Source organism: Methylorubrum pseudosasae, assembly GCF_029504475.1.
GTDB classification, from domain to species: Bacteria; Pseudomonadota; Alphaproteobacteria; order Rhizobiales; family Beijerinckiaceae; genus Methylobacterium; species Methylobacterium extorquens.
Genome location: NZ_JAQGDU010000002.1, coordinates 967,501 through 1,024,546, shown reverse-complemented (window position 1 = coordinate 1,024,546; position 57,046 = coordinate 967,501). Strand labels below are relative to the sequence as shown.

General features: G+C 68.0%; 46 protein-coding genes, 1 tRNA gene and 4 pseudogenes (2 of these 51 running past the window's edge). 36 read left to right on the top strand and 15 right to left on the bottom strand.

The annotated features are described in order from the left end of the window. Positions 1-3,211, bottom strand: partial view of a PAS domain S-box protein gene (locus tag M2437_RS05660; protein WP_253386772.1) — the 5' portion only. 467 nt of this gene lie to the left of the window's left edge; 3,211 of the gene's 3,678 nt are visible here — the first part of the coding sequence; its start codon is at positions 3,209-3,211; its stop codon lies beyond the left edge, outside the window. A 677-nt stretch (positions 3,212-3,888) separates the two neighbouring features. Here M2437_RS05660 and M2437_RS05655 point away from each other — a divergent pair. From M2437_RS05655 to M2437_RS05645, 3 genes and pseudogenes are all read left to right on the top strand, one after another. Further along, positions 3,889-4,035 (top strand): annotated as a pseudogene (locus M2437_RS05655) (hypothetical protein); the annotation flags it as partial. Between the two features lie 28 nt (positions 4,036-4,063). After that, positions 4,064-4,399 carry a hypothetical protein gene (locus tag M2437_RS05650; protein ID WP_499007194.1) on the top strand — a complete coding sequence of 112 codons (336 nt, stop codon included), beginning with the start codon at positions 4,064-4,066 and terminating at the stop codon, positions 4,397-4,399. Positions 4,400-4,514: 115 nt separating this feature from the next. Next, positions 4,515-4,679, top strand: a complete 165-nt coding sequence (locus M2437_RS05645) for a hypothetical protein (RefSeq protein WP_253386771.1) — start codon at positions 4,515-4,517, stop codon at positions 4,677-4,679. Between the two features lie 46 nt (positions 4,680-4,725). Here the strand turns inward: M2437_RS05645 and M2437_RS05640 are convergent, their stop codons facing one another. Continuing rightward, on the bottom strand, positions 4,726-5,166 hold the full coding sequence (locus M2437_RS05640; protein ID WP_003605558.1) for a VOC family protein: 441 nt from the start codon (positions 5,164-5,166) through the stop codon (positions 4,726-4,728). Between the two features lie 422 nt (positions 5,167-5,588). Here M2437_RS05640 and M2437_RS05635 point away from each other — a divergent pair, with 422 nt between their 5' ends. The 4 genes from M2437_RS05635 to rocF all read left to right on the top strand — a co-directional run bounded on the left by M2437_RS05635 (position 5,589) and on the right by rocF (position 13,105). Then, the gene (locus M2437_RS05635; protein WP_056457054.1) at positions 5,589-6,497 is read left to right on the top strand and encodes a hypothetical protein; all 909 of its coding nucleotides are present in this window, start codon (positions 5,589-5,591) and stop codon (positions 6,495-6,497) included. A gap of 78 nt (positions 6,498-6,575) precedes the next feature. Beyond that, the gene (gene pepN / locus M2437_RS05630) at positions 6,576-9,224 is read left to right on the top strand and encodes an aminopeptidase N (protein ID WP_253386770.1); all 2,649 of its coding nucleotides are present in this window, start codon (positions 6,576-6,578) and stop codon (positions 9,222-9,224) included. Between the two features lie 185 nt (positions 9,225-9,409). Then, the gene (locus M2437_RS05625) at positions 9,410-11,770 is read left to right on the top strand and encodes a PAS domain-containing sensor histidine kinase (protein WP_253386769.1); all 2,361 of its coding nucleotides are present in this window, start codon (positions 9,410-9,412) and stop codon (positions 11,768-11,770) included. Between the two features lie 408 nt (positions 11,771-12,178). Next, positions 12,179-13,105 carry an arginase gene (gene rocF / locus M2437_RS05620; protein WP_253386768.1) on the top strand — a complete coding sequence of 309 codons (927 nt, stop codon included), beginning with the start codon at positions 12,179-12,181 and terminating at the stop codon, positions 13,103-13,105. Between the two features lie 34 nt (positions 13,106-13,139). Here rocF and zwf read toward each other — a convergent pair whose 3' ends face one another. Both zwf and M2437_RS05610 read right to left on the bottom strand, forming a co-directional pair. After that, entirely contained in the window at positions 13,140-14,618 is a 1,479-nt protein-coding gene (zwf, locus tag M2437_RS05615; protein WP_012605578.1) for a glucose-6-phosphate dehydrogenase, read from the bottom strand. A 275-nt stretch (positions 14,619-14,893) separates the two neighbouring features. Then, positions 14,894-15,331 (bottom strand): PilZ domain-containing protein, encoded by a 438-nt coding sequence (locus tag M2437_RS05610; RefSeq protein WP_244413478.1) that lies wholly within the window; start codon positions 15,329-15,331, stop codon positions 14,894-14,896. A gap of 157 nt (positions 15,332-15,488) precedes the next feature. On the opposite strand from M2437_RS05610, the gene M2437_RS05605 reads away from it, so the two are divergent. Both M2437_RS05605 and M2437_RS05600 read left to right on the top strand, forming a co-directional pair. Beyond that, positions 15,489-15,656 carry a hypothetical protein gene (locus tag M2437_RS05605; RefSeq protein ID WP_277570228.1) on the top strand — a complete coding sequence of 56 codons (168 nt, stop codon included), beginning with the start codon at positions 15,489-15,491 and terminating at the stop codon, positions 15,654-15,656. A 65-nt stretch (positions 15,657-15,721) separates the two neighbouring features. Further along, positions 15,722-15,883 carry a hypothetical protein gene (locus tag M2437_RS05600; protein ID WP_003604956.1) on the top strand — a complete coding sequence of 54 codons (162 nt, stop codon included), beginning with the start codon at positions 15,722-15,724 and terminating at the stop codon, positions 15,881-15,883. A 79-nt stretch (positions 15,884-15,962) separates the two neighbouring features. On the opposite strand, the gene cutA is transcribed toward M2437_RS05600, so the two are convergent. Continuing rightward, positions 15,963-16,286, bottom strand: coding sequence for a divalent-cation tolerance protein CutA (gene cutA / locus M2437_RS05595; protein WP_253386767.1), 324 nt, complete (start codon positions 16,284-16,286; stop codon positions 15,963-15,965). Positions 16,287-16,391: 105 nt separating this feature from the next. On the opposite strand from cutA, the gene M2437_RS05590 reads away from it, so the two are divergent. Further along, complete coding sequence (locus M2437_RS05590) at positions 16,392-17,162, top strand: NAD kinase (protein WP_003604954.1); 771 nt, start codon at positions 16,392-16,394, stop codon at positions 17,160-17,162. A gap of 68 nt (positions 17,163-17,230) precedes the next feature. On the opposite strand, the gene M2437_RS05585 is transcribed toward M2437_RS05590, so the two are convergent. Further along, positions 17,231-17,458, bottom strand: coding sequence for a DUF1674 domain-containing protein (locus tag M2437_RS05585; RefSeq protein ID WP_253386766.1), 228 nt, complete (start codon positions 17,456-17,458; stop codon positions 17,231-17,233). 89 nt (positions 17,459-17,547) lie between these two features. On the opposite strand from M2437_RS05585, the gene M2437_RS05580 reads away from it, so the two are divergent. Beyond that, positions 17,548-18,912 carry an RsmB/NOP family class I SAM-dependent RNA methyltransferase gene (locus M2437_RS05580; RefSeq protein ID WP_253386765.1) on the top strand — a complete coding sequence of 455 codons (1,365 nt, stop codon included), beginning with the start codon at positions 17,548-17,550 and terminating at the stop codon, positions 18,910-18,912. Positions 18,913-18,971: 59 nt separating this feature from the next. Here the strand turns inward: M2437_RS05580 and M2437_RS05575 are convergent, their stop codons facing one another. Next, positions 18,972-19,136, bottom strand: a complete 165-nt coding sequence (locus tag M2437_RS05575) for a hypothetical protein (RefSeq protein WP_003599969.1) — start codon at positions 19,134-19,136, stop codon at positions 18,972-18,974. 346 nt (positions 19,137-19,482) lie between these two features. Here M2437_RS05575 and M2437_RS05570 point away from each other — a divergent pair, with 346 nt between their 5' ends. Next, the gene (locus tag M2437_RS05570) at positions 19,483-20,517 is read left to right on the top strand and encodes a hypothetical protein (protein WP_253386764.1); all 1,035 of its coding nucleotides are present in this window, start codon (positions 19,483-19,485) and stop codon (positions 20,515-20,517) included. Between the two features lie 369 nt (positions 20,518-20,886). Continuing rightward, on the top strand, positions 20,887-22,080 hold the full coding sequence (locus tag M2437_RS05565) for an aminotransferase class I/II-fold pyridoxal phosphate-dependent enzyme (RefSeq protein WP_253386763.1): 1,194 nt from the start codon (positions 20,887-20,889) through the stop codon (positions 22,078-22,080). A gap of 60 nt (positions 22,081-22,140) precedes the next feature. On the opposite strand, the gene M2437_RS05560 is transcribed toward M2437_RS05565, so the two are convergent. Beyond that, on the bottom strand, positions 22,141-22,470 hold the full coding sequence (locus M2437_RS05560; protein ID WP_003599975.1) for a hypothetical protein: 330 nt from the start codon (positions 22,468-22,470) through the stop codon (positions 22,141-22,143). Between the two features lie 345 nt (positions 22,471-22,815). On the opposite strand from M2437_RS05560, the gene fabD reads away from it, so the two are divergent. The 5 genes from fabD (at position 22,816) to mltG (ending at position 28,165) form a co-directional block, all read left to right on the top strand. After that, on the top strand, positions 22,816-23,748 hold the full coding sequence (fabD, locus tag M2437_RS05555; RefSeq protein WP_253386762.1) for an ACP S-malonyltransferase: 933 nt from the start codon (positions 22,816-22,818) through the stop codon (positions 23,746-23,748). 109 nt (positions 23,749-23,857) lie between these two features. After that, on the top strand, positions 23,858-24,598 hold the full coding sequence (gene fabG / locus M2437_RS05550) for a 3-oxoacyl-[acyl-carrier-protein] reductase (protein WP_012252330.1): 741 nt from the start codon (positions 23,858-23,860) through the stop codon (positions 24,596-24,598). A 263-nt stretch (positions 24,599-24,861) separates the two neighbouring features. Further along, complete coding sequence (locus M2437_RS05545) at positions 24,862-25,098, top strand: acyl carrier protein (protein ID WP_003599981.1); 237 nt, start codon at positions 24,862-24,864, stop codon at positions 25,096-25,098. A 138-nt stretch (positions 25,099-25,236) separates the two neighbouring features. Further along, positions 25,237-26,499: a beta-ketoacyl-ACP synthase II gene (fabF, locus tag M2437_RS05540; protein WP_003599984.1), complete on the top strand. Its 1,263-nt coding sequence runs from the start codon at positions 25,237-25,239 to the stop codon at positions 26,497-26,499. A 262-nt stretch (positions 26,500-26,761) separates the two neighbouring features. After that, positions 26,762-28,165 carry an endolytic transglycosylase MltG gene (gene mltG / locus M2437_RS05535; protein ID WP_003599985.1) on the top strand — a complete coding sequence of 468 codons (1,404 nt, stop codon included), beginning with the start codon at positions 26,762-26,764 and terminating at the stop codon, positions 28,163-28,165. A gap of 29 nt (positions 28,166-28,194) precedes the next feature. Here the strand turns inward: mltG and M2437_RS05530 are convergent, their stop codons facing one another. Together M2437_RS05530 and M2437_RS05525 are read right to left on the bottom strand one after the other, a co-directional pair. Next, a complete protein-coding gene (locus M2437_RS05530; protein ID WP_253386761.1) occupies positions 28,195-28,935 on the bottom strand; it encodes an HAD family hydrolase in 741 nt (246 codons plus the stop codon). Continuing rightward, on the bottom strand, positions 28,919-31,306 hold the full coding sequence (locus M2437_RS05525) for a glycoside hydrolase family 65 protein (RefSeq protein WP_253386760.1): 2,388 nt from the start codon (positions 31,304-31,306) through the stop codon (positions 28,919-28,921). The genes M2437_RS05530 and M2437_RS05525 overlap by 17 nt, the downstream gene beginning before the upstream one ends. Before the next feature lie 864 nt (positions 31,307-32,170). Between M2437_RS05525 and M2437_RS05520 the strand changes: the two genes are divergently transcribed. The 6 genes and pseudogenes from M2437_RS05520 to M2437_RS05495 all read left to right on the top strand — a co-directional run bounded on the left by M2437_RS05520 (position 32,171) and on the right by M2437_RS05495 (position 42,100). Further along, positions 32,171-33,373 (top strand): acetate/propionate family kinase, encoded by a 1,203-nt coding sequence (locus tag M2437_RS05520; RefSeq protein ID WP_253386759.1) that lies wholly within the window; start codon positions 32,171-32,173, stop codon positions 33,371-33,373. After that, positions 33,370-34,401 carry an HlyD family secretion protein gene (locus M2437_RS05515; RefSeq protein WP_253386758.1) on the top strand — a complete coding sequence of 344 codons (1,032 nt, stop codon included), beginning with the start codon at positions 33,370-33,372 and terminating at the stop codon, positions 34,399-34,401. The genes M2437_RS05520 and M2437_RS05515 overlap by 4 nt, the downstream gene beginning before the upstream one ends. A 7-nt stretch (positions 34,402-34,408) precedes the next feature. Continuing rightward, positions 34,409-37,148: pseudogene (gene rbbA / locus M2437_RS05510) on the top strand (ribosome-associated ATPase/putative transporter RbbA). A gap of 1 nt (position 37,149) precedes the next feature. Continuing rightward, entirely contained in the window at positions 37,150-38,349 is a 1,200-nt protein-coding gene (locus M2437_RS05505) for an ABC transporter permease (protein WP_253386756.1), read from the top strand. A gap of 79 nt (positions 38,350-38,428) precedes the next feature. Then, positions 38,429-40,864 (top strand): phosphoketolase family protein, encoded by a 2,436-nt coding sequence (locus M2437_RS05500; protein ID WP_253386755.1) that lies wholly within the window; start codon positions 38,429-38,431, stop codon positions 40,862-40,864. A gap of 105 nt (positions 40,865-40,969) precedes the next feature. Beyond that, positions 40,970-42,100 (top strand): FAD-dependent monooxygenase, encoded by a 1,131-nt coding sequence (locus tag M2437_RS05495; protein WP_253386754.1) that lies wholly within the window; start codon positions 40,970-40,972, stop codon positions 42,098-42,100. Positions 42,101-42,178: 78 nt separating this feature from the next. Here M2437_RS05495 and M2437_RS05490 read toward each other — a convergent pair. Next, positions 42,179-42,252, bottom strand: a tRNA-Gly gene (locus M2437_RS05490). Positions 42,253-42,511: 259 nt separating this feature from the next. Between M2437_RS05490 and M2437_RS05485 the strand changes: the two genes are divergently transcribed. The 3 genes from M2437_RS05485 to M2437_RS05475 all read left to right on the top strand — a co-directional run bounded on the left by M2437_RS05485 (position 42,512) and on the right by M2437_RS05475 (position 46,427). Beyond that, complete coding sequence (locus M2437_RS05485) at positions 42,512-43,570, top strand: ABC transporter ATP-binding protein (RefSeq protein WP_253386753.1); 1,059 nt, start codon at positions 42,512-42,514, stop codon at positions 43,568-43,570. A gap of 102 nt (positions 43,571-43,672) precedes the next feature. After that, the gene (locus M2437_RS05480; protein ID WP_253386752.1) at positions 43,673-44,698 is read left to right on the top strand and encodes an extracellular solute-binding protein; all 1,026 of its coding nucleotides are present in this window, start codon (positions 43,673-43,675) and stop codon (positions 44,696-44,698) included. A gap of 76 nt (positions 44,699-44,774) precedes the next feature. After that, positions 44,775-46,427, top strand: a complete 1,653-nt coding sequence (locus M2437_RS05475; RefSeq protein WP_253386751.1) for an ABC transporter permease — start codon at positions 44,775-44,777, stop codon at positions 46,425-46,427. A gap of 422 nt (positions 46,428-46,849) precedes the next feature. Here M2437_RS05475 and M2437_RS05470 read toward each other — a convergent pair whose 3' ends face one another. Further along, a complete protein-coding gene (locus M2437_RS05470) occupies positions 46,850-47,104 on the bottom strand; it encodes a hypothetical protein (protein ID WP_056460048.1) in 255 nt (84 codons plus the stop codon). Positions 47,105-47,388: 284 nt separating this feature from the next. Then, complete coding sequence (locus M2437_RS05465; RefSeq protein WP_003602164.1) at positions 47,389-48,114, bottom strand: sulfate transporter family protein; 726 nt, start codon at positions 48,112-48,114, stop codon at positions 47,389-47,391. Positions 48,115-48,273: 159 nt separating this feature from the next. Here M2437_RS05465 and M2437_RS05460 point away from each other — a divergent pair, with 159 nt between their 5' ends. From M2437_RS05460 to M2437_RS05450, 3 genes and pseudogenes are all read left to right on the top strand, one after another. Continuing rightward, positions 48,274-49,239, top strand: coding sequence for a Kelch repeat-containing protein (locus tag M2437_RS05460; RefSeq protein WP_253386750.1), 966 nt, complete (start codon positions 48,274-48,276; stop codon positions 49,237-49,239). 87 nt (positions 49,240-49,326) lie between these two features. After that, positions 49,327-50,654 (top strand): annotated as a pseudogene (locus M2437_RS05455) (flavin monoamine oxidase family protein). A gap of 108 nt (positions 50,655-50,762) precedes the next feature. Beyond that, complete coding sequence (locus M2437_RS05450) at positions 50,763-51,398, top strand: cyclic nucleotide-binding domain-containing protein (RefSeq protein ID WP_003602168.1); 636 nt, start codon at positions 50,763-50,765, stop codon at positions 51,396-51,398. 3 nt (positions 51,399-51,401) lie between these two features. Here the strand turns inward: M2437_RS05450 and M2437_RS05445 are convergent, their stop codons facing one another. Then, positions 51,402-51,821, bottom strand: a complete 420-nt coding sequence (locus tag M2437_RS05445; protein WP_253386748.1) for a cupin domain-containing protein — start codon at positions 51,819-51,821, stop codon at positions 51,402-51,404. 204 nt (positions 51,822-52,025) lie between these two features. On the opposite strand from M2437_RS05445, the gene M2437_RS05440 reads away from it, so the two are divergent. Then, positions 52,026-52,232, top strand: coding sequence for a hypothetical protein (locus M2437_RS05440; protein ID WP_015821027.1), 207 nt, complete (start codon positions 52,026-52,028; stop codon positions 52,230-52,232). A gap of 426 nt (positions 52,233-52,658) precedes the next feature. Here M2437_RS05440 and M2437_RS05435 read toward each other — a convergent pair whose 3' ends face one another. Continuing rightward, complete coding sequence (locus M2437_RS05435; protein ID WP_253386747.1) at positions 52,659-52,952, bottom strand: hypothetical protein; 294 nt, start codon at positions 52,950-52,952, stop codon at positions 52,659-52,661. Between the two features lie 277 nt (positions 52,953-53,229). On the opposite strand from M2437_RS05435, the gene M2437_RS05430 reads away from it, so the two are divergent. The 5 genes and pseudogenes from M2437_RS05430 to M2437_RS05410 all read left to right on the top strand — a co-directional run. Further along, a complete protein-coding gene (locus tag M2437_RS05430; protein WP_003602177.1) occupies positions 53,230-53,376 on the top strand; it encodes a hypothetical protein in 147 nt (48 codons plus the stop codon). Positions 53,377-53,586: 210 nt separating this feature from the next. After that, positions 53,587-54,655, top strand: a pseudogene (locus tag M2437_RS05425) (sulfate ABC transporter substrate-binding protein). A gap of 4 nt (positions 54,656-54,659) precedes the next feature. Then, on the top strand, positions 54,660-55,514 hold the full coding sequence (gene cysT / locus M2437_RS05420) for a sulfate ABC transporter permease subunit CysT (RefSeq protein WP_253386745.1): 855 nt from the start codon (positions 54,660-54,662) through the stop codon (positions 55,512-55,514). 45 nt (positions 55,515-55,559) lie between these two features. Then, positions 55,560-56,411, top strand: coding sequence for a sulfate ABC transporter permease subunit CysW (gene cysW, locus M2437_RS05415; RefSeq protein ID WP_499007163.1), 852 nt, complete (start codon positions 55,560-55,562; stop codon positions 56,409-56,411). A 4-nt stretch (positions 56,412-56,415) separates the two neighbouring features. Then, positions 56,416-57,046, top strand: the 5' portion of a protein-coding gene (locus M2437_RS05410) for a sulfate/molybdate ABC transporter ATP-binding protein (protein WP_003602184.1). 413 nt of this gene lie beyond the right edge of the window; only the first 631 of its 1,044 coding nucleotides appear in the window; it begins with the start codon at positions 56,416-56,418; its stop codon lies off the right edge, out of view.

Below are 57,046 nucleotides of genomic sequence, written 5' to 3'. Positions count from 1 at the left end.
CGGGCTCGGACACGATCCGGGCATGTCCCTCCGACTGACGGGCGAAACCGTAGATCATCGACAGGCCGAGACCGGTCCCCATGCCGAGGGGCTTGGTCGTGAAGAACGGCTCGAAGGCCCGGGCCGCGACTTCCGGCGGCATACCGTGGCCCGTATCGGTGACGCGGATGCAGACATAGGCACCTTCGCGGGCGCCCGAATGCAGGCTGAGATCGGCGGGCCCGAGATGGGCATTGCTGGTCTCGACCACGAGCCGGCCGCCCTCCGGCATGGCGTCGCGCGCGTTGATGGCGAGGTTGAGCACCGCGTTCTCGAGCTGGTGCGGATCGCAGAGAGTGGGCCAGAGGCCCTCCGTCGCGATGATATCGAGATGGACCTGCTCGGGGAGCGCGCGCCGCAGCATTTCCTCCATGCCGGCCAGCAGCACATTCACATCGACGGGCTTCTGTTCGAGCGGCTGGCGCCGGGCGAAGGCGAGCAGGCGATGAGTCAGCGACGCGGCCCGGTGCGCCGAGGTGAGGGCCGCCCCGGCATAGCGCTCCAAGGTGTCGATCCGACCCTGGGCGATGCGGGTCTGCATCAGGTCGAGCGAACCGATGATGCCCGTCAGGAGGTTGTTGAAGTCGTGGGCGATGCCGCCGGTCAACTGACCGACCGCCTCCATCTTCTGCGCCTGCCACAATTGCTCCTCGGCAAGCCGCTGGTCGGTGATGTCGCGGCCGACGATATGGAAGCAGCCGCTCTCGGGCACCGCCGTCCACATCACCGTGCGGCGGCGTCCGTCCTTGCTGAGGATGCGATCGACGAAATCGGTGATCTGGTCGCTCCCGGCGAGCCGTGCCAGCACGGCACCGGTGCCGGCATGGTCCTCGGGGTCGATGAAATCGAGGAAGGGGCGTTCGAGCAGCTCCTGCTCGCTCCAGCCGAGCAGGCGCCCCCAAGCCGGATTGACGCTGCGGAGATGGCCGTCGAGGCCGGCCGTCCCCATCAGGTCATTGGTGGTCTGCCAGAGGCGGTCGCGCTCGCGCGTGCGCTCGCCGACCTCGCGCTCCAGCATCGCCTCGATGCGCTTGGCATCCGAGATGTCGGTGACGAACAGGTAGGCCCCGTCGGTCGAGCCGTCCGGCATCGGTCGCGGCAGGTAGCGGATGTCGGCGATACGCGGGCTGCCGTCCCGGCGCGGCCAAGCCCGCTCGGCGCGCACGTCGCGGCCGGCGCGGGCGCTTTCGAAGCGTGGCCGCGCCTCGGCGAAATCCGCCGGCCCGATCAGCGCGGCGAGCGTCTGCCCGACCGACTCCGCCGGGGCGACGCCGAACCAGTCGGCGCTGGCGGCATTGGCGAAGCGGCACACGCCGTCCGCATCGAACAGGGCGATCAGGACCGGCAGCGAATCGGCGATCAGACGCAGTTCGCGGGCATTGGCGCGCTCGGCCTGCTCGGCGCGGGCGCGCTCGGCGGCATGGCCGACGCGCTGGGCGACATCCTCGACCAGCCCGATCTCTTCGGCACGCCAGACCCGCGGCTTCGGCTCGTGCAGGTAGAGGATCGCCCGCAACCGCCCCTCGCGGATCAGCGGCACGACGACGAGCGACCGGCAGCCGATCGAATCCCACGTCGCCGCATAATCGTGCCCGGCCCGCGGGTCGGCGTAGCAATCCTCCACCACGAGGGTGAGCCCGGCCCGCAGTTCCGCGATCACCGCCGGGCCGAACCCGTCGAGGATGCGCGACGCGCCCGCGAGGCTGGGCACCGACGGGGCGCGGGTCCAGTCGCGCTCGACCCGCACGATCTCGCCGGTCTCGTCGATCTCGCCGTAGCCGGCCCGCGCCACGCCGATATGGGCGCCGAGCGTCGCGGCCGCGGCCAGCGTCACCGCCTGCGGCTCGTCCGCCTCCCGCAGCCGGTCGTTCAGGCCGAGCAGGAAGGCTTGGCGTTCTTCGGCGAGCTTGCGGTCGTGGATATCGGTGCAGGTGCCGAACCAGCGCACGATCCGCCCCTCCGGATCGCGCACCGGCTGTGCCCGGCCGAGCACCCAGCGGTAGAGGCCGGAGCGGTGCCGCAGGCGGTACTCGATCTGGTAGTTTTCACCCGTGGCGAGGGCGTGCTGCCATGCCGCCCAGGCCCGCTCACGGTCATCGGGATGGAACATGCCGTTCCAGGCCTCGCCGTCCGTCGTGCCGGCGGGGACGCCGGTGAACGCGTACCAGCGCTCGTTATAGAAGTCGTGGTAGCCGTCGGGCCGCGTCGACCAGATCATCTGATCGACCGAATTGATGATGCCGCGGAAACGGTCCTGGCTGTCGCGGAGCGCCTGCTCGATGCGCTTGCGCTCGGTGATGTCGAAGCTGACGCCGGGGAAGTGGCGCGGCGTCCCATCCTCGCCGAGGGTGCAGCGACCCTGCGCGGCAACCCAGCGGATACTGCCATCGCCCTGAACGAGGCGGTACTCCGCATCGAACTGCCCGCCCGTGCCGAAGACCGCCTCGATGCTCGCTTTCAGGCTTGGCAGGTCGTCGGGGTGCACGCCGGAAAAGAATGCGGCGATGGGCGCCCCGGCCGCTGCCATCTCCGGATCGACGCCATAGAGCGCAGCAAAGCGCGGATCAGCGGTGACGCGATCGGCTGCGACGTCCCAATCCCAGATGCCGATACTGCCTCCGGCCGAGAGCGCCATCTCAAGACGCTCGTCGCTGCGGCGGCGCGCCTGCTCAGCCAGCACCTCGGCGGTCGTCTCCGCCGTGACGCAGATCATGCCATTGATGCGGCCCGCATCGTCACGCACCGGCGAATAGGTGAAGCTCCACCAGCTCTGTTCGGGTACCCCGTAGCGGTCCATGAGGAGCGGCAGGTTGCGCTGGGCCACGCTTTCGCCGCGCAAAGTGGCATCGACCAGCGGGCCGATATCCTCCCACAGGTCGGCCCAGATCTCGCGAAAGCGCGCACCGAGGGCTCGGGGCAAGCGGTCGCCGAAGACCGGCCGGTAGGCATCGTTGAAGAAGGAAATCCCCTCGGGTCCCCAGGCGAGGAACATCGCGGCCGGGCAGGCCAGCATCGTCGCCAGCGTCGTGCGGAGGGAGACCGGCCAATCCTCCAGCGGACCGAGCGGTGTGTCCGACCAGGGATACGCGAGGATCTCCCGGCCCGTCTGCCCGCCCTCCTCAAGGAAGCGCAGGGACGCCGGCACGCCCTCGCCGTTGCGCATTCGGGTCATCGAACGACCTTCCGCCGGCCTTGGACGCGATCTGAACCGGGGGCGGGCACGGCGGCTGCGGACCGATGGGATAGAGAGGGCTCCCTCGCAGATATCTCCCTTGCGACAGGTTGTATCCGAGAAGGCTGGCGAGGGCTGTGCATCCGATCCTTGCGGCGGATCAATGCGGAACCCGCCGAAACAAGCTTTGTGAGTCTTCGATCGGACACGGGCGTCGGGCAGACGATTCCGACATGACGGACATGACACACAACAAATGTGGTATTCGCTGCGTCGCCGAAAACGGAACCTGCATCATCACCCACGAAACCTAGTCCTTTTTTGCATTGCAATAAGTTCGAACGATCATAATCAGCCGTTCGGATCATGAAATGTCGTCGAAGTGCTTGCCTCATGCGGCGAGACGTGCATTCTACCCCTCGTCCGTATCAGACCCGGCGAGAGAGCCCAGTTCGGCCCAACATGCCGTTCATGGCGTCGAGGAGCGACCGCCCCCGGAAGCTTCGAGGCACAATCCCGCAAGGGTTGGACGATCTGGAGGGTGGCGCTTCGGCACCGCTCCGAAGGACCTTCCAAACCGGCCGAGGCGCCGGGAGGTCCCCAGGAACCCATGACAGAGGGGGGCACGAAGTGCTGGCAGCGGGCATTTCGAATGCCCGGACGTCGTGGGGAGCCTGATGAACACGGACGATTTCGCCTACGATTTCGACGCGCCCGATTCGGACTGGAACTACGAGCCGTCGCGGGCCGATCTGTTCCGGCAGATCGACGCGCCACTCTATACCACCGATTCCAACGGCTGGCTGACCTACTACAACGAAGCCGCCGCACAGCATTTGGGGGTTCCGCCCCGTGATCGGCAAGGCGCGCTGGTGCGGGGCTTGGCGGTTGTTCGAGGCCGACGGCGCGCCGCTGCCGCACGACCTGTCGCCGATGGCGCTCACCCTCAAAGGCGCGCGGCCGGTGCGCGGCGTCCAGATCGGCCTCGAACGGCCGGACGGGAGCCGGATGGCGTTCCTGCCTTACCCGACGGCATTGCGCGACGGGACGGGCGCCGTGGTGGGGGGATGCAACATCCTCCTCGCCGTCGAGCGTTCGAGCCTGCGCGTTCCGCTCCGCGGGGCGCTCCAGGGCCGGCCGACGCTTCGGGCCGCCCAACTTGCGAGCATGCACAGATGTTCGGCGTGAGCTTGCCGCGTCTGCCTCGGCGATCCACCTCGTTCGAGCGAAGCGATCCGCAGGATGTCTCCCCGGATCGCCTTGCCGCCTGAGGAACTTGCCGCCTGAGAAACAGGAGGAAGCCATGTCGGTCGATACCAACTGGAGCCTCGACGCCGTCCAGAGCCTGCGCAGCATGGCCCGCGACGGCATACCCCTCTCCGTCATCAGCCTGCGGCTCAAGCGGCCGGTCGATGCGGTCTGCGCCAAGCTTGCTGAACTCGGCATCACGCCCAAGCTCGAGCTTTGACCGGACGGGCGCCGGGGCATCGCGCCCGGGCGCCCACCCTCCGGACCTACCAGGTTCCGGTGTTCTCCATGGAGGCCCACGGCTCCTGCGGCGGCTTCGCTCCGCCCTTCTGCAGGATCTCGATGGAAATGCCGTCGGGCGAGCGCACGAAGGCCATGTACCCGTCGCGCGGCGGCCGGTTGATGGTCACGCCCGCATCCTTCAGCCGCTGGCAGAAGGCGTAGATGTCATCGACCTGATAGGCGAGGTGCCCGAAGTTGCGCCCGCCGGAATAGGTCTCCGGATCCCAATTGTAGGTCAGCTCGATCAGCGGCGACTTCGTCGCCTCGGCCCGCTCGACATCCCCCGGAGCGGCGAGGAAGACGAGGGTGAAGCGGCCCTTCTCGTTCTCGACGCGCCGGACCTCCTTGAGCCCGAAGGCATCGACGTAGAAGGCGAGCGCGCGGTCGAGGTCCGCCACGCGAACCATCGTGTGCAAGTATTCCATGGCCACACCGGATGATGACAGGGATGGCCGGCTATCTGGCCCGGCACGCAAACCCGTCAACGGGGCGACCGATCAGGCTCCTGCGCGGCCTGTCGGCCAGCGGCGGCCAAATGGCCGTTCGACCGGCGCCGGCCGCCGGATTCGACCGGACTGCCGGTGAATAACACACATTCAGGAAAACGCTTCTCTTGTGGCAATTGCTTGATCCAATTACCTTCGCTATCGCGTCTTGCAAGCTTTTCATTAGATTATAGTGACATGGTATTGAAAAATATAAGACATTCCCTCGAAACTGACTTAGCGCCGATGCATATTATTGCATTCAAGAGCTTTTGTTTCCCGAAATGGCATCGGCCAAGATGCGCTTCGTCCTTGCCTGCGATGATGGTCGAGCCGAGCATGTCGCGACCGGGAGACGGCGCATGATTGCCGGCTCGGTCATCCGGGGGGTCGGAGAGGTCGAACACGCGACCCCCGAGCAGATCCTGGCCCATCCCGACTTTGCCGCGGCGCGCCGCGTCTTCGTCTCGGAACATGCGAAGGTCTACGAATCCGGCGTGTTTCCCGCCCAGTTCGGCGCCGATGCGGGGCGGGTGACCACCCTCGCCATCATCGTCTGTCAGCATGCCAATTACGATCCGGCGGACCGGGCGACCTGGCCGACGCTGAGCCTGCTCAAGGAGACGGTTGCCCGTTTCGGCTTCGCCAGTCCGAGGCTGATCGACAGCTTCGTCGCGCGCCTCGTGCAGACCAACTATCTCGAACTCCGGCAGCAGCCGGGGGACAGCCGCGTGCGCCTCCTGTTTCCGACCGAGCGCCTCCTGGCCTGGGATCGCGAGTGGAAGGCCGCCCACTACGCACCGCTCGATATTCTCTACCCCGATCCGGGTTTCGAACCGGCGCGGCGACGCGACTTGGACTTCCAGGCGGCCCACGCCCGATCCGCCGTCGCAGCCTTCGACGCGATCATCGCCATGATGTGGAGCAACCTCGAGATCATCGTCTTTCTCAGCAGCACGAGCGCGCTGATCATCCTGCTGACGCTCTCGGAGATGGGCGGCAGCGGCCCGGAGAGCCGCATCCGCGGATCGGACCTCGTCCATCTCGCGCCGCGCTTCGCCGTCTCCCTGAGCCATGTGCGCAACATTCTGGCCGTTGCGCAGGAGCGGAATTTCCTCGTCCGCTCGGGGCCGCGCAACGCCTACATCCACCTCACCCCGCACTGGGTCGCCGCGTTCGACCGCTTCATCGCGGGCAGCCTGGCGCAGAGCGACCTGACCTACCGGCTCGCCCTTCGGCATCAGGCGAAACAGGCTGTCTCCACGGCCTGATCGATCCGCAACGGATTCCGCTCGGCAGGGATCGCCTCTAGAAGACGGGACGCTTTTCCCGACGGCGAGTCCAAACCGATGCGCACCGAGACGCCCCCGACCGTTCGCCTCGAAGACTACCGCCCGAGCGACCACCTCATCGACCGGGTCGAGCTCGACGTGCGCCTCGATCCGCACGACACCCGCGTGACCGCAACCCTGGCGCTGCGCCCGAACCCGGCGGGCCGTGCGGGTGCGCCCCTCGTTCTCGACGGCGACGACCTCACGCTGCTGGCGCTCGAACTCGACGGGCAGGCGCCGGCGCCGGACGCCGTCCGGGCCGATGCCTCGGGCCTGACGCTGCACAGGCCGCCGCAGCGTCCGTTCACCCTGCGGATCGAGACCCGGCTCGACCCCACCGCCAACACCCGGCTGATGGGCCTCTACCGCTCCAACGGCGTCTACTGCACCCAGTGCGAGGCCGACGGCTTCCGGCGGATCACCTACTTCCTGGACCGGCCGGACGTGCTGTCGGTCTACACCACCCGCATCGAGGCGGAGCGGGAGGCCGCCCCGGTCCTGCTCGGCAACGGCAATCCGGTCGAGGCCGGTACGGTGCCGGGGACGGACCGGCATTACGCGGTCTGGCACGACCCGCTGCCGAAGCCCGCCTACCTGTTCGCCCTGGTAGGCGGGCGGCTCGACCGGGTGGCCAAGCCCTTCACCACCATGGAGGGCCGCGCGGTCGAGATCGCGGTCTATGTCGAGCCGGGAAAGGCGGACCGGGCCGCCTACGCGCTGGACGCGGTGGAACGCTCCATGGCCTGGGACGAGACGGCGTTCGGCCGTGCCTACGACCTCGACCTGTTCAACGTCGTGGCCGTCTCCGACTTCAACATGGGGGCGATGGAGAACAAGGGCCTCAACATCTTCAACGACAAATACGTCCTCGCCAGTCCTGAGACCGCGACCGACGGCGACTACGCCGCGATCGAGGCGATCATCGCCCACGAGTACTTCCACAACTGGTCGGGCAATCGCGTCACCTGCCGCGACTGGTTCCAGCTCTGCCTGAAGGAGGGCCTCACCGTCTTCCGCGACCAGGAATTCTCCTCCGACATGCGCTCGCGCGCCGTCCACCGGATCGCCGAGGTGCGTAACCTGCGCGCCCGCCAGTTTCCCGAGGATGCGGGGCCGCTGGCCCATCCGGTGCGGCCGAAGCAATATGCCGAGATCAACAACTTCTACACGGCGACCGTCTACGAGAAGGGCGCCGAGATCGTCCGGATGCTGCGCACGCTGATCGGCGAGACCGCGTTCCGCGCCGGCATGGACCGCTACTTCGCCGACAACGACGGCACGGCCGCCACCGTCGAGGACTTTTTGAAGGCGTTCGAGGCCGTGACCGGCCGCGACCTCTCGCGCTTCGCCGAATGGTACGAACGGCCGGGCACGCCGCGGGTCGCCGTCTCCAGCAGCTACGACCCCGCGGCTCGGACCTACCGCCTCGCCTTCCGCCAGACGCGCCCCGGCGCCGGGGCGGATGCGCCGCCCCTCGTCATCCCGATCGGCCTCGGCCTCGTCGGCCCGGATGGCCCGCTCGACGGCCCGCTCGGCACCCCCTTCGCCGAGCGAGTCGAGAATGGCGTGTTCGTGCTCGAGACAGCCGAGGATGCCATCACCTTCGAGAATGTCGCCGTGGAGCCCGTGCCGTCGCTGTTTCGCGCGTTCTCCGCGCCGGTCCGCGTCGAGAACTCCCTCGACGACGCCGCGCGCCTGACCCTGCTGCGCCACGACCCCGACAGCTTCAACCGCTGGGAGGCGGCCCAGCGCATCGCCCTCGGGCTCATGACGGCGCAGGTGCGCGGCGAGACGGCCGGGGACGCGGGCGCCGACGACTTCGTCGTCGCGCTCGGCGCGTTCCTCGATGCGGAGGCCCTGCGCGACCCGGCCTTCGCCGCGCAGGTTCTGGCCCTGCCAAGCGAGGGCGACCTCGCCGACGAGATCGGAACCGAGATCGATCCGGACGCCATCTTTGCCGCGCGCCGCGATCTGCGCCGCCGCCTCGGCACGGGCCTGCGGGAGCGGCTCCTGAGCCTCCGCGAGGCTCTGGCGGAGCCGGACGGTACCCCGTTCTCGCCCGACGCGGCCGCAGCCGGACGGCGGGCCCTGCGCAACGCTGCCCTCGACCTGATCGCCGCCGCCGACCCGGAGACCGGCACGGCTCTGGCGCAGGCGCAGATCGCGCAGGCGACCAACATGACCGACCGCCTCGCCGGGCTTGCCGTCCTCGCGCTCGTGCCGGGCGAGGCACGAGAGGCGGCTTTGTCCGCCTTCGCCGAGCGCTACGCAAACGAGCCGCTGGTGCTCGACAAGTGGTTCGCGATCCAGGCGATGATCCCCGAGGACGGGACGGTGGCGCGCATCCGCCGCCTTCAGGGCCACCCGGCCTTCGCCAATACGAACCCAAATCGGGTGCGCTCCCTCGTCGGCAGCTTCAGCCTCGCCAACCCGACTCAGTTCAACCGCGCGGACGGGGCCGGTTACGCCCTCGTGGCCGAGACCGTGCTGGCGCTCGACGGCACCAACCCGCAGGTCGCCGCACGCCTGATGACCGCCTTCGGCCCCTGGCGGCGCCTCGAACCGGGGCGCCGGGCCGCGGCCGAGACGGCCCTGCGTCGCATCGCGGCCACGCCCGGACTTTCTCGTGATGTGACCGATATCGGGACGCGAAGCTTGGCCGGCTAGTTAAGGGTCTGTTGAGGAACGCGTTTCGGCACCGTGCGACCGTCAGCGGCCGCGCGGTGTCAATTCTCCACCCCAAAAACGGCGTGGACAAACGCCGGCCCGCGATGTCCATTGTGAATACGATTCGAAGCAGCCGACGCGGCTCAGGCCAAGGCGCCGTTTCCAAACAGTGCAGAGGTGTCGATATGTCGGGGGCGGTGTCCGCGTCCCTGTCCGCGCGCGCACGCGCGGACACGATCCTCGGGATCCAACGTACGACCGGCACTGCCCAGGCCCGCCTCATCCGGGCGGAGACGTGGCTTCGCTACGCGCTTCCGGCTCTGCTCGTCGTCTTCATGCTCACGCTGCTGGGCGTGGCGGCCCTGCAGATGCGCGGGCGCCACGACGAGGCGATGCGCGTGGCCACCCGCGAGGTGGAGGCCTTCGCGCGCCTCGCCGCCCTCGCCCTCTCGAACGCGTCGTCGGCCGCCGAGACGCGGCTCGAGCGCGTGCTGCCGGTCCATCTCCTGCCGGCCGGCCGCGAGGTTCTGGTGATCGGCCCCGGCGGCCGGATTCGTGCCGCCTATCCCGCGCCCGCCCCGGCCGAAACCTTCGCCGGGTATCTCGCCGACGGTGAGCCCATCGCCATTCTCGGCGAGAGCGCCGGGGCGATGACGGTGAACCTCCAGGCCGGCGGTCAGGCGGTCGTTGCAGCACGCCGCCTGTCCGACGGGATGGGCGAAGTCGCGGTCGTCCAAAGGTTCGAGCCGCTGGCCGACAATTGGTGGCGGATGTTCGGCCACCACGCGGTCTCCCTCTCGGCCATCGCCCTGGTGCTGGCGGGCATGGCCACCGCCTACATCCTGCAGACGCAGCGGGCGCAGGCGGCGGACGAGGTCTGCGATCTCGTCAAGCAGCGCCTCGACACGGCGCTCGGCCGCGGCCGCTGCGGCCTCTGGGACTGGGACATCGCCCGCGGCACGATCTTCTGGTCGGACTCGATGTATGCCCTGCTCGGCTACACGCCGGAAAAGGATCTCCTTTCCTTCGGCGACGTGAACGCCCTGCTGCACGCCGAGGACGGCGACCTCTACAGCCTCGCCCGCCACCTCGCCGCGAGCCACGCGACCGTCGATCACGAGTTCCGCATCCGCGACGCGTCCGGCGAGTGGATCTGGCTGCGCACCCGCGCGGAAATCGTCGAGGATGCGGTCGACGGCAGCCGCCATCTCGTCGGCATCGCTATGGACGTGACCGAGCAACGCCGCCTCGCCGAGTTTACCGCCACCGCCGACATGCGCCTGCGCGACGCGGTGGAGGCGGTCTCCGAAGCCTTCGTGCTGTGGGACGCCAGCAACCGGCTGGTGCTGTGCAACTCGAAGTTCCGCGACCTGCACGCCCTGGCCAGCGAGGATGCGGTGCCCGGCCGCCGCTACGACGAGATCATGGGACGGGGCGCCCTCCCCCCCGTGCGCCGGGGCATTCCGGGTTCGGAACGCGGCCCGTCGCGCACCTTCGAGGTGGAGCTGACGGACGGACGCTGGCTCCAGGTCAGCGAGCGGCGGACCAAGGACGGCGGTTACGTTTCGGTCGGCACCGACATCACCAGCCTCAAGCGCCACCAGGAGCAGCTCGTCACGTCGGAACGCGAGCTGATCGAGACGGTCAAGGATCTCAAGCGATCCCGTCGCACCCTGGAAACCCAGACGCAGCAGCTCGCCGACCTCGCCGAGCGTCATCTCGACCAGAAGGCCCGCGCCGAGATCGCCAATCAGGCCAAATCCGAGTTCCTGGCCAATATGAGCCACGAGCTGCGCACGCCGCTCAACGCCATCATGGGCTTTGCCGAGCTGATGGAGAGCGAGGTCTACGGATCGCTCGGCTCGCCCCGCTACGCCGATTATTGCCGCGACATCCAGCAGAGCGGCACCTACCTGCTCTCGGTCATCGACGACATCCTGCACATGTCGCGCATCGAGGCGAAGCGGGTGAAGCTCGTGCGCCGCGACATCGACCTCGGCACGGCCCTGACCTCCGCGTTGACCTTGGTGGCCAAGGAGGCGGCGAGCAAATCCGTCTCCATCGATCTCGAATTGGCCGGCACCCTGCACGTGCTGGCCGACGAGCGGGCGCTCCAGCAGATCCTGCTCAACATCATCCAGAACGCGGTGAAGTTCACCCCGGAGCGGGGCCGCGTCGCCCTGCGCGGCCGCTCCTGCAACGGCTTCGTCCACCTGTTCATCGGCGATACCGGCATCGGTATCCCGAAGACGGCGATCTCCAAGCTCGGCCGGCCGTTCGAGCAGGTCGAGACCAACCTGACCCGCAGCTACAAGGGCTCCGGCCTCGGCCTCGCCATCGCCCGTTCCACCGCGGAGCTGCATGGCGGGTCGCTGCGCATCCGCTCCGAGGAAGGGATCGGCACCCTGGTGCTGGTGCGCCTGCCGATGCCGACGCCCGAGCGCCTCGCCGAGGTCGCACGGGAGGCCGAGCGGGACACGCTCCAGGCGATCGGCGAGATGACCGGCGTGGCCCGGACTGAGGGCGACAGAATCGCGGCCCTCTGAGGATCGGCCCGGCGGGTGCGTCGCGATCCCGTGACGGGCGATGTCGATGCGGCGCGTCACCCCGAACGCTGGCACTCCGCGCGGCGAAAAGGATCTGCCACAGTCGCCGGAAGCCGACGCGGGCGCTGTACGCGTAGACCGATTCGACGCTCCGATTTCGACGCCCCGGACAGGTCCGCGTGGGGACCACTTCGTCGGAATGCGCTCTCGCCTGTCCGCAGATCGGTCAGCTCTACGCCGGACAGTGATCGTCCGGTTGTCATCGTCGTGGTGGAGGATCGGCTTCGAGAGGATTGGCCCGTCCTTGGCATCCTTTCCCCGCTCGTAAGACAATAGGGCGTGGCGCAGCCGTGCCGTCACGCCCGGCCGGCGAAGAGTCCGACCCGCCCTGCTCAAACGGAAGCCTCGATGCCCGCACCCTCCACGATCGACCTCATCGGCGCACCGATCGAGATCGGAACGAGCGAGCCCGGAGCCGTGATGGGGCCGGCGGCCCTGCGCACCGCCGGATTGCTGCGGGTGCTTCGGGATCTGGGCTTCACGGTCCGCGACCAGGGTGACTTGGCCCCCGACTGCACGCCGGGCCAGCGCGACCTTCCGGCGATCCGCTCCTGGATGACCGAAATCTCGCGGGCGGTGGAAACGGCCCTGGACGGCGGAAGCCTGCCGCTCGTGGCGGGCGGCGACCACAGCCTGTCGCTCGGCTCGATCGACGGGGCGCTGCGCCATTGCGGCCGCTCCGGGCGGCCGGTCTTCGTGCTGTGGCTCGACGCCCATGCCGACTTCAACACCCTGGAGACATCGCCCTCCGGCAACGTCCACGGGATGCCGCTGGCCGCCCTGTGCGGCGAGCCCGGTTTCGTCGACCTGTTCGACGGTGGTGAACGCCCGCTGCTCGATCCGCGGCGCATCCACTTGTTCGGCCTGCGCTCGATCGATGCCGGCGAGCGGGCCATTGTCACGCAGCGGCAGGTGAACGTCATCGATATGCGGACCATCGACGAATTCGGCGTGGTCGCGCCGCTGCGCCGCATCCTCGACCGGGTCGCGGCCGCGAACGGCCACCTGCATGTCAGCTTCGACGTGGATTTCCTCGACCCCGCCATCGCGCCGGGCGTCGGCACGACGGTGCCGGGCGGGGCAACGTTCCGCGAAGCGCATCTCATCATGGAGATGCTGTGCGATTCAGGGCTGGTCGGCTCCCTCGACGTGGTGGAGCTGAACCCCTTCCTCGACGAGCGCGGGCGCAGCGCCCGGGCGCTCGTCGAGCTGGTGGCGAGCCTGTTCGGTCGCCGCATCATCGACCGGCCGACCGAGCCGCCGCTGGAGGCGTGACCGACCTCGGCCGATGTCCTCGTGCCCCGAGGCGTCAGCCGATTTCCTCGTGCCACGTGCGGCCGTCGCGCTCGATTAGCGCGATCGAGGCGGTCGGTCCCCAGCTTCCGGCGGCGTAGGGGCGCGGCGGGTCCGGGCGGTCGGCCCAGGCCTTGAGCAGGGTGTCGGCCCAGGCCCAGGCCACCTCCACCTCGTCACGGCGCATGAACAGGGTGGCGTTGCCGCGCACCACGTCCATCAGAAGCCGCTCGTAGGCGTCGGGATAGCGCTGCTTGAACGTCTCCTCGAACGAGATGTCGAGATTGGTCGGGCGCAGGCGCATGCCGCCGGGGCCCGGATCCTTGGTCATCACTTCGAGCTTCATCCCCTCCTCCGGCTGGAGCCGGATGACGAGGCGGTTCGGCTCGCGCCCGAAGGCGTCGTTCGGGAAGATCGAGAAGGGCGAGGCGCGGAACTGCACCACGATCTCGGACAGCTTCTTCGGCAAGCGCTTGCCGGTGCGCACGTAGAACGGCACCCCCGCCCAGCGCCCGCTGCGCACTTCGAGCTTGAGGGCGACGAAGGTCTCGGTGCGGCTCGCGGCATTGCTGCCGAGGTCGGTGTGGTAGCTCTCCACCGGACGGCCGCTGACCGCGCCGGCCACGTACTGCCCCCGCACGGTCACGCTCTGCACGTCGGCGGCGGTGATGGGCTTGAGGGCGCGCAGCACCTTCAGCTTCTCGTCGCGCACGGAGTTCGCGTCGAGCGAGATCGGGCTCTCCATCGCCGTGAGGCAGAGGAGCTGGAGGATATGGTTCTGCACCATATCGCGCAGGGCGCCGGAGGTGTCGTAGTAGCCGCCGCGCCCCTCGACGCCGACCGTTTCGCCCACCGTGATCTGCACGTGGTCGATCACGTCGGCGTTCCAGAGCCGCTCGAAGATCGTGTTAGCAAAGCGCAGGGCTAGCAGGTTCTGCACCGTCTCCTTGCCGAGATAGTGGTCGATGCGGAAGATCTGGCTCTCGGGAAACACCGCGCCGACGGCATCGTTGATGGCGCGGGCCGATTTCAGGTCCTTGCCGATCGGCTTTTCGAGCACGACGCGGCTGTTCTCACCGATCAGCCCGTAGCGGTCGAGGTTGCGGCAGATCGCGCCGTAGAGATCGGGCGAGGTGGCGAGATAGTAGGGCCGGATCCGGTCGGGGCGCTCGTCGAGCAGGCGCTTGAGGTCGTCCCAGCCCTCGTCGCCCAGGGCATCGATCGCGACGTAGAACAGGTGATCGAGGAAGCCGGCGAGGCGCGCGTCGTCGATCTCGGCCGGCGGCACGAAGCTCTTCAGGGCATCGCGGGCGTGCTCCCGGAACTCCTCCACGCTCATGTGGCTGCGCGACGCGCCGATGATGCGGCTCGTCTCCGGGATCTGGGCGTCGCGATAGCGCTGGTAGAGGGCCGGCAGGAGTTTGCGCTGCGTCAGGTCGCCGGTTGCGCCGAACACGACGTAATCGAAGGGCGAGACGGGGATGATGGTGGCCAAGCGCGGCTCCCATGTTTCGCGCAGGATGGTTTCGCGCGGGATTCGAGGTGCCGGTCGTCAGCAGAAACGGCTCCTGCGGCCCCGCGGCTCACACCCGAGAGGTTGCCGAAGCTCGAAAAGCCCCGGCACGCTGGGTTATCGGTTCACGGCGACGCCTTGCAAGTGCGCTGCCGAACAAACAAGCCGAGACGCTTGAAACGGACGGTCACCGCCACGGCGAGTCCTTCAAGGTCTGCGGAAGCGCGACCCCATCGCCCGCCCGCGGCTCCATCGTCTCAGTCGGGCGAGATGCGGCTGCGGCGCGTGCCAATGGAGCTGTAGTTCGGGGTCGGCTTCGAGGCCGGCCCATCGGCCGGTGCCTTCTTCTCTTCGACGACCGGCAGCTTGGCGATGCGTTCGATGCGGACGCCCGCATAATTGCCCCGCCGCCAAGCGAGATTGACCCGCAGCACGAAGTCCCGGCCGATGATTCTGATCATGAAGGCGGACGGCAATTCATAGGTCGCGGGCACGCCGAGTTTGGCACCGGATTTGGAGATATCCTTGACGTTGCAGGGGATCTCGGTGCCGTCGAAAAGCCGGATCAGCGCGATCCAGTTCGTGGATGTCCGTTCCTCTCGCCGCGCGACAAGCGCCGCTTCGACCTGTGCCGCGGTCTCGTCGGCTGTCAGGTCGAAGGGGAAATCGGCAAACGGGGGCTGGGAATCCGGCATGGGGGCCCGTGGCATAAGGCTTCTTGAAACGGACGATACAAGCAAAGTGTTGATGCAACATTTGCACCGCGACAAACGTCCACCCGCAGCGTGCCTTTTCGTTGCACCACAACCGGGCATCCATCGAAGACGCACCGCGTCTCACGCCACACGCACAATGGACGCTGCCGATGCCCGCATGTGCAGCCAAGTCTGCGAAGGTATTCGCAGAAAAGTGGATTTTATCTTCCGTGATTACAGCCGCACTGCGAAACAAGCCGGCTCGTCTTGCAATGCAGCAAAAATATTGCGTGATGCGAAGCTCAAAGCCGCTTGCAAGACATGAACAACCGATTAACCTGCCCTCATCGTAACGCGTTCAAAGTTTGACCCCTGGCAGGGAGAGGTCCCGTGTCCGAGCTCATTCGCGTGAAACCGACCCAGGACGGCACCTACACCGTCTATCGCGGGTCGATGGCCCTGGTCGCGGGCCTGACGAGGCTGCAAGCCGAGCGCTACGAGGCGAGCATCGCTCACCAGCAGCGCTCGTTCTCACCCCTCGTCGGCGCCTGAAGCGTTCAAGCGACGTTTCGAGGGCGCGGCTCCGGTGACGGGGTCCGCGCCCTTCGCATGTCGGGTCATGCCGGCTCAATCAGCCGAGGCCGGTTTCCGATGCGATCCAGGCCGCGGTGTCCGGGTCGGCCCCCGAGACCGGCAGATGCAGGATGATCGGGGTTTCGTAAGGGTGACGCCGCTTCAGCTCCGCCGCCAGCGCGTCGGCCAGACTCTCCCGGGTCTTGAGGATCGCGACGACCTCGGTGCCGCGCTCGACCGCGCCTTTCCAGGCATAGACCGACTGCATCCCCGGAATCACGTTCACACAGGCCGCGAGCCGGGCGCGCACGAGAGCTTCCCCGATTTCGAGCGCGGTCGGGGCATCGGGAAAGGTCGTGTAGACGAGGAGCGGCCGCTCCATGCTATGGCTCTCCCTCGGCAGGCCGGCGCCCGTTCGCGGGTGGTCGGCTCGAACCCCGAGTGAGACCGGCTCGGCCTCTTCCCGTCAACAGGGCTGACAGCACGGATGCCGCGTCGCTTTTCACGGATTGCCTTCGTGGCGAGCCCCACAGCCGATGCGCGGGAGGCGGCGGACCTGCTGATGCGCCGCTACGACCATGTCTCGCCCGAGGAGGCGGATGTCGTCGTCGCGCTCGGCGGCGACGGCCTGATGCTTCAGGTCCTGCACCGCTTCATGGATGCGCCCAAGCCGATCTACGGCATGAACCGCGGCACGGTCGGCTTCCTGATGAACGAGTTCCGGGAAGAAGGCCTGCTCGAACGGCTGGAGGCGACCAAGCGTTCGACGATCCATCCGATGACGATGATCGCCACCGACACCGAGGGGAACAGCCACACGGCGCGGGCGATCAACGAGGTCTACATGCTGCGCCAGACCCACCAGACCGCGAAGCTGCGGGTCTCGGTGGACGACCATGTCCGCCTGCCGGAACTCATCGCCGACGGCATCCTCGCTGCGACGCCCGCCGGCTCGACCGCCTACAACCTCTCAGTCGGCGGACCGATCCTGCCGCTCAACGCGCATCTCCTGGCGCTGACGCCGATCTCGGCCTTCCGGCCCCGGCGCTGGCGCGGCGCGTTGCTGCCGAACCACGCGCGCATCCGCATCGACGTGATCGACGCCGAACACCGCCCCGTCGCGGCGGTGGCCGACCACACCGAGTTCCGCCGCGTCTGCACGGTGGAGACATGGCTCGACCACGCCACCGATCTCGTGCTGCTGCACGACCCCGGCCATAGCTTGGAAGAGCGCATTCTGCGCGAGCAATTCGGCTGATTCGCTCCGGCGGCCGACGCCGGACGCCCTTCAAGGGGTCCGGGCATGGGGTCAGCGTCAGCGTCCGGTCAGAAGTCGCTGGCGAGGCCCTTCACCTCCCAGTCCTCGTAGCGGACAGGCTCCAGGCCGCCGCGCCCGAGCATTTCGGGCCGCTCGGCGATCTTGGCCGCGCGGGCGTCGATCGCCGCCCGCCGCTCGGCCGCTTCCGCCAGCGCGCGCTGGGCCGCCGGGGAAAGGGCGCGCGAGGCTGCGTCCTTCTCCTTGGCATCCGCCTGCGTCATGCCGATCTCCTTCATTGCTTGCATCCCTCGCCGACAGATGTGACTGCGTCGGCTCCGGGGCGAGACCCCTCCGATCCCTTTTAGCCCAGAACGGCCCTTTACGCGTGGCACCGACCCCCAACCGCCGCCCGCCGCCCCCCTTTGACCCGTCGGTCCCCGGCCTTGCGGCACGCCATGCTGCGCGGGAAGCGGTGGCGACCCTGCTCGGGCCCGCCCGCGGCCTGGCGCTCGAGGACGCGCTCGCCCAGGCCGCCCGCGGCGCGGGGTTGGATGCGGGGGAAGCCGCGCTGGCTCGAGCGATCGCCACGGCGAGCTTCCGCCGCCTCGGCTTCATCAAGGCGGCGCTCGCCGCTCGCCTGCGGGACGGCTTGCCGGAAGACCGGCCCCACCTCCTTGCGTTGCTGGTGACGGGCGCGGCGCAGATCCTCGATCTGGCGGTGGCCGACCACGCCGCCGTCGATCTCTCGGTGCGCCTCGCCAAAGCCGATCCGCAGCTCCAGCATCTCGTGCCCCTCGTCAACGCCGTTCTGCGCCGGATCGCGCGCGAGCGTGATGAGATCCGGGCGCAGGAGAGCGATCCGCTCGCCCACAACACCCCGGACTGGCTCGCCCGGCGCTGGCAGGCCGCCTACGGCGAAGAGACGGCGCGCCGCATCGCCGTCGCACATCTCGAAGGTGCGGCCGTCGATCTCACGATTCCCCACGATCCCGAGACCTGGGCCGAGCGACTCGGGGGCATCCGGCTCGATCTCGGATCGGTGCGGCTCGCAGAGGTGCGGCAGGCGGTGGCCGAGCTTCCCGGCTACGCGGAGGGCGCATGGTGGGTGCAGGATGCCGCCGCCGCCCTGCCGGTGCGGCTGCTCGCGCCCGTCTCGGGCGAGCGCGTCGTCGATCTCTGCGCGGCGCCCGGCGGCAAGACGGCCCAGATGGCCGCCGCCGGCGCCGCGGTCACCGCGGTGGACCGTTCGGCCGTGCGGCTGGAACGCCTCGGGCGGAACCTCGAACGCCTCGGCCTCTCCGCCGAAGTGGTTACCGCCGATGCCCTCGCTTTGCCGGAGGACGCGCCCTTCGACGCGGTGCTTCTCGATGCGCCCTGCTCGGCGACCGGCACGATCCGTCGCCATCCCGATGTCGTCTGGACGAAGAGCGAGGCGGACGTGATCCGCTTGGCCGGCTTGCAGCGCCGCCTGCTCGACAAGGCCGCACGGCTGACGCGGCCCGGTGGGCGCCTCGTCTATTGCACCTGCTCCCTGGAGCCCGAGGAAGGCAGCGCGCAAGTCGCGGCGTTCCTGGCCCGCAATCCGGATTTCGAGCGGATCGCGATCACGCCCGACCGGTTGTCCGGCCATGCCGAGCTGATCGACGCCTCGGGCGACCTGCGCACCCTGCCCTCTCACGTCGTCGGCGGCATCGGACGAGCGGGTGGCCTGGATGGATTCTTCGCGAGCCTTCTGCGGCGGCGCGACTGAGCTCGCACACGTGATCCTGTGAACCGGTCCGTTCGCGGGCCGGACTCACAACATGCGGCTCAGATGCAGTAGGCCTTCAGTCCGGCCCCGACCGTGGCGAGACCCGTCACGAGCGAGAGACCGCCGGCCATCTCCATCCGGGCCGTCCAGCCGGGAAAGCGCGGCGCCTGTCCGGCGAGAGCGAGGCCACAGGTCAGGCTGACGAGGCTGAGCAGTGCAATCATTCATTGTCCCGATCGAGCGACCCGCGCGGCGCTGGTCCAGCCGTCATCAACACGGCCTTCCGAAGCGTTAACGCGCCCGCGGCGCTGCTGGGCATCCCCGCTACCCCCGTTCTCCACAGGTTCACCGATCACCCTGGGAAGACGACGCATCGACCGGGCGTGTCGAGCGCCCCGAGGTTGCATAACCTTTGTTACACAATCCCCGTTAACCAATCGTTCAAGTGGGTAAACAAAGCCTTAGCGAGGCCCATCGGATTGCGCTAAGTTTCTCCTGCACAACGAACTTCCCTCCCGTTTCGGCGGCTCCATGTCTCACGTGTCCAGCTTCTGGGTGCGCTCTCCTCTCATGCTTGCAGGCGCAGCAGGCTTTCTAGTTTTCGGGACCGGGGCGGCCAGCGCCCACGTCAAATGGTTTTGTGCCTTCGACGTCGCCGGGCAGCCCCGCGGCCTCGAACAGGTCCTCTGCGCCGACTTCGAGCTTCTCACCGGATTGGCCCTTGTCTGCCTGATGTTCGGCTGTCTGATGGAGGGCACGCCGCTCGGCACCGCGCTCCTCAACGCGCTGGACCGCGTCACCGCGCTTGCTCGGATCCATAGCGGCCTCATCGTGCGGGCGGTGGTCGGGTTCTTCCTCGTCTCGCTCTGGAACCTCGGCGGCATCATCCTGACGCCGGAACTGAAGACCGATGCCACCTGGATCCCGTGGCTCCAGCTCGCCATGGCCGCCGGTCTGCTCTGGAAGCGCACCCTTCCCTTTACCGCCGCCGGCATCGTGTTCCTGTTCGGCTTCGCTGTCTGGAACTACGGCGTGTTCCATCTCGCCGATTATCCGGTGTTCCTCGGCGTGGCCGCCTTCCTCGCTCTGACCGCCCTCGATCGCGAGCTGTTCGGCCAGCGCCCGATCGACGTGGTGCGCATCTCCGCCGCGATCACCCTGATGTGGGCCTCGGTCGAGAAGTGGGCCTACCCGCACTGGACCGATCCGCTCATCGCCGCCAAGCCGGCCATGACGATGGGCGCCTCGCCGGAACTCTTCATGCAGGCCGCCGGCATCATCGAGTTCACGCTGGCCTTCGCTCTGATCTGGACGCCCCTGGTGCGCCGCGCCTCGGCGATCATCCTGACGGCGGTCTTCATCTCGGCCATCTTCGAATTCGGCAAGGTCGACGCCATCGGCCACTCGGGCATCATCGCGGTCCTGATCGCCATCGCCGCCGACGACGTCCGGGTCCCCGCCACCCGCCGGGACGTGGTTCTGGCGCCGGTCTATTATGCCAGCGCGCTGATGCTGTTCCTCGGCGTCTACTACTTCGCGCACGAAGCCCTCTTCGGCGACGGCTACAGGATCGGCGCGAGCATGGCGGGGCTTCCGGTGATCTGATCCGACGCGGAACCCCGTTGTGCACAACGCTCGGGGGCGCCGCCTGGACAAGGCGGCGCCCCGAACCGTTCAAAGGGCAGCTGCATTCATCATCGACGAGAGACAGCAGCCCATCCCGGCCGCGCCAAAATGGTTTGCGAAAGATTTCCGGCAGCCTCGATTCACGTTTCGATAAGTTTAGCCGGGCCGGCGCCCCCATCATCTCGACACTGAAGCGCGAAATTGGCGATCAGTTCGAAAGCGCGAAAGAAGCATTTCGTTAAATACGCGCCGATGCATTTTCTCTGGACCGTTGCCGTTTAACCCGATGGCAAGCCGCCACCGCCGAAAGTCGGATCTCGAGATTGGCGCGGCATCGGACGGGATGGCATGAGACATCGTGAACAGACCGACGCGACGGACCGGGATCGCACGGACGGCGTCCACCTTCTGCCGAAGGCCGCCTCGTTCGGCGACCGCCCCCTCCGTGGGCTCGACTTCGCCTCGCAGGATTGCCTCGGCCTCTCGACCCACCCGGAGATCGTGGCCACCGCCGCCGACACCCTCCGCCGCTTCGGCGTGCGCAGCGTCTGCGCCGCGGCCGAGGCCGGCGATCCCGGTCTCTCGGTGGCGTTGGAGCGCCGGATCGCCGACTTCCTTCAGATGGAGGAGGCTCTGCTCTGCGCGACCGGCCGTGCCGCGGCCCGCACCGTGATCCGCGGCCTCGTGCGCTCGACCGACCACGTGGTGATCGACGCCGCCATCCGGAGCGGCCTCCGGGAGAGTGCCGAGGCGGCCACCGCACACCTCCGCCCGTTCCGCCATCTGGATGCCGAGCATTGCCGCGCCCGGCTCCGGGCCATCCGGGCGCGCGACGCCGAGAACGGCATCCTCGTCGTGACCGAGAGCCTGTCGCCGCTCGATTCCGGAACGCCGGACCTCGCCGCCCTGCGCACGCTCTGTGACGAGTACGGTGCGACGCTCCTCGTGGACGTCACCCAGGATCTGGGCTGTCTCGGCGAGGACGGGCGCGGCCATCTCGGCCTCCAGGACATGCTGGGCAAGGCCGACTTGGTCACCGGCAGCTTCACGAAGAGCTTCGCCTCGAACGGCGGCTTCGTCGCCGCCCGCACCCGCGCGGTCACGGCCTGTCTGCGGGCCTCTGAGGCCGACGCGCAGGCGCTCTCGCCGATTCAGATCGCGGTGCTCCTCAAGGCCTTCACCCTCATCGACGAGGCCGACGGGTGTGAACGCCGCGCCCGGCTGATGCGCAACGTGCTGAACCTGCGCACGGCCCTGCGGGAGCGGGCGCTGACCGTCTGCGGCGAGCCCTGCACCAGCGTCTCCGTCGCGATCGGCTCCGGCGAACTCGCCCGCCTTGCCGCACCGCGCCTGATCGAACTCGGCCTGCTGGTCGATCTCACCGCGTCAGGCGAGGCCAGCCGCCTGCGGATGCACGTCACCGCCGAGCATTCCGACGCGGAGATCGCACGCGCCGCCCTCGGCGTCGCCGAGGCGCTGGACCGGGCGCGTGCCGATCTGGCCGAGCGATCGCGCCGGCCGAACCTGCTCGTCGCCGCCTAGTCACGGCGACGGGAACGCCGTTTGTACGAAGCCGGTGATCGTGGCTTCGGAACGGAATCGTCAGAGAATCATCCCACGGGCGTCGGCCTCGCTCTCGACGGCGTCGAGCAGCGCACGGGATGCGATCAGGCGGCGATCGATCATCGGGTCGGTGAGCCGGTCGATCCAGAGCGGCCACGTCGCACGCGCCGCCGAGGTGCGATCTTCAAGATCACTGCGGACGACCCGCAGATAGGGCGCCGCGCCGGGCCCGAGTCTGTCCAGGGCCAGGCACAAGTCGCGGCGGAACTCGTGCGAGATCCGGGCGAGCCCGGCATGGGCGGTCTCGTAGGCACCGATCAGGGCATGGGCGTGCCCGACCGCCTCCTGGGGATACATCGTGCGGAACATGGGGTGTGTCTCGCAGGGACCATCCACGCGAGGGCCTTTCGATCAATGCGCGGAAATGCACTCGGTTCTGATTGCGACATCGATAATGTTCGAGGGCGCAGGCCAAGCTCGACCGTGATCGGGCACCTGATTCCGTGGTCGAGCTTGGCTTTTCCGCTGCTCTGATCTTGTGCAGCGCATTGTTGACACTCGCCGCACGTGATGCGACTGCGCCGCACCTTAAACGGAGTTCCCGACGATCCGGGTACCGCCAGTCCCTCTCGTGACGGCGACGGTACCGCGTGACATCGGACGGGACACCGATCCGCCGGTGCATCCGTTCCGGCGCCGAGGCGACGGGACGACATGACGCGAGCGTTCATTTTTCCGGGTCAGGGCAGTCAGGCCGTCGGCATGGGCAAGGCGCTGAGCGAAGCGTTTCCGGCAGCCCGCCAGGTGTTCGAGGAGGTCGATGCGGCGCTCGGCCAGAACCTCTCGCGCCTGATGTTCGAGGGTCCGTCCGACGAGCTGACGCTGACGGCCAACGCCCAGCCGGCGCTGATGGCAGCGAGCCTCGCCGTTTTGCGCACGCTGGAGGCCGAGCGCGGCCTGGATCTCGCGCGCGATGCGGCCTTCGTCGCCGGCCATTCCCTCGGTGAATATTCGGCGCTCGCAGCCGCCGGCACCTTCTCGATTTCCGATACCGCCCGCCTGCTGCGGATTCGCGGCGAGGCGATGCAGCGGGCCGTCGCGCCGGGCATCGGCGCCATGGCTGCGCTGATCGGGCCCGATCTCGCCACCGCCCGCAACATCGCCGGCGAGGCGGCGGAGGGTCTGGTCTGCGATGTCGCCAACGACAACGGTGGGGGGCAGGTCGTGCTCTCCGGCCACCGGGAGGCGGTGGAGCGGGCGATGGCGCTGGCACAGAGCCGCGGCGTGCGCCGCGCGGTGCTCCTCAACGTCTCCGCCCCGTTCCATTGCGCGCTGATGGCGCCCGCCGCCGAAGCGATGCGCCGAGCACTGGCCGAGGTGCCGATGCACGCCCCCGCCGTGCCGGTCTATGCCAACGTCACCGCCGGCCCGCTCACGGAGCCGGACGCGATCCGCAACGCGCTGATCACCCAGGTCACCGGCACCGTGCGCTGGAGCGAGAGCGTCGCCGCCATGGCCGGGGCGGGCGTCGACCGCTTCTTCGAACTCGGCGCCGGCAAGGTGCTGACCGGCCTCGTCAAGCGGATTGCGCCGGGCGCGACCGCGAGCGCGGTCGGCACGCCCGACGACGTCGCCGCCTACGCCTGAGCGTCTCTTACGAAACGCCCCTTGCCGTCGTGCCCAAGGGCAGACGATCGGTGACCGGGCGTTTTATGAGGCACTCCGAATTTCCACGACGACCAGAAGAGCCGACACCATGTTCGACCTCACCGGCCGCAAGGCCCTCGTCACCGGCGCGACCGGCGGACTCGGCGGGGCGATCGCCCGGGCGCTGCACGCGCAGGGCGCCCATGTCGCGCTGTCCGGCACCCGCCGCGCGGTACTCGACGAGCTGGCGGCAGAACTCGGCGGCGAGCGCGTCGCGGTGGTCGAGGCCAACCTCGCCGACAAGGAGGCGGTGGAAGCGCTGCTTCCGGCCGCCGAATCAGCGCTCGGCGGCCTCGACATCCTGATCAACAACGCCGGCATCACCCGCGACAACCTCTTCATGCGGATGAAAGACGAGGAATGGGAGGCGGTGCTCAACGTCAACCTGACCGCCGCCTTCCGCCTGTCGCGCGCCGCGCTTAGAGGGATGATGAAGCGCCGCCACGGACGCATCATCGGCATCGGCTCGGTCGTCGGCGCCACCGGCAATCCGGGCCAGGGCAACTACGCCGCTGCCAAGGCCGGGCTGGTGGGCATGACCAAGGCTCTGGCGGCCGAGGTCGCGACGCGCGGGATCACGGTCAACTGCATCGCGCCCGGCTTCATCAGTTCGGCGATGACCGACGCGCTCAACGAGAAGCAGCGCGAGACGATTCTCACCCGCGTACCCGCCGGCCGACTCGGCACCGGCGCCGAAATCGGGGCCGCCGCAGTCTATCTCGCCTCGGAAGAAGCGGGTTACGTGACGGGCCAAACGCTGCACGTCAATGGCGGCATGGCGATGTACTGAGAATGTCCACAAAGAGGTGTTCCAACCGGAAAACCACGGCGATGAACGCTTTCTGAACCGCCACTCGCCAGAGCGGAAACCCTGTGTTAACACCCGGCTCAGCCGTGCAGGGGAGTTGACGGTTCAGCGGGTTGCGGCTTTTTCCAAACCACGCGCGATCGAACACCGGCCGTCCAAAACAAGCCCCGAAGTGGGTGAGGCGGCCACGGCGCTTTCGTCAGAAGCACACACCATCACGATCGAGAAGACGAGGACCAACAACGATGAGCGATATCGCCGAGCGCGTGAAGAAGATCGTCGTCGAGCACCTGGGCGTCGAGCCTGAGAAGGTCACCGAGGCCTCCAACTTCATCGACGATCTCGGCGCCGACAGCCTCGACACCGTCGAGCTGGTGATGGCGTTCGAGGAGGAGTTCAACGTCGAGATTCCGGACGACGCGGCCGAGACCATTCAGACGGTCGGTGACGCGATCAAGTTCCTGGAAAAGAACTCCGCCTGAGGCGGTGGGCTCGTGCGGGCGGGGTCGATGAGGCCCCGCGCGCCGTCACGTTTTGAACAAAGCGCCCTGCGGGACGGAACGGTCCTTCAGGGCAAAAGCGTCCTTTAGGGACTTAAGCGGATCGGTTGGGATCGTGCAATGCGGCGGGTGGTGATCACGGGACTAGGGATGGTTTCGCCGCTGGGTGGCAGCGTCGAGCATACCTGGAGCCGCCTCATCGCCGGTGACAGCGGAGCCTCCGCGGTCACCGCGTTCCAGACCGACGACCTCGCGTGCCGGATCGCCTGCACGCTGCCCTTCGGCGACGGCTCCAACGGCACCTTCAATCCCGATCTGTGGATGGAGGCCAAGGAGCAGCGCAAGGTCGATCCTTTCATCGTCTATGCCATGGCCGCTGCCGGCCAAGCGCTCGACGATGCCGACTGGCATCCGAAATCCGACGCGGATCAGGAGGCCAGCGGCGTCCTGATCGGTTCGGGCATCGGCGGCATCGGCACGATCTACGACGCCTCCGTGACCCTCCACGAGAAGGGTCCGCGGCGCATCTCGCCCTTCTTCATTCCCGGCCGAATCATTAACCTCGCCTCGGGGCAGGTTTCGATCCAGCATGGGCTGAAGGGCCCGAATCATGCGGTCGTCACCGCCTGCTCCACCGGCGCGCACGCCATCGGCGACGCCTCGCGGCTGATCGCGCTCGGCGACGCCGACGTGATGGTGGCCGGCGGCACCGAAGCGCCGGTCAACCGGCTGTCGCTGGCGGGCTTCGCCGCCTGCCGCGCGCTCTCGACCGGTTTCAACGACCAGCCGACCAAGGCCTCCCGGCCCTACGACCGCGACCGCGACGGCTTCGTCATGGGCGAAGGCGCGGGCATCGTCGTGCTCGAAGAGTACGAGCACGCCAAGGCGCGCGGCGCCAAGATCTATGCCGAGGTGATCGGCTACGGCCTGTCGGGCGACGCCTACCACATCACCTCGCCGGCCCCGGACGGCGACGGCGGCTACCGCTGCATGAAGGCGGCGGTGAAGCGGGCCGGGATCGATCCGTCCGAGATCGATTACATCAACGCCCATGGCACCTCGACGCCGCTCGGCGACGAACTGGAGCTGAAGGCCGTCGAGCGTCTGCTCGGTGATGCCGCCTCCAAGGCGTCGATGTCATCAACGAAGTCGGCCATCGGCCACCTGCTCGGCGCCGCCGGGGCGGTGGAAGCGATCTTCTCCGTGCTCGCCATCCGCGACGGCGTCATGCCGCCGACGCTGAACCTGGACAATCCGTCGGTCGAGACCGCGATTGACCTCATCCCGCACGAGGCCAAGCGCAAGCGCGTCGACACGGTTCTCTCGAACTCGTTCGGCTTCGGCGGCACCAATGCCTCGCTGCTGATGCGCCGGGTCGCCTGACGACAGCCTCGGCAAACTTGGCCTTGGCAATCTGGGCCTGAACGCGCGTCGGCTGCGGCGGCTCTGCCGCAGACAACGCCATTTCGCCACAAAACTGCTTACACTGCCTCACAAAACGCCCGGTCCACGAGCGAGCGTTTCGTGAGAGACACTCGAGGCTTCGTCCATCGTGCCGCGGCGTCGCACGCTCCGCCCTCGGGTCGAGCGACCGGCGCCGAAGGCTCTGGACGGACCTTCGCGTAGGGCTACAGCAGGATTCCGGATGTTTCGCAGACGACAAGAGCCGCCGTCTCCGCCGCCCGCTTCCGAGGAGCCGTCGCTTCCGAACCGGCCTTCGCCGCGCAGCCCGAGCGAGGCCATCAAGCCCACCGTCGCCCCGGCCCCGCCCGAGAAGCCCGAGCGCCGCCGCGGCGGCCTGCTCGCCACCATCAGCGGGTTCCTCACCCTCGGCGTCGTCCTCGCGCTCGGCGCCCTGATCGGCCTGACCCTGCTCAATCGCCAGACCTCCGAGCCGGGGCCGCTCTCCGCCGATAAGGTTGTGGTGATTCCCAGCCGCAGCGGGACCTCGGAGATTGCCAGCATCCTCGCCCGTGAGGGCGTGATCGATCATCCGAGCCTGTTCGAGATGTCCGCCCGCTTCGGCGGCAAGGGGCCGCTGAAGCATGGCGAGTACATGTTCAAGGCCCATTCGAGCGTGAAGGACACGATCGAGACCCTGACCAACGGACGTCAGGTCCAGCACGCCATCACCTTCCCCGAGGGCCTGACCTCGGAGCAGATCGTGGCCCGGCTCGGGGACAACGACATCCTCTCGGGCGAGATCTCCGAGACGCCGCCCGAGGGCTCGCTTCTCCCCGACACCTACAAGTTCGAGCGCGGCGCCACCCGCCAGCAGATCCTCAACCTGATGCGCTCCAAGCAGCGCGAGGTGCTGAACCAGATCTGGCAGCGCCGCAGCCCCGAGGTGCCGGTCAAGACGCCCGCCGAGATGGTGACGCTGGCCTCCATCGTCGAGAAAGAGACCGGTCGGGCCGACGAGCGTCCGCGGGTCGCGGGCGTGTTCGTCAACCGGCTGCAAAAGCGGATGAAGCTGCAATCCGATCCGACCATCGTCTACGGCCTGGTCGGCGGGCGCGGCACCCTCGGGCGCGGTATCATGCGCTCGGAGATCGAGCGGGCGACCCCCTACAACACCTACGTGATCGAGGGCCTGCCGCCCGGCCCGATCGCCAATCCCGGCCGTGCGGCTCTGGAGGCGGTCGCCAACCCGTCGCGGACCAAGGATCTGTTCTTCGTCGCCGACGGCACCGGGGGCCACGCCTTCGCCGATACGCTGGAGGGTCATCAGCGCAACGTCACCCGCTGGCGGCAAGTCGAGCGGTCCCGCCAGCAATCGCAGCCGGCCGATCCGGGCGCGGTCGACAAGGTCGATCCGAACACCGCCGAGCCCAATTCCGGCCAACCCGGCGCCGCTCCCGGCCGCGCCTCGGCCTATGCGCCGGGCTCGAACTCGGCCTTCGCGATCGACGGCGCCAGCGATGGCGGTGCGGGCGGCCCGCGTCCGAAGGCCTTCGATGCCTCCGAAGGCACCCGGCTCGATCCCCTGCGCAACAAGACCTACGACCTCGGGTCACCGAAGACGGTGCCGGCACTCCGCAACCCGTAGCGGTAGAGACAGCCCGTCGCCGGTGCGGCTCACGGGTCGTGCGCCGCTTCGACGGATCGGGTCCGAAGGCTCCCGCTGCCCAAGGCGGCGACATCGAGCTGGTCGAGGGAAGTCACGACGAGGTCGGCGCCGGCCGCCCGCAGCAGGGCCTCGTCGCCGAGGCGGGCGATACCGAGGCTGGCCATTCCGCCGGCCTGCGCCGCCCGGATGCCCGCTGGCGCGTCCTCCACGACGAGGCATTCGGCCGGCGGCACGTTCACGGCTTTGGCAGCGAGCTGAAACAGGGCGGGGTCGGGCTTGCCGCGCGGCACGTCGCGCCCGCTGACATCCGCATCGAACAGCGACCGCAGCGTGCACCCATCGGGTAGGATCACGCGGGCCAGCACCGCATCGGCGTTCTTCGAGGACGAGGCGAGCACGGTGCGCAACCCGGCATCCCGCAGCTCGACCGCGAGGCGAATCGCGTCCGGAAAGGCCACAAAGCGGTCCTCGGCAATCAGGCGGTCGATCACCGCCTGCTTCCTCTCAGCAAACGCTGCGGCATGGGCGTCGGCGTCGCCGAGACGCTCCAGCGCGGCCCGCGCGCCCTCCAGGCGCGGCTTGCCCGCGACATGGGCTTGGTAGAAGGCCGTGGTGAAGCCGGTCGGATCGGCGAACTCCGCCAGGGCTTCGCGCCATGCCTGCTCGTGGGGCGAATCCACCAGCACGCCATCGACGTCGAAGATCACCGCGCTCAGCTTTCGGGGCACAGCATCACGGTTGGGCGGCATGGTCGTCCCCGGCCGGCCGGCGGATCGCTTTCGTGACCGAAGGCTCCGCTCCCGACAGGCGGACGTCTTCCTCGACATGCCAGAGGGTCAAGCCTTCGCCCGCCAGCAACGTGTAGGTGGCAGAGGCGTGGCTCAACGCGACCCGGATCGTCTGGCCGCGCACCGTCAGGGTAAAGCTCAGCCGCGTCCAGGCATCGGGCAGGCATGGTTTGAAGGTGATGCGCCCGCCCGTATCGCGCATCCCGGCAAAGCCGTAGACCAGAGCGAGCCACGTGCCGCCCATGGCCGCGATGTGAGCGCCGTGCATCATGTTTCCGCCGATGTCGGAGATGTCCATCGCTACGGCGAAATTGAAGTAATGGAACGCCTTCTCGCGCAGGCCGATCTCGTTGGCGACAATGCTTTGAATGCAGACGGACAGAGACGAGTCGTGGGTGGTCAGCGGGTCGTAATACGCGAAGTTCCGTTGCTTGGCCTCGGGCGTAAATTGCTCGCTCAGCAGGAACATCGCCATGACCATATCGGCCTGCTTGATCACCTGCACGCGGTAGAGGTTCAGCGGGTGATAATGCAGTAAAAGCGGATAATGATCCTCCGGCGTCCCGGCGAAATCCCACTTCTCCAATTCGAGAAACGTGTCGTCCTGCGGGTGGACCTTCAGCGCCTCGTCGTAGGGGAGGTACATCCGCTCGGCCGCCTGATCCCAGGCATCGGGTTCGTCTGGATCGAGGCTGGTGCGACGCACGAGGGCATCGAAGCTAGCGGGGTGGTCGCGCTCCAGCATCCGCACGGTTTGGGCGGCGTAGCGCATGTTTTCCCGAGCCATCAGGTTCGTGAAGCAGTTGTTGTTGACGAGCGCCGTGTATTCGTCCGGCCCCGTCACCCCGTGGATGCAGAAGCGGCCGCCCATCCGCTCGGAGAAGAACCCGAGATCGCACCACAGGCGCGCGGTCTCGACGAGGATCTCGGCGCCGTAGCGGCACAGGAAATCGACATCCCCGCTCACCTCCACATATTTGCGAAGCGCGTAAGCGATGTCGGCGTTGATGTGATACTGCGCCGTCCCCGCAGCATAATAGGCGGAAGCCTCGCGCCCGTTGATGGTCCGCCACGGGAAGGTCGCGCCGCGTTGCCCGAGTTCCCGGGCCCGGTCGCGGGCGCAGTCGAGCATGTCGTAGCGGACCTTGAGCAGGCTCCGCGCCATCGGCGGATTCGTGTAGATCAGGAACGGCAGAACGTAGACCTCGGTGTCCCAGAAGTAATGTCCCTCATAGGTCCGCCCGGTCAGTCCGCGGGCGGCGATGCCATGGCCTTCCGCCCGCTCCGAGGCCTGCATCAACTGAAACAGGTTCCAGCGGATCGCCTGCTGTATGCGTGGGCTGGCCGACTCCACCGTCACGTCGGCCCGCTCCCAGAAGCGGTCCATGTCCCGCCTTTGGCGCGCGACGATCGAGGAGATGCCGCTCTCGACCGCGTGGTCCAGCGTCCATGCCACCTGCGACCGGATCTGCTCGGGCGCCACGCTGCCGGAGTAGTGGTAGCTCAGGCATTTCTGGATGCGGATCACCCCGCCGGGGGCGAGAACGCCGCGTAGGACGACGGTGGCGAGATCGTCGTCGCAGGTGGCCCGTACGGCGAGGGGGCAATCGGCCGTGACGACATGGTCCATGCCGCAGCCGAGCACCAGCCCCGAACTTCCGGTGCGATAGCTGAGGATCGAGCGCAACGCCTCCGACTGCGTTCCGGTCGGATGCAGGACACGCCCGACGAACCCCTCCGCCAAGCGGGGATCGCTGGTATCGGTGGCCAGGGGCTGATCGTTCCGCAACTCGGACGCGATCACCACCGCCACCTCGGCGTTCTCGGCCGTGAGTTCATAGGTGATGGCGGCGAGATGGCGATGCGCGAAGGAAACGAGGCGGAGCGTGCGCAGAGTCAGGCGCTTGCCCGCAGGCGTCACCCACGACACGTCCCGGCTCAAAGTGCCGGCCCTGAAGTCGAGGACCCGGCGATACGAGAGGATCTCGGCCTCCGGGAGGGTGAAGGGCTCGTCATCGACGGAAAGCTTCAGGACCGTCCCGTCGGGACAGTTCAGGATGCTCTGCCCGACGGTCGGAAAGCCGTAGGCGCGCTCGCCGTAGACGATGGGGCGATACTCGTAGAAGCCGTTGAGATAGGTGCCCGGCTCACGGACCGGCATCCCCTCGTCGGTGACCCCGCGCATCCCGAGATAACCGTTCGACAGGGCGAACATCGTCTCCGCCTGCCCAGTGAGTTCGCGCGCCATCCGGCCGTCGTAGCGGACGGCCTCGACCGCCCAGGGGTTCGGGGGAAACATGTCGGTGGGTGGAATGAGGCGCGGGCGCAGCATCGGTCGTCCGTTCTCTCCGTTTCGAGGGAAGTCGCCGCCGCGCCATCGTTTGCGCGCCGATGGCCGGCGTCATCGGCATCGATGGCGTCGCCCCGGGGCCGGATGCAGCGGGATGGCATCGGCCGTGGTCTCCAGGGGCACAGCGACGGCGTCAGGTGCTCTCGTGTCGTGACCGATCACCTCGGACCGGTCGATATGATCAAACCTCTGTTGTCGCGTTTTCTTGCCTGCTGAAGCGGTCGCCATTTCGGCTAAGCGCGGGAGTGCCTGTTGAAGCGGCGAGACCAGGGTTCTGTGAAACGATTGCTGATTTCGTTGACAAATAACCTGTCGGAATACGAACTGAACGCCTCTTTTCGACTCAGGGGAGGCCGTGACAAAGCTCGCGCAACAGCCGAGGTAGAAACCGTTGCGCTTTTGCAAATGCAGGCTGCGCGACGTCGGTTCCCGCACCCGACAGCAGTCGCGACAGGTTTCAGCCCACCATCTTAGCAAATCTGCGCAACCAGACCGAATTGTCCGTGTTGAACGACAGGTGCACGGGCCTTCCATGCATGAGATTTCATTTATTGATCAAATGTTATCGGGATAAGTTGGCAATCATTCTACCGCCATGCTCTCGATAGAAGTCCAAGATCATCATTTGCTGCTTTGGAAGAGTTTTTATTCCTTCGGCAAGGTCGGGCCGGCAGCGGCTCGCCCGATTGGATACGCGGTCGATAGAGGGAAGAGGTTGGATGCGATCCTGGATCTCGCGGCCCGTACAACTCGACCAAAACCGTTCGCGAGGCATTGCGACGAGGCCGTCGATCGCCACGGCCGTCGCTCCGCCTTCTCCTGACGCGGCTCCGGCGTGGAATTGAGATGCGCGACAGCATCCTCGTCGTGAATGCGGGCAGCTCGTCGATCAAGTTCAAGCTGTACCGCATCGAGGGCGCCGATCTCGCGCCGAGCTTGAGCGGGGGGATGAGCGGGATCGGCAGCACACCCTCGCTGAAGGTGACGGACGGGAGCGGCGCCCTCTTGGAGGAGCGCCGGCTTGAGGCCGACGAGGTGCCCGATTCCTCGGCGGCCCAGCACCATCTCGCGGATTGTCTCGTGCACCATCTTGGCGACACGACGATCGTCGCGGTCGGGCACCGGGTCGTCCATGGCGGAGCGGATTTCGCGGAGCCGGTGCTGATCGATGACGCCGTGTTGCGCCGGCTCGAAACCTTCATTCCGCTGGCGCCGCTCCACCAGCTCGGCAACCTCGATCCGATCCGTGTGCTGCGGCAGCGCCGGCCCGATCTGCCGCAGGTCGCCTGTTTCGATACCAGCTTCCATCGCGGCCATCCGGAATTGTCCGATCGGTTCGCCCTCCCCCGCTTCCTCCATGACGAGGGCGTTCGGCGCTACGGCTTCCACGGCCTTTCCTACGAATACGTCGCCGGGCGCTTGAAGGAGATCGCGCCGGAAACTGCGGACGGGCGCGTGGTGATCGCCCATCTCGGCTCCGGCGCCTCGCTCTGTGCGCTGAAGGAGGGCCGAAGCCAGGAAACCACCATGAGCTTCACCGCTCTCGACGGCGTGCCGATGGGAACCCGCTGCGGTGCGCTCGATCCCGGCGTCGTGCTGCATCTCATCGAGCATCGGGGCATGACGCCGGCCGAGGTCGGGCACATGCTCTATTACGAGAGCGGGCTGCTCGGCCTGTCCGGCCTCAGCAACGACGTGCGGACGCTGCTGGCGAGCGACCGGCCCGAGGCGGCCCTGGCGGTCGCCTTCTTCTGCCGGCGCGTGGCGCAGGCGGCTGCCGCCCTCGCCGTGACGCTCGGCGGCCTCGACGCCTTCGTCTTCACGGCCGGGATCGGCGAGAACGCGCCCGAGATCCGGCGGCGCATCATCGCCGATTTGAGTTGGGCGGGTTTGATCCTGAGCAATGACGCCAACGGTTCGGGCGTCGCAAGACTCGATGCATCGGGAAGCCGGGCGCAGATCTGGGTCATCCCGACCGACGAAGAGCTTATGATCGCGAAACACACGATGCGTCTGCTGGATCGAATCGCGTCAGGGGCGAGGGCATGAGGCGGACGAGGCCGGGCCCCAGGGCGCGCGGGGCCCTGCTTGCGATCCTGCTCGCCACCGGTTTCGCCGTCGCGACGCCACCACCATCCCTCGCGCAATCGCGCCTGAAGCAGTTGATCGACCGTCTGCGCGGCCAGAAGATGCCGGACGGCATCGCCAAGTCGAACGGGCGCATCGAGGCGACGCAGGTCGATGTCGCCGCGAAATATGCGGGCCGAATCTCGAAGCTCCTCGTCAAGGAGGGCGACGAGGTGAGCGCGGGGCAGGTCGTCGCCACGATCTCCTCGCCCGAGACCGAGGCGCAGTTGCGCGGCGCCCAGTCCCAGGTGCTGCGGGCCAAGAAGAGCCTCGCCGAGGCCGTCGCCCTGATCGCCCAGCGCAACAGCGACCTCACCTTCGCCGACGCCGACTACAGCCGCGGCAAGGAGCTGGTCGGCAAGGGCTACATGGCCAAGCAGATCTTCGACCAGCGCAAGGCCAAGGCCGAGGCGGCCAAGGCGGCGCTCGACGCCGCCAAGGCGCAGGAGGATCAGGCCAAGTTCGCCGTGCAGAGCGCCGAAGCCGACGTGCAGCGGCTGGAGGCCATGCTGGTCGATCTCGTGCTGCGGGCGCCCCGCGACGGGCGGGTGCAGTACCGGCTGGCGCGGGAGGGTGAGGTGGTGGGCGCCGGCACCCGCATCCTGACGCTGCTCGACCTCTCGGACGTCTACATGACGATCTACCTGCCGGCGTCGCAGGCCGGGCCGCTGGCGCTGAACGACGAGGCCCGCATCATCCTCGATCCGGTTCCGCAATACGTCGTGCCGGCGACGATCAGCTTCGTGGCTGCCGACGCGCAGTTCACGCCCAAAAGCGTCGAGACCGAGGAAGAGCGCGAGAAGCTGACCTTCCGCATCAAGCTCCAGATCGATCCGCAGGTGCTGAAGACCTACCGCAAGCGGGTGAAGACCGGCGTGCGCGGCATCGGGTTCGTGCGCATCAAGGGCAACGTCGCGTGGCCGCCCGACCTCGCCGTGAAGCTGCCGTGAGGCCGGCATGAACGACGCGGCCGAGATCGCCCGGCTCGACCATGTCTCGCACCGCTACGGCCGGACGGTCGCGCTCGACGACGTGTCGCTCGGCCTGCCGGCGGGGCGCATGGTGGGGGTGATCGGGCCGGACGGCATCGGCAAATTCGACCCTGCTCGCCCTGGTCGCGGGGGTGCGCCGGATCCAGACCGGCCAGGTTCTGGCGCTCGGCGGCGACATGGCGGAGCGACGCCACCGTGCGGCGCAGGGCGCGCGCATCGCCTACATGCCCCAGGGACTCGGCCGCAATCTCTACCCGACGCTCAGCGTCTTCGAGAACATCGACTTCCACGGCCGGCTGTTCGGACAGGGACAGCGCAAACGGCGGACCCGCATCACCGACCTGCTCACAGCGACCGGCCTCGAACCCTTCGAGGCGCGGCCCGCCGGAAAGCTCTCCGGCGGCATGAAGCAGAAGCTCAGCCTCTGCTGCGCCCTCATCCACGATCCCGACCTGTTGATCCTCGACGAGCCGACCACCGGCGTGGACCTGCTCTCGCGGGGACAGTTCTGGGACCTGATCGGCTCGATCCGGGCGCGCCGGCCCGGCATGAGCGTCGTCGTCGCCACCGCCTACATGGACGAGGCCTCGCGCTTCGAGTGGCTGGTGGCGATGGATGACGGAAAGGTCATCGCGAGCGGCAGCCCCGCCGAGCTGCTCGAGCGGACGGCCAAGCCCGACATGGAGGCGGCCTTCATCGCGCTGCTGCCGCCCGAGAAGCAGGCGCAGCACAAGGCGGTGGTGCTGCGGCCCCGCCCGCCGGGGCTCGACGCAGAGCCGGCGATCGAGGCCGAGCACCTGACGCGGCGCTTCGGCAGCTTCACCGCGGTCGACGATGTCAGCTTCCGTATCGGCCGCGGTGAGATCTTCGGCTTCCTCGGCTCGAACGGCTGCGGCAAGTCCACGACGATGAAGATGCTCACCGGCCTCCTGCCGGCCACGGAGGGCACCGCGCGGCTGTTCGGCCGGCCCGTCGGCAGCAACGACATGGAGACCCGGCGCAACGTCGGCTACATGTCGCAGGCCTTCTCGCTCTATAGCGAGCTGACCGTGCTGCAGAACCTCGAGCTGCACGCCCAGCTCTACCATCTGCCGCCGCACGACCGGCCGGTGCGGATCCGGGAGCTGCTCGACCGCTACGAGCTGGAACCCGTCAAGGACGCGCGGCCCGACAGCCTGCCGCTCGGCATCAAGCAGCGGCTGCAACTCGCGGTGGCCGTTTTGCACCGGCCGGCCATGCTGATCCTCGACGAGCCGACTTCGGGCGTCGATCCCATCGCCCGCGACGCCTTCTGGCGCACCCTGATCGACCTCTCGCGCGACGAGGGCGTCACCATCTTCCTGTCCACCCACTTCATGAACGAGGCGGAGCGCTGCGACCGCATCTCGCTCATGCATGCCGGCCGGGTGCTGGCCGTCGGCACGCCCGCCGACCTCGTGCGCGAGCGCGGCAGCACTTCGCTGGAGGATTGCTTCATCGGCTATCTCGCCGAGGCCGCCGGCATCGACCGGGAGGAACCGGCTGCTCCGCCAGCGGATCTCCCCGCCGCCTCTACTCGGCCCGCGCCGCATCGCCACCTGTTCGATCCGCGCCGGCTCTGGGCCTATGCGAGGCGCGAGACGATGGAGTTGCTGCGCGATCCCATCCGCATCGCCTTCGCCTTCATCGGCCCGATGCTGCTGTTGGTCGCCTTCGGCTACGGCATCTCGTTCGACGTCGAGAACCTGCGCTTTTCCGCCTTTGACCAGGACAACAGCCCGGAGAGCCGGCAGCTCACCGAGGCCTTCACCAGTTCGCGCTACTTCAGCGAACAGGCGCCGATCCGCTCCGCGACCGAACTCGACGAGCGCTTCCGCAGCGGCACCGTCCAGATCGCCCTGGAGATCCCGCCCCGGTTCGGCCTCGACCTTCAGTCCGGCCGGGTGCCGGAAGTCGCCGTCTGGCTCGATGGGGCGATGCCGTTCCGGGCCGAGACCAGCCGGGGCTACGTCACCTCGCTGGCGAGCCAGTACGCTCAGCAACTGGTCATCGAGCGCACGGGCGCCGCGGCAACGGGCAAGACCGTGAGCGTCGAGACGCGCTTCCGCTACAACCAGGCCTTTCGCAGCGTCAACGCCATGGTGCCGAGCGTGATGATGCTGCTGCTCATCCTGATCCCCGCCATCATGTCGGCCATCGCAGTGGTGCGCGAGAAGGAGACGGGGTCGATCGCCAATTTCCGCTCGACGCCGGTCACCAAGTTCGAGTTTCTGGTCGGCAAGCAGCTTCCCTATATCGGCATCGCAATGATCAGCTTCCTGCTGCTGGTCCTCGTCGCGCTGATCGTGTTCGACGTTCCGGTGAAGGGCTCGTTCATCGCCCTGGCGCTCGGCACGCTGTTCTACGTTTCGGCCACCACCGGGTTCGGCCAGTTCATCTCGACCTTCATGAAGACCCAGGTCGCGGCGGTCTTCGCCACCGCGCTCCTGTCGATCATCCCGGCGGTCAACTTCTCCGGGCTTCTGGTGCCGATCTCCTCGCTCTCGGGCAGCGCGCGGATCATCGGGCTTTCGCTGCCGCCGGCGTGGTACCAGCCGGTCACGGCCGGCGCCTTCACCAAGGGCCTGCCCTTCATCGAACTCGCGCCCAATATCGCGGTGCTGGCGGGCTTCGCGTTCCTGTTCCTCGTGCTGTCGCAACTGCTCTTGCGCAAGCAGGAGGCGTGACATGGCCGCTCCCGCCCAAGCTCCTGCCCAAGCCCCCGCTCGCACCCAAGTCCCCGCCCCCGCGCCGCTCGGCTTCGGCACGCACGTCGCCAACGTGTTCCGCCTCATCGTCAAGGAGTTGCGCAGCATCCGGGCCGATCCGGTGATGCTGTTCCTCGTCGTCTACGCCTTCTCCTTCGCCATCGTCTCCGTCGCCTCCGGCGCCTCGACCGAGGTGCGCAACGTGAGCATCGGCGTGGTCGACGAGGATCACTCCGACATCTCGCGGCGGATCGTGAGTGCCTTCAACCAGCCGCTGTTCAAGGACGTCGTTCTGATCGGCCCCGAAGAGGTCGATCCCGCCATGGATACCGGCCGGCTGGTCTTCGTGATCGATCTGCCGCCGCGCCTGCAGCGGGACGTGCTGTCCGGCCACCCGACCTCGATCGAACTCGATGTCGATGCCACGGCCATGACCCAGGCCGGCAACGGCTCGGTCTACATCCAGACCATCATCACTCAGGAGATCGCCGCCTTCGCCGCGCGCAGCGAACTCAACGACACGGCACCGGTGCGGGTGGTGACGCGGGCCAAGTTCAACCCGAACCTCCAGACGAGCTGGTTCACCTCCGTGATGCAGGTGATCAACAACATCACGCTGCTGACGGTGATCCTCACCGGGGCGGCGCTGATCCGCGAGCGCGAACAGGGCACGGTGGAGCACCTGCTGGTGATGCCGCTGGTGCCGGTCGAGATCATGCTCGCCAAGATCATCGCCAACGGGATGGTGATCCTCGTGGCGGCGGGGTTCTCGCTGCTCATCGTGGTCGAGTGGTGGCTCGGCGTGCCGATCGCCGGCTCCATCGCCCTGTTCCTGTTCGGGGCGGGCCTCTACGCCCTCGCCGTGGCGGCTTTGGGCATCCTACTCGGCACCATCGCCACCTCCATGGGACAGTTCGGCCTGCTGGTGATCCCGGTGCTGCTGCTGATGCAGCTTCTCTCGGGCAGCAGCACGCCGATGGAGAGCATGCCGGTCTGGCTTCAATATCTCGTGCAGACCGTGAGCCCGACGCCGCACTTCGTCGCCCTCGCCCAGGCCGTGCTCTACCGCGGCGCGGACCTTTCCATCGTCTGGCCGCAGCTCCTCGCCCTCGCGGCTCTGGGCAGCGTCTACTTCGCCTTCGCCCTCGCCCGCTTCCGCCGCGTGATCTTCGGAGACTGAGCGCCGACACGCCCTCCCCGCGTTCCGGCGGCCATCCGAGAGGCCGCCCGATCCTGCCCCGCCCGCCAGGAGACACTTCGTGAGTGAGCCAACCAACCCGCAAGGACGGACCGCGCCATCCTCTGCCCCCCTCGGCGGCGAGGAACTCGCCTTAATCGACCGCTACTGGCAGGCGGCCAACTATCTCTCGGTCGGCCAGATCTACCTGCTCGACAATCCGCTGCTGCGCGAGCCGCTTCAGCCGCAGCACATCAAGTCGCGGCTTCTCGGCCATTGGGGCACGACACCGGGTCTGAACTTCATCTACGTCCACCTCAACCGGCTGATCAACGCGCGTGATCTCGACGCGATCTACATCTGCGGACCGGGCCATGGCGGTCCCGGCATCGTCGCCAACACCTACCTCGAAGGCACCTACAGCGAGGTCTATCCCGACATCGCCCAGGATACGGAGGGCATGCGCCGGCTGTTCCGGCAGTTCTCGTTCCCCGGCGGCATCCCGAGCCACGTCGCGCCCGAGACCCCCGGCTCGATCCACGAGGGCGGTGAACTCGGCTACGCCATCGTCCATGCCTTCGGCGCGGTGTTCGACAATCCAGATCTGATCGCCGCCTGCGTGATCGGCGACGGCGAGGCCGAGACCGGGCCGCTCGCCGCCTCGTGGCAATCGAACAAGTTCCTGAGCCCGGTCACCGACGGCGCGGTGCTGCCGATCCTCCACCTCAACGGCTACAAGATCGCCAACCCGACCGTGCTCGGCCGGATGCGGGACGATGAGTTGGAGTCCCTGTTCACCGGCTTCGGCTACGAGCCCTTCTTCGTCGAGGGCGACCAGCCCGAACCGATGCACCGGGCGATGGCCGAGACGCTCGACCGCGCGGTCGCCCGCATCAAGGACATCCAGGCCGAGGCGCGGGGCGGCGGCATGGGCTTCCGGCGCCCGCGCTGGCCGATGATCGTGCTGCGCAGCCCCAAGGGCTGGACCGGGCCGAAGACCGTGGACGGCAAGCGGGTGGAGGGCTTCTGGCGCGCACACCAGGTGCCGGTTAGCAACGCCCGCACCGATGACGGCCACCGCGAGATCCTCGAAGACTGGATGCGGAGCTATCGCCCCGAAACCCTGTTCGACGAGACCGGCCGCCTGCTCCCCGAACTCGCCGCCCTGGCGCCCGAGGGCAACCGGCGCATGAGCGCCAACCCGCATGCCAATGGCGGTCTGCTACGCCGGGAGCTGCGCTGTCCCCGGTGGCAGGACTTCGCCCTCACGGTGTCGAAGCCCGGCGCCGAAATCGGCGAGGCCACCCGCACCCTCGGGCGGTATCTGCGCGACGTGATCCGGCTCAACGCCGAGGCGCGCAACTTCCGCATCATGGGGCCGGACGAGACCGCCTCGAACCGGCTCGACGCGGTGTTCGAGGCGACCGACCGCGTCTGGATCGAGAATATTGAGCCCTACGATGTCAGCCTCGCCCACGAGGGCCGGGTGATGGAGGTTCTGAGCGAGCATCTCTGCCAGGGATGGCTCGAAGGCTACCTGCTCACCGGGCGCCACGGCCTGTTCTCTTGCTACGAGGCGTTCATCCACATCGTCGATTCGATGTTCAACCAGCACGCCAAGTGGCTGAAGGTGTCGCGCGAACTCGGCTGGCGCCGGCCGATCTCCTCGCTCAACTACCTCCTCACCTCGCATGTCTGGCGCCAGGACCATAACGGCTTCAGCCACCAGGATCCCGGCTTCATCGATCTCGTCGCCAACAAGAAGTCGGACATCGTCCGGGTCTACCTGCCGCCGGACGCCAACACCCTGCTTTGGGTCGCCGACCACTGCCTGCAGACCTACGACCGCATCAACGTGATTGTGGCCGGCAAGCAGCCGCAGCCGCAATGGCTCAGCGCGCACGAGGCCGGTCTCCATTGCGAGGCGGGCATCGGCATCTGGTCCTGGGCCGGGACGGACGCGACCGGGCTCGAACCCGATGTCGTGATGGCCTGCGCCGGCGACGTGCCGACGCTCGAAACCCTGGCCGCCGTCGATCTCCTGAAGCAGGCCGTTCCCGGCCTTCGCATCCGGGTCGTCAACGTGGTCGATCTGATGACCCTGCAATCGAACAGGGACCACCCGCACGGGCTGACGGACGCCGCGTTCGACAGCCTGTTCACCCGCGATAAGCCGGTGATCTTCGCCTATCACGGCTATCCTTATCTCATTCACCGGCTGACCTATTCCCGGGCCAACCACGCCAACATGCATGTGCGCGGCTTCATCGAGGAGGGCACCACGACGACGCCGTTCGACATGGTGGTGCTGAACGAGCTCGACCGTTTCCACCTCGCCATCGAAGCGATCGACCGGGTGCCGGGGCTGGTGACGCGGGCGGCAGGAGCCAAGCAGGGGTTCCGAGACCGCCTGACCGCGCACAAGCTCTATATCCGCGAGCACGGTGAGGACATGCCCGAGATCCAGGGCTGGAAATGGCCCTACGAGACGCGCCAGGAAACCGGAACCCCGCACTGAGCGGCGCCGCTCGCTCGGGGTCGGCGGGCTTGCGTCGATGCGCCCTGCGGGGTCTATCCCGTTCCGGTCCACGGATGGCGGGCGCGGGGACAGACTCGAGGGCGCATGGACACGCAACAGGCCGGCCGCGTGCTGGTCGCCGGAGGCGGCATCGCCGGTCTCGCCGTCAGGCGCGCCCTGCACCAGCAGGGCATCCCCTCGCTCACGCTGGAACGGCGCGGCGTGCAGGCAGATGCGGGACTGGCGATTAATCTACCCGGCAACGCGGTGCATGCGCTGAGCCAGTTCGGCTTGCTGGATGCACTCCGCGCGGTCGGCGCGCCGGTGCGGCGTCGCGAATACCGCACCGAGCGCGGACGCCTCCTCTTCGCGGTGGACGAGACCGCGTTCTGGGGTACCGAGACGGGGCCGCATTGCCTGCGCCGCGCCGACCTGCTGCGCCTGTTGCAGGGCGATCTCCCCCCAGGCGACATCCGCCGGGGCGTCGAGATTGCCGCCGTTCGCCAGGGGCCGCAGGGCGTCACGGCTGAACTCGCCGATGGCTCGACGGAGAGCGGCGAGCTGCTCGTGGGGGCGGACGGCGTTCACTCGGCGGTCCGCCGCAGCCTGTTCGGGGAACAGGCCCTCGGGTCGGCGATGCTGGCGACCCAGAGCTGGCGCCTCATGACGCCCAATCCCGGCGTCGAGGCCTGGACTTTGTGGGCCGGGGCGGGTGCCTTGTTCCTGCTCATTCCGGTCGATCGCGGCGAGGCCTATGGCTGGGCCTCGGTGAGCGCAGGGCGGGAGCGTGGCTCCGATCCGGCCGCGATCCGCGGCGCGTTCGCGTCCTTTCCCAGGCTGGTGCGCGACACGCTCGATGCGGTCCTGTCGCAACCGGATGCGGTCTATCACTCGCCGCTGGAAGAGGTTCGCATCCCGGCCTGGACCCGCGACCGCGTCGTCCTGCTGGGCGATGCGGCCCACGCCACCGCGCCGGTCTGGGCGCAAGGTGCTGCGCTCGCCCTGGAGGATGCACAGGTTCTGGCCCGCCTGCTGGCGGAGCGGGCGGATTGGGATCACGTCGGGCCGGACTACGAACGGCTGCGGCGCCCCCGCGTCACGCATGTCCAGAGCATGACCGATCGTCTGTCGCGCACGGCGCGGATGCCGGATTGGGCAAGGAACGTTCTGCTCCCCGTCGTCGGCCCGCGCAGCTACCGCGCCACCTATGGCCCGCTCCGCACGCCGACGGGCTGAGGCCGGATCGCGGCAAAGCCGAAGCAGTCAGTTCCGACGGGGGCGGAACGGCTTCGGAAATGGATCGCGGAGGAAGGTTGGAGCGGGTACCGGGAATCGAACCCGGGTATTCAGCTTGGAAGGCTGCTGCTCTACCATTGAGCTACACCCGCCGAACGCAACTCACGCCGAGCACCGGTTTCCCGGAACCTTCCGCACAGGGCGGCGTGGCGAGCGGCATTGCAGCGGGGCGATAGCATGCCTCGGCCTCTTTGAGAAGCGCGAAGCGGGATCTCGCCCCGACGCGGAAGCTGTGCGAGGGAGGGGGGGACGACCGGGGAAGTCCTCCCGGTTCAGGCTCGTTCGCCGGATCCGCCGCCGTTGTTTCCTCGCCGTAAACCCACCCCTCCCACGGCCACCGGACAGGACGGCGTGTCGGCTGCATCGTCATCCGTGCGCCTCGACATCCGCGGTGTGAGCCGGCGCTACGGCCGGATGCTGGCGCTCGACGAGGTCTCGCTTTCGCTGTCGGCGGGCGAGATCCTGGCGGTTCTCGGTGATTCCGGGTGCGGGAAGAGCACGCTGCTGCGGCTGGTCGCCGGGCTCGATGAACCCGATGCTGGCGAAATTCACATCGATGGCCGGCGCATCGCCGGTCGCGGCGGCGGCGAACCGCCCGAGACCCGCGGCGTCGGCCTGATGTTTCAGGATTACGCCCTGTTTCCCCACCTCACCGTGCTGGCCAATGTCCGGTTCGGCCTGAGCCATTTGCCGGGCGCGCGGGCGCGGACCGTGGCGCGGGAGCGCCTCGCCGAGGTCGGTCTGGCGGGTCGTGAGACAAGCTACCCGGCGACGCTGTCCGGCGGCGAGGCTCAGCGGGTGGCGCTGGCGCGGGCGCTCGCACCGCGTCCCCGGGTGCTGCTCCTCGATGAGCCGTTCTCGAACCTCGATGCCGGCACTCGAGAGCGGGTTCGTGCCGACACTCTCGCCGTTCTGCGTCAGGACGGCATCAGTGCCATCCTCGTGACCCACGACGCCGCCGAGGCCGTCGAGTTCGCCGACCGCATCGCCCTGATGCGGAAGGGCCGGTTGATCCAGTGCGACACCGCCGAAGCCTTGTATCGCGCGCCCGTGAGCCCCTTCGCCGCGAGAGCGCTCGGTGACGTCGTGACGGTGGCGGGCCTCGCCTCCGGCGGCCGTCTGGCGACGCCGCTGGGAACGGTCGCCCTGCCCTCCTCCGGGCCCGACGGAGCCGTGCAGGTCTGCCTGCGGCCAGAGGCGATCCGCATCGTGCCGCGCGGCGAAGGCGTGCCGGGCCGGGTGCTGCGCCGCAACTTTGCCGGCGGGAGCACCCGTATCGACGTTGAGATTCCGGGGCTCGACGAGCCCCTGCGCCTCACCGCGGCGCAGGAGGATCATGTGGATGACAGGATCGAGCTGGGGCTCGTCGAAGGCAAGATCCTCGTCTTCACCGAATGCGAATCCGCTTGAGACGTCGATTTTATCTAGAATAAGTATAAATCATCAGACTTGTCCGGTTCCCTGCCCGTCTATAACACCCGGCGAGCATCATCGATGCTTGGGGGGAATAGAATGTTGCGGCTGCGGCGCTTCGGTTGTTTCGTAGGTTTCAGCCTTGCCTTTGCTCTGGCCGGCCAGGCCGAGAGTGCTGAGGTGAACCTCTATACGACCCGCGAGCCGGGCCTGATCCGGCCTCTCCTCGACGCCTACACCGCCAAGAGCGGCGTGACGGTGAACACCGTCTTTGTCGAGAAGGGCTTGGCCGAGCGCGTCGCGGCGGAAGGCGCCCGCGGCAACGCCGACGTGGTCATGACGGTCGATATCGGCAACTTGATCGAGCTGGTCGACCGCGACCTCGCTCAGCCGGTCCGCTCCGCGGTTCTGGAGGCAGCCGTACCGGCGCCGCTCCGCGACGGGGACGGGCGTTGGTACGCCCTCTCCATGCGCGCCCGCGTGCTCTACGCCGACAAGGCGCTCTCCGACCTGAACGCCGCGACCTACGAATCGCTGGCCGATCCAAAGTGGCGGGGCAAGATCTGCCTCCGGTCGGGCCAGCATCCCTACAACACGGCCCTCATCGCCGCCTTCCTCGTGCGCCACGGCGCGGAGAAGACCGAGGAGTGGCTTCGTGGCGTCAAGGCCAACCTTGCCCGCAAGGCGGCCGGGGGCGACCGGGACGTGGCGCGCGACATCGCCGCCGACCTTTGCGACATCGGGCTCGCCAACTCCTACTATGTCGGGCTGATGCGCTCGGGCCGCGGGGGTCCGGATCAGCAGAAATGGGGCGAGGCGATCAAGGTCGTGCTGCCGACCTTCGAGGGCGGCGGCACCCACGTGAACGTTTCGGGCGCCGTGGTCGCCAAGCACGCGCCGCATCGCGAGGAAGCGGTCAAGCTGCTCGAATACCTCGTTTCCGACGAGGCGCAGGCGCTCTACGCCAAGGCCGACTTCGAGTATCCGGTGAAAGCCGGCGTCGCGGCCGATCCGATGCTGCAGGCGCTCGGCCCGCTCAGCTTCGACACGACGCCGCTCGTCGCGATCGCCCGCAACCGCAAGGCGGCGAGCCTGCTCGCGGACAAGGTCGGCTTCGACAACTGACCGCTCTCAAGCATCACTGGTCCGTTCCCGGCGGTCGGCCGACAGAACGCCGAGGGGACGGATCGCAGGATCATCGATGACGCCCGCACGTGGCCTCCTCTACGCGGCGGCGGCGCTGCTGGCCGCCGTCCTCCTGGCGCCGGTCGCATCGCTCGCGGTCGCGGCGGCCGACGGGTCCGGCGAGTTGTGGCCGCATCTTGCGGCCTATGTGCTGCCGCAGGCGATCCGCGAGACGGGCTTGCTTCTCGCCGGTGTCGGAATCCTGGTGATCGGGCTCGGCACCGGAACGGCGTGGCTCGTCTCGGCCTTCGCCTTTTCCGGCCGTCGGCTGCTCGACGCGGCCCTGCTGCTGCCGCTCGCGGTGCCGACCTACGTGGTGGCCTACGCCTATCTCGATCTGATGCACCCGCTCGGTCCGGTGCAGAGCGGTCTGCGCGGCCTGCTCGGCCTGTCGAGCCCACGCGACCTGTCCTTTCCCGATCTGCGCTCACTGCCCGGCTGCATTCTGCTCCTCGGCTTCGTCCTCTACCCCTACGTCTACCTGCCGACGCGGGCGCTGTTCCTGATGCGGGCGGGAACGCTGCTTGAGGCCGCGCGGATGCTCGGCGCCGGACCGGCGCGGACCTTCTTCCGGGTGGCGCTGCCGCTAGCTCGGCCCGCCATCGCCCTCGGCACCGGTCTCGCACTGATGGAGGCGCTCAACGATGTCGGCGCGGCCGAGTTCCTGGGGGTCCGCACCCTCACGGTGCAGGTCTACGCGACCTGGGTGAACCGCTCGGATCTGCCTGGTGCCGCGCAGATCGCCCTGGTGATGCTGGCCGGCGTCGTCGGCCTCGTCGCGCTCGAGCGGCTCGCTCGTGGCGGAAGAGGCTATGCCGGTTCGGGCCATCGCGACCGGCCGACCGCGCGTCGGCCGCTGTCGGGATGGCGGGCGGGTCTCGCTCTCGGCCTCGGCCTCACTCCCGTACTGCTCGGCTTCGGCCTGCCCGCGGGCTATCTCGCATGGGCCGTCTGCCAGAGACTAAAGGGGATGGGGCTGCCGGACACCCTCGCCGCGCAGGCCCTCAACACCGTGCTCTACGCGGGCGCCGCGACCCTGGTCACGGTCGCGGTGGGGCTGCTGGTGGCTGCCTCCCCGCATCTCCTGGGGCGACGTAGCGGACTGGCACTGATCCGGGCCGCCGGTCTCGGCTACGCGATGCCGGGCACGGTGCTGGCCGTGGGGCTCCTCGCCCCGCTCGCGCTGCTTGATACCGGGCTGACCAACCTGGCTGGCGCCGGGCTCGGCTGGGCACCGGCCGTCGGCCTCGGCACGGGCGCGGCGCTGGTCATCGCCTATACGCTCCGCTTCCTGACCATTCCGGTCGGCGCGACGGAAGCAGGTCTCGCGCGCATCCCCTCGACCCTTCCCGACGCGTCGCGGATGCTGGGACGCGGGCGCTTCGGCACACTCCTCGCGGTGCAATTGCCGCTGGCATGGCCCGCCGTCCTGAGCGGGGCGCTGCTCGCCTTCGTGGATATGGCGAAGGAATTACCGGTGACGTTGCTTCTGCGTCCGCTCAACGTCGAGACGCTGAGCACGCACCTCTACGGCGAAGCCGCTCGCGGCACCTACGAGGACGGTGCCGCGAGCGCGCTGTTGATCGTGATGACGGGTCTGATCCCCGTTGCCTTGCTGCTGCGCCTCAACCGGGGTGCCGGGCTGCGGCCGAGCCGGTCGGACGCCTGACCGGGTCTTACATGCCGCCAAGCAGCACGTTCATCGAGCCGACGAAGGTCATCACGAGGCCGCAGGCGAAAACGGCAATCATGGCGTAGGAGACGGGCTTCAGTTGCATGCTCGGTCAACTCCTTACGGTCGGTGGCTCCCACCTGCGGCGTCGGCCCCGCATAGTCGCGGAATGGCCAACGTCCCGGCAGGCGGAGGGTGAGGCAGAAACCGGGCCATTCAGGCCCAGTCATTACCATCAACGACAGAAACGCTCAGTCATTCCGTCGAGAGAGCAAGAAAAATGCGACGAGACGATGAAGCGCATCTCGAATCGCGAAGATGTGAGGCCGTTATGGCCAATATTATCGATAAAGTTCCACTGGAAATAGCGACTTGCATGATATCACAGTCTCGTGGCGCCGGGATTCGGCGCCCCGAGCTCAGCAGCGCGTACCACCAGACGTCTGGCCATATTGCTTGACCGGGAAGTTCTGCTGGTTCGCATTGCCCTCGGCCGCCGAGCTCATCGGGCAAGCGGTGTGCGCGGGGCTGTCGTGGACACCGAGCGAACCCGTGACCTCCACGTCGGCGGCTGTGGCCGGGCGGGCGTTCCGGTCGAAGGCCATCACGGAAGAGGCCGGAGCGGTCACGCCGATGATGACGGCGGCAACGACGGCGGCAAGACGGGTCTTCATGTGATGTTCACTTTCTCTTGTTCGGCGCCTTCTCTTGAAAGCGCAGTCTCGTCCTCTGGTGTTACTGATATAGGCGACAGAACTTGAGCATGACGTGCCGGGGCACACGCACCGTCCGGGATTAAACTCGAACCGCGATTTGCCCCTCGGCGCGTCGCACGGAACCGGGTTGCCGGGCGCTACGAAGCGGACCGCGCCGCATTGTGGACGCGCTTCGGCGAGGCCGCGCCCGCCCCACTCAAGCAAGCGTTATCGTGCGTCCTGTCGTGCCTGAGCACGGCGTGTCATCGCCGGTTCGACAGGCGGGGATTGGTCTCGGCCGGGCCGGGAAGCGCCCTGCGTTCGAGCCCCTTATGGAGATGGACCATCAGCGCCACGCCGAAGAGCGGCGTCACGAGGTTGACGATCGGCACGATCATCAGACCGGCGAGCAGGCAACCGGCCGCGATCACCGTGAAGCCGTAATGCTCGCGCATCGCCCGCGCCTCCGGAAGGGAGCGGAAACGGCCGGCGGCCAGCTCGAAATATTCGCGGCCGAGGAGGTAAGCGTTGGCGCCGAAGAAGGCGACGAGGTTCACCCCCGGCACGAAGACGAGAATCAGCGCCACGAAGTTCACGAGCAGGGCGAGGCCGGCGAAGCGGAACGCCGAGCCGAGCGCCTGCCCCCACGGCAGGGCACGCCCCGGCGTGTCGGCGGGAAAATCGCTGTGCTCGACCACTTCGGCGACGTCGTCGAGGAAGAAGCCGGCCACGAGGATCGACACCGCGGGCATGATGTAGGCCAGAGCCACGAACAGCCCGGCACCGGCCAGGAAGAAGGCCAGGGTGTCGAGGAACGGGTAGTCGGCCGAGATGTGATGGCTCGCCTGGAAGGCCTGGATCAGGCGCGTCAGTCCGAACCACACGACCACTAGCAGCCCGATCGTGAGCGCCAGCGATTTGAACAGGATGCCGCGCAGGGCGGGGGAGAATACCTGCCGCATAGCGGCGGCAGCGGCCTTGATGAGCATCGCGCCCTTCAATCCTCTCGATGATCCGCACCCACCCGAGGCGGGTTCTCGCCACTCCGCGGGGATGGCGCAAGCCCCAGCTTCGGGGAAACCCTGACGAAGCGCGGCTCCTGAGCGCGATTGAGGCGTTGCCCGCATAGATCCGCCGGAGACCCGCACATGGCCCGCCCCGCCCTCTCTCGTCTCGTCCTGCTCGGCTCCCTGCTCGCCACTGTTCCCACCACCTTGCCTGCCGCCGCCCACGAAGTTGGAGCCTGGGCGGGCGCAAGTTCCGCCCCGGCGGAGCGCTCCGAAGTCGCGGTCGCGGCACTCGACGGCAAGGCCTACGTCATCGGCGATTATAACGGCGCGACCGAACTGCTGATCTACGATCTGGCCACCGATCGCTGGAGCAAGGGCGCGCCCTTCCCCTACCCCGTCCACCACACCATGGCGGCCGAACAGGGCGGGCGGATCTACGTGTTCGGCGGCTACGTCAACGGCTGGGAGGCGACCGACAAGGTCTGGGCGTACGATCCGAAGGCGAACGCCTGGGAAGCCCGCGCGCCGATGCCGACCCCACGGGCCGCCGGCGGGGCGGCGCCGCTCGGCGACAAGATCCATGTCGTCGGAGGCAGCGGGTCGGGACGCGGCAACGTCCGCTCCCACGAGGTCTACGATCCGGCAAAGGATAGGTGGAGCACGGCCGCCGACTTGCCGACGCCCCGCGACCACCTCGCGGTGCAGACGGTGGAGGGACGCATCGTCGCCAGCGGGGGCCGGATCGACGGCGATTCGAGCAAAAACCTCGCGGCCAATCAGGTCTACGATCCGGCGCGTGACGCCTGGAGCGAGGCCGCGCCCCTGCCGACCGCGCGCAGCGGCGTGGCTTCCGCCGTGCTCGGCCGCGAGGTCTTCGTCATCGGCGGCGAGTCGAACCGCAGGACCTACGACGAGGTCGAGGCCTTCGATCTGCCGGGCAATCTCTGGCGCGCCCTGGCCCGGCTTCCCACCGCCCGCCACGGCTTCGGCGCGGTAACCTACAAGGGCCGCATCTTCACTCTCACCGGAAGCCCGCGGCCGGGCGGCGACCGGTCGGGAACGGTCGAAGTGCTCGATCCGAACGGCGCCGCGCCGGCCCGCTGAACGAGGGAAGGCGGCCGGGAACGCTTGCCGCGGCAGGGTCGGCGGACGACATGAGGGCCGCTGCCCTCCCGGATCCGCTTCGAGACCATGCGCCCTGCCCCCGAGCACGCCCGCTTCCGCCCGACCGTCGGCCCCCGCGTCTCGCCATCCCGGCCGCGCCCGACGTGATCGTGATCGGCGCGGGCGCCGCCGGGATCGCCTCGGCTCGGCGGCTGATCGAGCGCGGCCTGTCGGTGGCGGTTCTGGAGGCGCGCGACCGGGTCGGCGGGCGCGCGGTGACGACGCGGCTGCGCGGCCACGCGATCGATCTCGGCGCGCATTGGATGCATGCCGGACCGATCAATCCCCTTGTCGCCCTCGCCCGGAGCCGCGGCGAGCCCCTGCGACGGGCCGCACAGCACGAGCATCTCTGGATCGGCGGGCGTCCGGCGCGCGCGGATGAGGAAGCCGCCTTCTCCCGCGCCTTCGACGTCGCCGACCGGGCGATCACGGGCGCGGCGTCCCGCGCGCAGGACGGGCCGGCCGCCGGCGCCCTGCCCCGCCATCTCGGGCCCTGGCGTGAGCGCATTGTCGGCGTTCATGCGCTGGTCTCAGGCCGGCCGCTCGAGGAGGTGTCGCTGCACGACTGGCCGAGCATGGAATACGGCGACAACTTCTTCATCGCGGGCGGCTACGGCGCCTATCTGGCCCGATTGTCGCTCGGACTGCCGATCCGGCTCGGATGCCCCGTGATCGGCCTCGACTGGTCGGGGCCGGGCGTGCGCGTGCAACTCGCCGACGGTGGGCAGCTCGCCGCGCGGGCCGTCATCGTCACCGTTCCGATGCCCGTGCTCCAGGCAGCGTTCCGCTTCGATCCCCCCCTGCCCGAACGGACGCGCGCGGCCATCGACGGCTTCCTGTCGGGCATCTACGAGCACGTGGTCCTGCACTGGCCCTCGGCACCGTTCCACGGCCGCGACCGGCTCGCCAGCGTGGTCGGCGGACGTCACAAGCCGCCGGGGATGCTGACCCGGATCGACGGCACGCCGTTCCACTATTTCGAGCTGGACACCGCTTTGACCCGCGCCCTCGACGCCGCCGGGACCGGCTCCGATGGCGCGCGCCGCCTCGCCCGCGCGGTTCTGTCCGAGCATTTCGGCCGCGCCGCCCTGGCCGACCTCGCGATCCCGGCCGTGACCGCTTGGCGGCACGATCCCTGGTCGCGGGGCTCATGGGCCGTGGTTCCGCCCGGACACGCGGCCGCCCGGGCGACGCTCCAGGAGCCGGTCGGCGAGCGGATCTGGTTCGCGGGCGAGGCGAATTCCCGTGCGCAATGGGGCACCGCGGGTGGCGCCTACGAGGAAGGGCAACGCGCGGCCGATCGCGTCGCCGACACGCTCACCGACGATCGTGCCCCGCTGCGGGCGAGCGCCTGAGCGCTCCCGCACTTGCATCCCCCACCCGGATGGGCGAACCGCCGACGCGACAAACGCGCAGGAGCGCCCGCCGGAGCGAGGGCCGGCCGGGAGGCCGGGGGGAACGCGATGAACTGGGTCGAAGCCATCGGCTATCTCGGGACGGCGCTCACCGTCGCCTCCTCGGCGATGGGGACGATGATCCCGCTGCGGATCGTGGCCCTGTGCGCGAGTTGCGCCGTCATCACCTACGGCTACCTGATCGGCAGCGTGCCGGTGATGCTCACCGAGGCGATCCAGATCCCGTTCAACGCGTGGCGGCTCTACGAGATGGTCCGTCTCGTGCGCGAGACCGAGCGGGCCGCCTCCGGCGACCTCTCCCTCGACTGGCTGAAATCCTTCGGCACCTCCCGCCGCTTCCGGGCCGGCGAAGTGCTGTTCCTGAAGGGCGATCCGGCCCACGAGATGTATCTGATCGAGAGCGGGCGCTTCCGCATCGCCGAGCACGGCCTCGACGTGCGGCCGGGCCAAATCGTCGGCGAACTCGGCATGCTCTCGCCCGGCAATCGCCGCACCGGCTCGCTCGCCTGCGTCGAGGCCGGCACGGCGCGCTGCCTGTCCTATTCCGAGGTGAAGCAGCTCTATTATCAGAATCCGGAATTCGGCTTCTACTTCCTGAAGCTGACGAGCGAGCGCCTGTTCCAGAGCGCCGCCGAGGCAACGGGGGCGCAACGCACCGTGCCGGCCGGCAGCGACGTGCTGTGAGTCTCAGTCGGGTTGCCGCATGAAGCTGTCGGGCGTGCCCGTTCCGGCTTCGACGAACTGGATGTCGCGCGGCCCGCGCCGGGGTGTATCGATGGAGAGGAACACCACCGGCTCCTCCAGGATCTCCGGTACGGAATGCACCACCCCCCGCTTGAAGAACACGAGCATGCCCGGCCCGACCTCAACCGGCGCCGCGTCGCCGAACTGCATCCGGCAGCGGCCGGAGAGGGCGTAGAGATACTCGTCGCAGGTCGTGTGATAGTGCGGCGGCGTCGGCCGGTAGACCCGGAAGACGCGGGCGCTCGCGGTCTCGTCGTCGGTGAAGCGGTGATCGGCCACCATCGTCGTCGCGGTCTCGGGAAGGCGGCGCACGCTCTCGGCGACGTCGAACACCGCATGGCCGGCGGATCTTGGCTCGTCCATTCTGCGGTGCTCCCGTTTGGTCCGGCGGCGATTATGCCGACGCGGGCGGCCGGTGCACAGAGGCCGGCGGCGCACGCATTTCATCAACCGGGCGAAAATGTTAGGAATGGCGCGTCGTCCCGAGCGGTGATCGCCGACTTTCGAGACAACAGAACATTTTCGCAGCGCCGCCCGGTTGGCGGCCCTGACATTGATGACCCGGAGATGATGCGCGGATACGAGGGAAACGCCCAGGTCATGGCGGATGTCGCCACCGTGATCGAGCAGGCGCAGCGCGAAGGTCGCGATCTCGCGACGGCTTTGCGCATCGCCCGGGTGACGCTCGCCTATGTCAGCGGCCCCGAGCCCGAGCCGGATCAGGCCCGCGCCCTGGAAGCGCTCGACCGACAGCTCCGTGCGCTCTCGGACTGAGCGTACGTCATCAAAATCCCGATCGTCTCCGCTCCGCGTGCAGCGCGATTTTCGTGAGCGACATGAAGGAATGGCAAGCGCTGCGCGCGTGAGCGGCACCAAGAGGCGTGCTCGCCCCTTGGATTCCGAGCCGCAGATAGACCGGTCAGCCGAAGCCGCTCACCCCGCCGCCTGCACGATCAGCGTCACGGCTCCGAACAGCAACACGGCAAGCACGGCCACGCCCATCAGGATGAGGGCCGCCCGCGACTCGCGTAGCTCGTGATTCTCCATGGTCCGAGCTTAAGCAATGCGGCGCGCGGCGCATAGAGCATCGCCGCGAAAGGTGGCCTCCGGCTTTCGGAAAAAGATGATGCGAAAACAAGAGGCTAGAGCATCCTCCTTGATTTGATATCCGGCACGACGCTTGAACGCGGCGGTGGCATTTCAAAAGTGCCGGGCGTGCCGACGCGGGCCGAGGATCACGATATCCTCCGGGCATACGACTCGATCCATCCGCGTTGCGTCCGGCGCCAGGTTGCCGTGCAGGGGCTGAACCGCCCAGCGGCCGTACCAATCGCGGGAGGGCGAGAACCGGGCCGCCTCCGACGATGGGCCGACCTCGATCGGTGTACCGGTGCCGGCGAATCGTGCCTCGCCGGACCCGTCCGCCAGCAATCCGAACAGGATCGGCTGCACGTCGCGGTCCGAGGTGTTCTTCGCGAGGTTGGGCAACGACATTTCCAAAAGCTTTCTCGAGGGCAGATCGGAGTGTCCGAAATCGGGACGGTCCTCCGCATCGCTGCAAATCCGAAGCCCGGCGCCATGGTCCCGCGGCGGTACGCTCGGTCGAGACAGTGGCGTCGTTGCAACCCTGGTTCGTCACTTGCCACGGCGAGGGCGAGACGACCCGACAGGGCACCGAATGTTTCGGGTTGGCACGCCGTCACGGCCAACGCGGCACGGCGGCGATCCCTTTCGAGACCGAACCACCGACGCGATGAGAAGACGTCCCGCGATGAAGAGCGTTTTCGAAGCCATCCTGAGCCCGATGCAGCGTCGCTTCGCGGCTCTCGGTCTCCTCGGTGCCCTGGCTGTCACCGTGACATGGTGGTTCATCATCGCCCGCGGCGTCTGGCTGGCGGTCGAATGGGCTTCAGCCTGACGCCGAGATCGTCCCCGAAAACGTTCTTTCAAAAGAACGTTGCGTGATAGATTTTCTGTCTATTTTTCCGCGAATTCGAAGAAATTTCGTCTTGTTCGCCTTGTGACGAGCACCGGTCTCGGGCTCTGTATCAAGCATCTCACGTGGCGCTACGCTTGACATCGTTCTTTAAAAAGAACACTTCGTCTCCAGACGCGGGCGAGGTCCGCGATGTGGAGGCGAGACGACGTGTTCGACGGATATCCGATCAAGCCCGGCGCGACACCCTATCGGCGCGCGGTCCTCCTCGGTCTCGCCATGACCGTCTGCCTTGCATCTGCCGGCAGCGCCCAAGCGCAGACCGAGATCCTCAACGTCTCCTATGACCCGACGCGCGAGCTCTACCGCGAGGTCAACGCGGCCTTCGCCGAGGAGTGGAAGGCCAAGTCCGGCGAGACGATCACCGTGCGCGCCGCCCATGGCGGTTCGGGCGCGCAGGCTCGTACCGTCATCGACGGCATCCCGGCGGATGTCGTGACCCTCGGCATCCCCTCCGATATCGATGCCATCGCCAAGATCTCGAAGAAGATCCCGGCGGATTGGCGCACCAAGCTTCCGAACGAGGGCCTGCCCTACACCTCGACCGTCGTGTTCCTCGTCCGCAAGGGCAACCCGAAGGGCGTGAAGGAATTGGGACGACCTGGCCAAGCCGGACGTGAAGGTCATCACCCCGAACCCGAAGACCTCGGCGGGCGGGCGCTGGAACTTCCTCGCGGCCTGGGGCTACGCCTACGAGCGGGACGGCCGGGACAAGGAGAAGGCCAACGCCTTCCTCGGCTCGCTCTACAAGAACGTGCCCGTGCTCGACACCGGCGCCCGCGGCTCGACCGTGACCTTCGCTCAGCGCGGCCTCGGCGACGTTCTGCCGACCTGGGAGAACGAGGCCTTCCTCGTGCTGGAGGAGTTCGGCAAGGACAAATTCGACATCGTCGTGCCGCCGACCTCGATCTATGCCGAGCCGCCGGTGGCCCTCGTTGACGCCAACGTCGACAAGAAGGGCACCCGCAAGCAGGCTGAGGCCTATCTCCAGTTCCTCTACGGCGACAAGGCGCAGGCGATCTTCGCCAAGCACCATTATCGCCCGATCAAGCGCGAGGCGGCCAAGCCGGAGGATCTCGCGCAACTTCCCGAGATCAAGCTGTTCAAGATCGAGGATCTTCAAGGCTCGTGGGACGAGATCCAAAAGGCCAACTTCGACAATGGCGGCCTGTTCGATCAGTTGAGCAAGGCTGGGCGCTGACCGCATGGGCGAGCCCGTGAAACCCCGGCGGCGCTTCCGCCAAAGGAGCGTGATTCCCGGCTTCGGGCTCACGCTCGGCTACACGCTGACCTGCCTGAGTCTGATCGTGTTGCTGCCGCTGGCCACCCTCGTGGTGAAAGCGTCGGGTCTTGGCCTGTCCGGCATCTGGGACGTCGCCACCGATCCGCGCGTCGCCAGCGCGCTGCGCGTGAGCTTCGGCGTGTCGTTGCTTGCCGCGCTCACGGCCTCGGTCTTCGGCGGCATCGTCGCTTGGGTGCTGACCCGCTACGACTTCCCCGGCCGCAAGCTCGCCGACGCCGTGGTCGATCTGCCCTTCGCCCTCCCCACGGCCGTGGCCGGCATCGCGCTGGCCTCGCTCTACGCCCCGAACGGACTGGTGGGTGAGCAGCTCGCCAAAGTCAGCATCGAGGCGGCCTACACGCCGGTCGGCATCTTCATCGCGATGGTGTTCATCGGTCTGCCGTTCGCGGTGCGTACGGTGCAGCCGCTGATCGCCGAGATCGACAAGGAGGTGGAGGAAGCCTCCGCCATCCTCGGCGCCTCGCGGATCACCACGCTGACGCGGGTGGTGCTGCCGCCGCTGATCCCGGCGGTGCTGACCGGCTTCGCCCTCGCCTTCGCCCGCGGCGTCGGCGAGTACGGCTCGATCATCTTCATTGCCGGCAACCTGCCCTACGTCTCCGAGATCGCGCCGCTGCTCATCGTCATCAAGCTCTCGGAATTCGACTATGCGGGCGCCAGCGCCATCGCCGTGATCATGCTGGCGATCTCCTTCGTGACCCTGCTCGCGATCAACCTGATCCAGGCCTGGAGCCGGCGGAGATTCGGCTATGTCTGAGGCGTTGGCTCAAGGCCCCGGCACGCCGCCGCGCGGAACGAAACGCTGCGGCTTCCCGCCAGCGTCGTCACCGAGCGGAGAGTCGTGCGGTGGCTGCTGATCGCGGTCGCGCTGACCTTCCTCGGCCTCTTCCTCGTCCTGCCGCTGCTCACGGTTTTCGCGCAGGCTCTGGCCAAGGGCTGGGGCGCCTACCTCGCCGCCTTCTCCGAGCCCGACGCGCATTCCGCCATCCGCCTGACCCTGATCGTCGCGGCGATCGCCGTGCCGTTCAACCTCGTCTTCGGCGTTGCGGCCTCCTGGGCCGTCGCCAAATTCGAGTTCGCCGGCAAGAACTTGCTCGTCACCCTGATTGACCTGCCCTTCTCGGTCTCGCCGGTGGTGTCCGGTCTGATCTACGTGCTGGTGTTCGGCTCCCGCGGCCTGTTCGGCCCGTTCCTCGTCGAGCATGACGTCCAGATCATCTTCGCGGTGCCCGGCATCGTGCTCGCGACGATCTTCGTCACCTTCCCCTTCGTCGCGCGTCAGCTCATCCCGCTCATGCAGGAGCAGGGCACGGCGGAGGAAGAGGCGGCGCTGACCCTCGGCGCTTCCGGATGGCACGCCTTCCGGACTGTGACGTTACCCAATATCCGCTGGGGCCTGCTCTACAGCGTCCTGCTCTGCAACGCCCGCGCGATGGGCGAGTTCGGCGCGGTCTCGGTCGTCTCCGGCCATATCCGCGGACTCACCAATACGCTGCCGCTGCACGTGGAGATCCTCTACAATGAGTACAACTTCGTTGCCGCGTTCGCCGTCGCCTCTCTCCTTGCCGGGCTCGCTCTTGTCACCCTCGCCGTCAAATCCGTCCTCGAATGGCGCTACGCCGACGACATCGCGGCGGGGGCACGCCGCCACTGATCTGGTGGGAACGGCGACGGCGATCCGGATCGAGGACGTCTCGAAGACCTTCGAGACGGCGGCGGTGCTGCACGACTTCACCCTCGACGTGCGAGCGGGTGAATTGCTGGCGCTGCTCGGCCCCTCGGGCTCGGGCAAGACCACCTTGCTGCGCATCATCGCCGGGCTCGATTTCCCCGATCGCGGCCGGATCATCTTCGGCGGCGACGACGCCACGCAGGTGCCGGTGCAGCGGCGCGCGGTCGGCTTCGTGTTCCAGCACTACGCCCTGTTCAAGCACATGACGGTGGCGCAGAACATCGCCTACGGGCTCAACGCCCGGAAGCGTTCCGAGCGGCCGGACAAGGCCGAGATCAAGCGCCGCGTAGGCAACCTGCTCGACCTGATCAAGCTCTCCGGCTTTGCCGACCGGTATCCGAGCCAGCTCTCCGGCGGCCAGCGCCAACGCATCGCGCTCGCTCGCGCCCTCGCAGTCGAGCCGCGCGTGCTGCTGCTCGACGAGCCGTTCGGCGCGCTCGACGCGCAGGTGCGAAAGGATCTGCGCCGCTGGCTGCGCGAAATCCACGACCGCACCGGGCAGACGACGATCTTCGTCACCCACGACCAGGACGAAGCGCTCGAACTCTCCGACCGCG

Excerpts from the sequence above, each read along its gene's own strand:
- M2437_RS05590 (WP_003604954.1), top strand. The coding sequence starts at position 16,392 with ATGCCGCGTCGCTTTTCACGGATTGCCTTCGTGGCGAGCCCCACAGCC.
- M2437_RS05495 (WP_253386754.1), top strand. The coding sequence starts at position 40,970 with ATGGACACGCAACAGGCCGGCCGCGTGCTGGTCGCCGGAGGCGGCATC.
- fabG (WP_012252330.1), top strand. The coding sequence starts at position 23,858 with ATGTTCGACCTCACCGGCCGCAAGGCCCTCGTCACCGGCGCGACCGGC.
- M2437_RS05475 (WP_253386751.1), top strand. The coding sequence starts at position 44,775 with ATGACGCCCGCACGTGGCCTCCTCTACGCGGCGGCGGCGCTGCTGGCC.
- mltG (WP_003599985.1), top strand. The coding sequence starts at position 26,762 with ATGTTTCGCAGACGACAAGAGCCGCCGTCTCCGCCGCCCGCTTCCGAG.
- M2437_RS05645 (WP_253386771.1), top strand. The coding sequence starts at position 4,515 with ATGTCGGTCGATACCAACTGGAGCCTCGACGCCGTCCAGAGCCTGCGC.
- M2437_RS05520 (WP_253386759.1), top strand. The coding sequence starts at position 32,171 with ATGCGCGACAGCATCCTCGTCGTGAATGCGGGCAGCTCGTCGATCAAG.
- M2437_RS05545 (WP_003599981.1), top strand. The coding sequence starts at position 24,862 with ATGAGCGATATCGCCGAGCGCGTGAAGAAGATCGTCGTCGAGCACCTG.
- M2437_RS05515 (WP_253386758.1), top strand. The coding sequence starts at position 33,370 with ATGAGGCGGACGAGGCCGGGCCCCAGGGCGCGCGGGGCCCTGCTTGCG.
- M2437_RS05585 (WP_253386766.1), bottom strand. The coding sequence starts at position 17,458 with ATGAAGGAGATCGGCATGACGCAGGCGGATGCCAAGGAGAAGGACGCA.
- fabD (WP_253386762.1), top strand. The coding sequence starts at position 22,816 with ATGACGCGAGCGTTCATTTTTCCGGGTCAGGGCAGTCAGGCCGTCGGC.
- fabF (WP_003599984.1), top strand. The coding sequence starts at position 25,237 with ATGCGGCGGGTGGTGATCACGGGACTAGGGATGGTTTCGCCGCTGGGT.
- M2437_RS05470 (WP_056460048.1), bottom strand. The coding sequence starts at position 47,104 with ATGAAGACCCGTCTTGCCGCCGTCGTTGCCGCCGTCATCATCGGCGTG.
- pepN (WP_253386770.1), top strand. The coding sequence starts at position 6,576 with ATGCGCACCGAGACGCCCCCGACCGTTCGCCTCGAAGACTACCGCCCG.
- cutA (WP_253386767.1), bottom strand. The coding sequence starts at position 16,286 with ATGGAGCGGCCGCTCCTCGTCTACACGACCTTTCCCGATGCCCCGACC.
- M2437_RS05610 (WP_244413478.1), bottom strand. The coding sequence starts at position 15,331 with ATGCCGGATTCCCAGCCCCCGTTTGCCGATTTCCCCTTCGACCTGACA.
- M2437_RS05440 (WP_015821027.1), top strand. The coding sequence starts at position 52,026 with ATGATGCGCGGATACGAGGGAAACGCCCAGGTCATGGCGGATGTCGCC.
- M2437_RS05570 (WP_253386764.1), top strand. The coding sequence starts at position 19,483 with ATGCTTGCAGGCGCAGCAGGCTTTCTAGTTTTCGGGACCGGGGCGGCC.
- M2437_RS05435 (WP_253386747.1), bottom strand. The coding sequence starts at position 52,952 with ATGTCGTTGCCCAACCTCGCGAAGAACACCTCGGACCGCGACGTGCAG.
- M2437_RS05450 (WP_003602168.1), top strand. The coding sequence starts at position 50,763 with ATGAACTGGGTCGAAGCCATCGGCTATCTCGGGACGGCGCTCACCGTC.
- M2437_RS05465 (WP_003602164.1), bottom strand. The coding sequence starts at position 48,114 with ATGCTCATCAAGGCCGCTGCCGCCGCTATGCGGCAGGTATTCTCCCCC.
- M2437_RS05505 (WP_253386756.1), top strand. The coding sequence starts at position 37,150 with ATGGCCGCTCCCGCCCAAGCTCCTGCCCAAGCCCCCGCTCGCACCCAA.
- M2437_RS05430 (WP_003602177.1), top strand. The coding sequence starts at position 53,230 with ATGAAGAGCGTTTTCGAAGCCATCCTGAGCCCGATGCAGCGTCGCTTC.
- M2437_RS05445 (WP_253386748.1), bottom strand. The coding sequence starts at position 51,821 with ATGGACGAGCCAAGATCCGCCGGCCATGCGGTGTTCGACGTCGCCGAG.
- cysT (WP_253386745.1), top strand. The coding sequence starts at position 54,660 with ATGGGCGAGCCCGTGAAACCCCGGCGGCGCTTCCGCCAAAGGAGCGTG.
- M2437_RS05565 (WP_253386763.1), top strand. The coding sequence starts at position 20,887 with ATGAGACATCGTGAACAGACCGACGCGACGGACCGGGATCGCACGGAC.
- M2437_RS05460 (WP_253386750.1), top strand. The coding sequence starts at position 48,274 with ATGGCCCGCCCCGCCCTCTCTCGTCTCGTCCTGCTCGGCTCCCTGCTC.
- M2437_RS05575 (WP_003599969.1), bottom strand. The coding sequence starts at position 19,136 with ATGATTGCACTGCTCAGCCTCGTCAGCCTGACCTGTGGCCTCGCTCTC.
- rocF (WP_253386768.1), top strand. The coding sequence starts at position 12,179 with ATGCCCGCACCCTCCACGATCGACCTCATCGGCGCACCGATCGAGATC.
- M2437_RS05530 (WP_253386761.1), bottom strand. The coding sequence starts at position 28,935 with ATGCCGCCCAACCGTGATGCTGTGCCCCGAAAGCTGAGCGCGGTGATC.
- M2437_RS05625 (WP_253386769.1), top strand. The coding sequence starts at position 9,410 with ATGTCGGGGGCGGTGTCCGCGTCCCTGTCCGCGCGCGCACGCGCGGAC.
- M2437_RS05635 (WP_056457054.1), top strand. The coding sequence starts at position 5,589 with ATGATTGCCGGCTCGGTCATCCGGGGGGTCGGAGAGGTCGAACACGCG.
- M2437_RS05640 (WP_003605558.1), bottom strand. The coding sequence starts at position 5,166 with ATGGAATACTTGCACACGATGGTTCGCGTGGCGGACCTCGACCGCGCG.
- M2437_RS05480 (WP_253386752.1), top strand. The coding sequence starts at position 43,673 with ATGTTGCGGCTGCGGCGCTTCGGTTGTTTCGTAGGTTTCAGCCTTGCC.
- M2437_RS05560 (WP_003599975.1), bottom strand. The coding sequence starts at position 22,470 with ATGTTCCGCACGATGTATCCCCAGGAGGCGGTCGGGCACGCCCATGCC.
- M2437_RS05605 (WP_277570228.1), top strand. The coding sequence starts at position 15,489 with ATGGACGCTGCCGATGCCCGCATGTGCAGCCAAGTCTGCGAAGGTATT.
- M2437_RS05525 (WP_253386760.1), bottom strand. The coding sequence starts at position 31,306 with ATGCTGCGCCCGCGCCTCATTCCACCCACCGACATGTTTCCCCCGAAC.